Source organism: Klenkia sp. AC732, from assembly GCF_979256525.1.
Genome location: NZ_CEEDOS010000008.1, coordinates 56,943 through 114,171, shown reverse-complemented (window position 1 = coordinate 114,171; position 57,229 = coordinate 56,943). Strand labels below are relative to the sequence as shown.

The window sequence follows — 57,229 nt, the reverse complement described above, 5'->3', positions numbered from 1 at the left end:
CGCCGGGACGGGTCAGCGCCGCGGGAGCCGGCGACCTCTGGGACGTCTGAGGCCGCCGGTCCCGACGGGCCTCAGCGGGCGAGCTCGGCGAAGGTGTCGGCCACCCAGTCGGCGACGAAGACGCTGACGTGCGACAGGTGGTCCAGCCCGATGTGCTCGGTGGCGCCCTCCTCGGGGGTGAAGACCCGCAGCTCGCGCTTGGGGGAGTTGACCGCCTGGTCGTAGGAGCGGTGCGCGTAGGCCAGCGGGATCTGCCGGTCGTCCTCGCCGTGCGCGATGAGGAACGGCACGGTGATCTGCTCGACGACGCCGTCCAGGTTGACGTCGTCGGCGAAGTCCAGGAACGCGTCCAGGTGGTGCTCGTCGCCCTCGATGCCCCACACCCACAGCACGTGCGACCAGTAGTGCGGCACCGGCCGCTCGCCCTCGCGCTCGGCCCGGCGACGCTGCACGGCGCCCCAGTCGTGGTTGGCGCCCCAGGCCACGCAGAGGGCGAACCGCTTCTCGAACGCCGCGGCGCGCGGGGAGTAGAAGCCGCCCAGCGACCAGCCGACGACGCCGATGCGCGCCGGGTCGACGTCGGTGCGGGTCTCCAGCCAGTCCACGGCCGCGCCGGCCCAGACCTCGGCGTCGATGCGGGCGGTGATGCCCTGCAGGCGCAGCGACTCACCCGTGCCGGGCTGGTCCAGCATCAGGCAGGAGATGCCGCGCTCTGCCAGCTCGAGCCAGTGGCCCGACGAGTACATGTGCTCCTTGGTCGAGTCCAGGCCGTTGACCAGCACGACGACCGGCGCCGGGCCGTCGTCGGTGGCCGGGGCGGCGCTGAAGTACGCCGGCAGGCTCTGGCCCTCGTAGGGGATCTCGACCCGGCTGACCCGCGGGCTGTGCAGCGCGAACGCCTTCTCCGCCAGCTCCAGCACCCGGCGGTAGGTGGGCACCCGGTCGGGGTTGGTGTGGGCGAGCATCCGCTCGGCCTGGCACAGGTAGTTGGTGGCGCGGGAGTACAGCTGCCCCGCGGTGCGGGTGTGGCCGGCCTTCTCGGCCTCCTCGGCCTGGCCGACCAGCTGGTCGGTCAGCGCGGTCCAGGCGCGCAGGAAGTCCGCGGTGCCGGCGTCCTCGCCCTGCTGCGCGGCCTCCTTGATCGGCCGGCAGGCGCGGTCGACCTCGTCGATCAGGCCGCCGGAGTTGAGCGTCGCGACGACGCCCAGGTTCCACACGTAGTTGCCGGGGAAGTACTCGAACACGGGGGTGCCTCTCGGTACGGGGGTGTGCGGTCAGGGACGGGTGCGGGCGCGCGGGCGCTGCCGGGCACGCGGTGTGGGGGGCAGGTCGAGTCCCGCAACCACCCGGTTGCGGATGGTGCCGATGCCCTCGACGGTCATCTCGACGACATCGCCGACCTGCAGCGGGGGTGGTGCGGCGTCGCCGTCCCGGCCCCACAGCTCGGCCAGACACCCGCCGTTGCCGCAGGTGCCCGAGCCCAGGACGTCGCCGGCCAGCAGCCGGGTGCCGCGGCCGGCGTAGACGACCAGCTCCTCGAACGGCCAGCCCATGTTGGACAGCAGGTCCTGCCCGACCAGCTCGCCGTTGACCGTGACGCGCATGTCCAGGGCGAGGAAGCCCTCGTCGTCCCGGTAGGGCTCGAGCTCGTCGGCAGTGACCAGCCACGGGCCCAACGTCGTCGCCGAGTCCTTGCCCTTGGCGGGGCCGAGGCTCACCTGCATCTCGGCGGCCTGCAGGTCCCGCGCGGACCAGTCGTTGAGGACGGTGTAGCCGAACAGGGCCTCGCGGGCCTGCTCCGGCGTCGGGGAGGACAGGTCCGCGCCCAGGACCGCGGCCACCTCGAGCTCGAAGTCGAAGCGCTGGGACCCCGGCGGGACGGCGACGTCGTCGTGCGCACCGACCAGGGCGAAGGGGTGCGTGAAGTAGAACGTCGGGGCGGCGTACCAGCGCTCGGGCACTCCCCCGACCCCGTCGATGCTCCTGCGGACGCCCTCGACGTGCTCCTCGAAGGTGACGAAGTCACGCACCGAGGGGGGCTGCAGCGGCGGCAGCAGGCGGACGGTGTCCAGCGGCAGCGCCGGGCCCTCGAGGGCCTGCTCGCCCGCGGCCAGCGCGGTCGGCAGGCCGGAGCGGACCAGGTCCAGCACCGTGGTGCCGGGCAGGGCGTGCACGCCGGCGTCGGAGACGACCCCCGCGGACACGACCCCGTCGTGGGCGTAGGTGGCGAACCGCATCAGACGGGCGGGGCCACGAAGAGGCCCTTGTCCGGGTCGTTGAACGACTGCTTGGCGACGAACTCGTTCATCGCGTTGGCCGTGCCCCACTGGTCGGACACCTCCGGGTTGGAGAAGTCGTAGAGCGTGGGGTGCCAGGTGTCCTCGTCGACCAGGTCCAGCTCGGTCGTGTACTCCACCGTGTTGCCGTGCGGGTCCAGGAAGTAGGAGAACGTGTTGTTCCCGGCCATGTGCCGGCCCGGGCCCCAGATCTTCTCCACACCCGCGCGCAGGGCGCGCCCGGTGCCGCGCATGTACTCGTCGATGCCACGCAGCTCGAAGGAGGCGTGGTGCAGCGAGGCGTGCGGGCCACGGGCGATCGCCAGCGAGTGGTGCCAGGCGTTGGTGCGCAGGAAATACATCATGTTGCCCATCCGCGGGTGCATCAGGGTGTCCGACAGCGCGAACCCGAAGTGCTGCTCGTAGAAGGCGACCGTCTTCTCCGGCTCGGTCGAGTTGAGCACCACGTGCGAGAGGCGGACCGGGACGGACTCGCCCTCCTCGATCTTGCGGTGCTCGCGGACGGCGACGGCGGAGGACACCTCCACGGTGCGGCCCTCGTTGTCGAAGAACCGGAAGCCGTACCCGCCGCCGGGGGTCTGCAGGTCGGTGGGCTCGTGCACCAGCTGCACACCGGCCGAGGCCATCCGGGCGGCCAGGGTGTCGACGTCGGCCCGGTCGGCGGCACCGAAGGAGATCAGGTCGATCCGCTTGTCGGTGGCCTCGCGCAGCCGGACGACGTAGTGCTCCGGGCTGCCCTCGGCGGCCAGGAAGGACAGGCCGCTGTCGGTGGTCTCCTGCTTGAGGCCCCAGGTGTGGGTGAAGAAGTCGGTCTGTCGGCGCAGGTCGGGCACGGCCAGGTCGACGTGGCGCAGGTGGGTGATCAGGCGGGTCTTCTCGGGCGCGGTCATGGTGTCTCTCCCTCTCAGGCGGGCTGGCTGACGAGCTGCGCGACGGAGCGCATCAGGGCGGGGACGTCGCCCTGGACGTGGTCGAGCTGCCACTGGGCGAGCTGGTCGGAGGCCTCGACGACGGTGCGGGCCCGGTCGAACCGACGGCCGTGGAAGGCGTCCCACAGCTCCTCGTCCAGGGCGTCCCGGCCGGTGAGCAGCTCGCCGAGGACGGCGGCGTCCTCCAGGGCCTGCGCACCGCCCTGGGCGACGGTCGGCGGGCAGGTGTGCGCGGCGTCGCCGATGAGGACGACCCGGCCGCGGTTCCACGGGGCGGGCAGCACGTGGCTCTCGAACCAGGTGTAGTTGACCCGGCTCGGGTCGGTGAGCGTGGACCGGATCTCGTCCCACGGGCCGTGGTAGGCCTCCGACAGCTGCCGCATGGTGGCCAGCTGCTCGTCGGGGGTCAGCGTGGAGCGGTCCTGGGCGTCCTCGACGATGTAGGCGTAGACCGAGTCCTCCCCGGTCGGGCAGTAGCCGGCGATGTAGGAGGGCCCGCCGTAGAACAGGTCGGTGCGGGTGACCCCGGCCGGCCGGGGGCCGAACGCCCGCCAGATGCCCATGCCGGTCTGCCTGGTCTCCAGCTGGATGCCCAGCATCCGCCGGGTCCAGGAGCGGACGCCGTCGGCGCCGACGACCAGGTCGTAGCGGCCGGCCGAGCCGTCGGAGAAGGTGACGTCCACGCCGTCGGCGTCCTGGCGCAGGTCGGTCGACGTCGTCGCGTAGCGGATCTTCGCGCCGACCTCGGTGGCCCGGTCGTGCAGGATGCCGGCCAGGTCGGGCCTGGTCATGCCCATGGCGGCCGGGTAGGCCGGGCCGCCGGTGCGGGCATCGGGCACCTCGACGACCACCGACCCGGCCGGGTCGGGCGCCCGGATGCCGGTGACGTCGAAGGCGTAGCCCCGCTCCCGGGCGGCCTCCCAGACCCCGAGCCGGTCCAGCTCGCGCAGGGCGTTGCCCTGCAGCGTGATGCCCGAGCCCAGGGCGTGGACGTCGGGCTTGACCTCGACGAGGTCGACGGCCACGCCGGCGGCGGCCAGGTGGACGGCGGTCGCGGCACCGGCGAGGCCGCCGCCGACCACGAGCACGTTCTGCACTGCACTCATCGGGGATTCCCTACTTGACGGCGATCGGGGCGACCGGGGCGCCGACGGCGCCGGTCACGGGCAGGGGCGGGGCGGTGAGCAGGAACTCGTGGACGCCGTCGGCCGCGCAGTCCGCGGCCAGCGCCTCCAGGTCCCACATCTCGCCCAGGAACAGGCCCAGGTGCGGGATGGCGACTTGGTGGAAGGGCTGGAAGGTGGGTGCCGAGAACTCACTCGGCCGCACCTCGACGCCCCACGTGTCGGTGGCGACGGCGGCGACGTCGTGCGCGCGCAGCCAGTCCAGGGCGGTGAACGACAGCCCCGGGGAGTCCCCGCCGGCGTAACCGGCCCAGCCCTCCCCGGCGGCGACCGTGCGCCGGGCGCGGGCCAGCCGTCCGGTGCGGACCAGCAGCAGGTCCCCGCTGCCGACCTCGACGCCGGCGGCGGCCGCGGTGGCGTCCAGGTGCGCCGGGGTGATCGCGAAGCCGTCGGGCAGCTCGGCGGTGGCCGGCTCCAGGTGCCGGGCGACGTCGAGCAGCACGCCGCGGCCGACGAACCGGCCGGCGGTGGTCTCGATGCCGGTGCGGGCGTCGCCCATGGAGGTGACGACGTCGCCGGCCCGCCGGCCGTTCCAGGCCCGGCCGTGGTCGAAGATGTGCCCCAGCCCGTCCCACTGGGTGGAGGACTGCAGCGGCATCGCGACCACGTCGTCGGCGCCGCCGATGCCGTGCGGGAAGCCCTGCACGCCGCGCTCGGCGTCGGTCCCGGTGTCCAGCATCGTGTGCACCGGGTTGGTCCGGCGGCGCCAACCGCTCTGCGGGCCCTCGGCGTTGAAGTGCTGGGTGAGGTCGAAGGCGTCCCCGCGGCGGACCAGGCCGGCGCCCTGCACCCGCTTGGCCGGGGTCAGCAGGTTCAGCGTCCCGAGCACGTCCTCGGCACCCCAGCGGTCCCAGTTGGAGACCCGGGCGGCCGCGGCCGCGATGGCGGCCTCGGGGTCGGACCAGTCGGTGGTCTCGGCGGGAGCGGTTCTGGGCTGGGTCATGGTGCCTTCCGGTCGTCGGTGACTCGGGCCACTCTCGGCGGCAGCACGGTCATCAGGGAAGACGGGATCGGTGATGCTCGGGATCACTCCGGTGGATGCCCGGACGCACTACAGTCCGCGGCCGTGAACGTCGCCAACCTGGACCTGAACCTGCTGGTCTCCCTCGACGCCCTGCTCCAGCAGCGCAGCGTCACCCGGGCGGCCCGGCAGCTGGGGCTCAGCCAGCCGGCGTTGTCCGCGTCACTGGGCAGGCTGCGGCGGCACTTCGACGACGAGCTGCTGGCCCGGGTGGGCAACGAGTACCGGCTCACACCACTGGCGGTGCAGCTCCAGCTGCAGGCCCGGCTGGCCCTGGAGGGCGTGCAGCGGGTGTTCTCCGCCCAGCCCGGCTTCGACCCGGGGACGTCGAGCCGGGAGTTCACCCTGCTGCTCAGCGACTACGCCGTCACCGTCCTCGGGGACACCCTCTGCGCCCTGCTGACCGAGGTCGCCCCGCACGCCCGGCTGCGGCTGGCCCCGCACAGCCCCGAGCTGGTGGCCCGGGCCGACCAGGCGCTGCTGGCCAGCGACCTCATGCTGCTCCCCCGCGGCTTCGTCGACGACCTGCCGCACCAGGACCTCTACACCGACGAGTGGGTGCTGGTGGTCTCCACCGACAACACCGAGATCGATGACGCCGTCACCGTCGAGCAGCTCCGGGAGCTGCCCTGGGTGGTCGTCTACCACGGTCAGACGGCGTCCACCCCGGCCGCGCGGGCCCTGCGGGTGCAGGGCATCGAACCCCGGGTGCAGGTGGTCACCGAGAGCTTCCTGACCGTGCCCACCCTGGTCGCCGGCTCTCCCCGGATCTCGCTGCTGCAGCGGCGGCTGGCCGCACTGCTGCCCCGCGACACCGGGGTGCGGACCCTCCCGTGCCCGGTGGACGTCGGGGGTCTGGTCGAGGCGATGTACTGGCACCCGGTGTACGACCGCGACCCCGAGCACGTCTTCCTGCGCCGGCTCACCGTCCAGGCCGCCCGGCAGGCCACCGCGTCGCTGGACTGACCCTGCCGGGCCCCATCGACGGCGGTGATGCCGGAGGCCGGCAGATCTATTGGTCAGCGGGTCTCGCCGTCAGCACACTCCTGGTCGCAGTGATGCCGGTCACCGAGGTCCGGCACCCGACCCCCAGGAGCCCGCCCGTGTCCGAGACCCTCGACGGTCCCCTCCCGGCAGCCGCGGCCATCGCGGCCCCGGTCGACGACGGTGCCCGGCACCCCGCGACCGGCCGTCCCGCCGGCCGCGCCGAGATCGCCGTCCTCATGGCGGCCAGCACCATGCCGATCCTGGGCGCGGTGCTGCTCTCCCCGGTGCTGCCCACCCTGCAGCGGGCCTTCGCCGGCACCCCCGGCGTCGACGCGCTGGCCCCGCTGGTGCTCACCGCCCCGGCGCTGATGATCGCGCTGCTGGCCCCCTTCGCCGGCCGGGTCGTCGACGCGGTCGGGCGCAAGCGGCTGCTGGTGGGTGCCCTCGCCGTGTACGCCGTGGTCGGGACGGCACCGGTGTTCCTGGACTCGCTGCCGGCGATCCTGGCCACCCGGATCGGCGTCGGCATCACCGAGGCAGCGATCATGACCTGCTGCACCACGCTGCTGGCCGACTACTCCGCCGGTGCCCGGCGGGCCAAGCTGTTCGGCCTGCAGACCATCGTCACCACACTCGCCGCCACGGTCTTCTTCGGCCTCGGCGGCGCGCTGGGCAGCTCGGACTGGCGGACGCCGTTCTGGCTGTACCTGGTCGGACTGCCGCTGGCCGCGCTGGCGGCCCGGCTCCTGTGGACGCCGACCGCCCCTGTGCGCACGGGGACCGACTCCGCGCTCCCGCCGCTGCCCTGGCGGCCGATGCTGCTGCCACTGGGCGTGACGCTGGTCGGCGGCGTGGTCTTCTACACCCCGATCGTCGAGCTGTCCTTCGTCCTGGACGGCCTCGGCGTGACCGAGACCGCCGCCATCGGCGGGTTCGCCGCGCTGGCCTCGCTGGCCACCGCGGCCGGAGCCGCCTCGTTCCCCCGGTTCGTCGCCCGCGGCCCCCGGTTCCTGCTGCCGGCGGCGTTCGGCCTGGCCGGCCTGGGCCTGCTCGTCATGGGCCTGGCCCCCGTCGTCCCGATCGCCGTGCTGGGTGCCGTGATCGCCAGTGCCGGCACCGGCCTGATGCTGCCCAGCCTGCTGACCTGGGTGGTGTCCCAGCTGTCCTTCGCCGAGCGCGGCCGGGGCACCGGGCGGTGGACCGCAGCACTGTTCCTGGGTGAGTTCCTGTGCCCGCTGCTGGTGATCGCGCTGTCCGGGGCACTGTCGGGCATCGGCGTCGCGGTCGCCGTCGTCGGGGCGCTGGCGGTGCTGCTCGCGGTCGTCGTCCGGCAGCTGCGGCTGGCCTGACCGGGAACTCCCGCCGCGCCGGTGCCCCTCGGGGGCCGGCGCGGCGGCCTGCTCAGATCCGGCAGGCGTGGATGGAGGTCACCAGGATGGCCCGCGCACCGAGGTCCCAGAGCTCGTCCATCAGCCGGTTGGTGTCGCCCTGGGGCACCATCGCCCGGACGGCGGACCAGCCCTCCGTCTGCAGCCGGCTCACCGTGGGGCCCTCCAGGCCCGGGGTGATCGCGGTGGCCCGGGCCAGCAGGTCGTCGGGGCAGTCGTAGTCGAGCATCACGTACTGCCGGGCCACCAGGACCCCGCGCAGCCGGCGCTGCAGCTGGGCCACGGCCGGGTTCTCCTCGGCGCCGGTGCGCTGCACCAGGATCGCCTCGCTGGTCAGCACCGGCTCACCGATGACGTGCAGGCCGGCCTGACGCAGCGTCGTCCCGGTCTCCACGACGTCGCAGACCGCGTCGGCCACGCCGAGCCGGCAGGCCGTCTCGACGGCACCGTCGAGCTTGACCACGGAGGCGTCGATGCCCTGCTCGGTGAGGAAGCGCTCCAGCAGCACCGGGTAGGCGGTGGCGATGCGCTTGCCGGCCAGGGACCGGACGTCCTCGATGCCGGCGTCCAGCGGGCTGGCGAACCGGAAGGACGAGCGACCGAAGCCCAGCGGCATGACCTCCACGGCCGGGGACTCGGTGTCCGGCGGCGTGGTCTCCAGCAGCATGTCCCGGCCGGTGATGCCGACGTCCAGCGTGCCGGCGGCGACGTAGACGGCGATGTCGCGGGGGCGAAGGTAGAAGAACTCGGTGTCGCTGTCGGGGTCGTAGACCGCGAGGTCCTTGGTGCTGCGCCGCTGCCGGTAGCCGCTCTCGGAGAGCATCTCCGCTGCGGGTTCGGACAGGACGCCCTTGTTCGGGACGGCGACGCGCAGCACTGCTGACTCCAAGGTGACGGGGTGCAACGGCCCTCCTGCAGGGACCCGCGGAGATCGTCGCCGTGGGCAGGAGGGTCCTTCTTCAGAGGTGAGAGTAGACGTCGTCCAAGGTCAGGCCCCGGGCCAGCATCATCACCTGGACCCAGTACAGCAGCTGGCTGAGCTCCTCGGCGGCGCGCTCGGGGCTCTCGTGCTCGGCGGCCATCCAGGACTCGGCGGCCTCCTCGACCAGCTTCTTGCCCACCGTGTGGACGCCGGCCTGGACCGCCTGCACGGTCCCCGAGGCGGGGTCGGCGGCGGCGACCTTGGCCGACAGCGCGGCGAAGAGGTCGTCGAAGGTGGTGCCCGCGGGGACGCCCCGGGTCACTGGGAGCGGCCGATGCCGAAGCCGGTGTCGCGCTGGGGGGCGCGCAGCGAGCGCAGGGTCAGCGCGGTGTCCAGCGCGGCCACGGTGGCCTCCCAGCCCTTGTCCTCGGCGGAGTCGGGCAGCCCGGCCCGGTCGCGGGCCTGGGCCTCGCCGTCGGTGGTGAGCACGCCGTTGCCGACCGGCACCCCGGTGTCCAGGGCGACCCGGGTCAGCCCGGCGGTGAAGGCGTCGCACACGTACTCGAAGTGCGGGGTGCCGCCACGGACGACGACACCGAGCGCGACGACGGCGTCGTGGTCGGCGGCCAGCGCCTGCGCGACGACGGGCAGCTCCAGGGCGCCGGTGACCCGGACGACGGTGGGCTCGGGCACGCCGTGGGCCTGCGCGCACTCCACGGCCCGGCTCAGCAGCGCCTCGCAGATCTCGGTGTGCCAGCGGGCCGCGACGATGGCCAGCTTCAGGCCGGTCGCGTCGATCTGCTGCTCGCCGGGGGCGCCGGAACCGCTCATCGCCGTGTCTCCTCGTGCTGGGTGGTGGGGGTGGCCTGCGGGGTCACTGCGGCTGCTCGGGCCGGCGGATCGGGGTGTGCGTGCCGACCGGGACCGGGATGTCCTCGTCGGGCTCCACGATCTCCAGCAGGTGGCCCATCCGGTCGCGCTTGGTGCGCAGGTAGCCGACGTTCTCCGGGGTCACGTGGCTGGGCAGCCCGACCCGGCCGGTGATCCGCAGGCCGTAGCCCTCGAGCCCGGCGCGCTTGGCCGGGTTGTTGGTCAGCAGCCGCATGGAGTGCACGCCCAGGTCCACCAGGATCTGCGCACCGGTGCCGTAGTCGCGGGCGTCGGCGGGCAGGCCCAGGTCCAGGTTGGCGTCCACGGTGTCCACACCGGCGTCCTGCAGCTGGTAGGCCTGCAGCTTGTGCAGCAGGCCGATCCCCCGGCCCTCGTGGCCGCGGATGTAGAGCACGATCCCGCGGCCCTCCTCGGCGACGGCGGCCAGCGCGGCCTGCAGCTGGGGGCCGCAGTCACAGCGCAGGGAGCCGAAGACGTCCCCGGTGAGGCACTCCGAGTGCACCCGGACCAGCACGTCCTCGCCGTCGCTGATGTCGCCGTAGACGAAGGCGACGTGCTCACGGTCGTCGTAGGAGCTGGAGTAGCCGACCGCGGTGAACAGGCCCGGCGCCAGCGGCACCTTGGCCTCGGCGACCCGCTCGACCAGCTTGTCGAAGCGCTTGCGGTAGGCGATCAGGTCCGCGATGGAGCACATCACCAGGTCGTGCTCGTCGGCGAAGACCCGCAGCTCGTCGCCCTGGGCCATGCCGATCGGGTCCTTCTCGCTGACGACCTCGCACAGCGTCCCCGAGGGGCGCAGCCCGGCCAGCACGGCCAGGTCGACGGCGGCCTCGGTGTGCCCGGGGCGCCGCAGCACACCGCCGTCGCGGGCCCGCAGCGGCACGATGTGCCCGGGGCGCGACAGGTCGGCACTGGTGGTCTCCGCGCTGGCCAGCAGCGCGATGGTGTGCGCCCGGTCGGTGGCCGAGATGCCGGTGTTGATGCCCTCGCGGGCGTCGACGGTGACCGTGTACGCGGTGCCGCGGCGGTCCTGGTTGACCCGGAACATCGGCGGGAGGTCGAGCCGGTCGGCGTCCTCCTCGGTGACCGCGACGCAGATGTAGCCCGAGGTGTACCGGACCATGAAGGCCACCAGCTCGGGGGTGGCCAGCTCCGAGGCGAAGATCAGGTCGCCCTCGTTCTCGCGGTCCTCGTCGTCGATGACGACGACGGGCCGGCCGCTCTTGATCGCGGCGATCGCGTCCTCGATGGAGTCCAGGCGCTGGCCGCTCATGCGCGTGCCTCCAGCAGTCGCTCGACGTACTTGGCGATGACGTCCACCTCCAGGTTGACCGGGTCACCCGGGGTGCGCGTGCCGAGGGTGGTCTCGCGCAGGGTGGTGGGGATGAGGGAGACCTCGAGCCAGGGCTCGGGGTCGGTGGCCGAGGACAGCGCGCTCACCGTGAGGGAGACGCCGTCCAGGGTGATGGAGCCCTTCTCGACCACGTAGCGGGCGATGCCGGCGGGCAGCGCGATGCGGACGACGGTCCAGTTCTCGCTCGGGGTGACCGCGGCGACGGTGCCGACGCCGTCGACGTGGCCCTGCACGATGTGCCCGCCCAGCCGGGTGCCGGCGGTGACCGCGCGCTCCAGGTTGACCGGGTCGCCGTCGGTGAGCGCACCCAGACTGCTGCGCCTGAGCGTCTCGGCCATGACGTCGGTGGACCAGACGCCGTCGCTCATGCCGGTGACGGTGAGGCAGACGCCGTTGACCGCGATGGAGTCGCCGAGCGCGACGCCCTCCAGGGTCCTGGCGCCACGGACCTGCAGGCGCGCGGAGTCGCCCTGGTCGTCGCGGACGACGAGGGTGCCGACCTCCTCGACGATGCCGGTGAACACGTCAGCTGCCTCTTTCCGTGCGGGTGTGGCCACCAGTGTGACGGGTGGGTCGGAGCCGGACCTGCACGTCCCTCCCCAGGGGGGTGACGTCCAGGGTCTCGAGCTGCAGCGCCTGGGACATCGTGGTGATTCCCAGGTCCCCCACCAGGGTCGCTCCGGCGCCCAGCAGCTGGGGGGCCAGGTGCAGCACGACCTCGTCGACGAGGCCGGCGGTCAAGAACGCGGCGGCCAGCGTGGGGCCGCCCTCCAGCAGCACCCGTCGGACGTCGAGGGCCCACAGCTCGGCGAGCAGCGCCGCGGGGTCGGCGGCGGCGCTGAGGTGGGTGCGGGCGGCGTCGTCCCGGACCCGGGCGGTGGCCGGGACGCGGCCGCGCCGGTCGAGCACGACCCGCAGCGGCTGGTGGGCGACGTCGTGGCCGTCGTCGTCGCGGACGGTGAGCTGGGGGTCGTCGGTGAGCACGGTCCCGGAGCCGACGAGGACGGCGTCGCAGGTCGCGCGCAGCCGGTGGACGGCCGCGCGGGCGACCGGGCCGGTGATCCAGCGGCTGGTGCCGTCGGCGGCGGCGACCCGGCCGTCCAGGGTGCTGGCGACCTTCCAGACCACCTGCGGCCGGTGCTCCCGGACGCCGGTCAGCCACGGGGCGAGCGCGCCGTCCTCGGCGGCCGCCTGCTCCACCCCGGTGACGACGTCGACGCCGGCGTCCCGCAGCCGCCGGGCGCCGCCCTGGGCGAGGTCGGTGGGCTCGGGGACGGCGACGACGACGCGGGCGACACCGGCGGCCAGCAGGGCCTGCGCGCAGGGCCCGGTGCGGCCGGTGTGGTTGCACGGCTCGAGCGTGACGACGGCGGTGCCGCCGCGCGCCCGCTCGCCGGCCTGCGTCAGAGCGCCGACCTCGGCGTGCGGCCCGCCTGGGGGCTGGGTCGCCCCCTCCCCCACGACCTGCCCGGCCGCGTCGAGGACGACGGCGCCGACGGCGGGGTTGGGGCTGGTGCGGCCAAGCCCGGACCAGCCCAGCTCCCGGGCCCGGGCCATGGCCGCGAGCTCGTGGGCGGGCAGCTCCCCCGGGGTCACCGGGGTGCGGACGCGCGGGCTGCCTGCGCCCGGAGCGCGGCGATGGCCGCGGCCGGGTCGTCGGCGCCGTAGACGGCGGAGCCCGCGACGAAGACGTCGACGCCGGCCTCGGCGGCGAGCTCGATGGTGTCGGCGTTGATGCCGCCGTCGATCTCGACGAGCAGCTCCAGGTGGCCGGTGTCGACGAGCCGACGGGCCTCCCGGACCTTGCTCAGCACGTCGGCGATGAAGGACTGGCCGCCGAAGCCGGGCTCGACGCTCATCACCAGCAGGGTGTCGAAGTCCTTGAGCACCTCGGTGTACCGCTCCAGCGGGGTGCCCGGCTTGATCGCCAGGCCGGCCAGCGAGCCGGCGGCGCGCAGGTCACGGGCCAGGTCGCGGGGGTCACCGGTGCAGGCCTCGGCGTGCACCGTGACGTTGCGGGCGCCGAGCTCGGCGTAGCCGGGGGCCCAGCGCTCCGGGTCCTCGATCATCAGGTGGCAGTCCAGCGGCACCGGGCTGACCCGCGCGATCGCCTCCACCACGGGCCGCCCGAGGGTCAGGTTCGGCACGAAGTGGGCGTCCATGACGTCGACGTGCACCCAGTCGGCGTCGGCGATCCGGGCGGTCTCCTCGGCGAGCCGGGCGAAGTCCGCGGACAGCAGGCTGGGCGCGATCATCGGGGTGCGGGACACCGGGTGATCGTAGGTGCGGGCGGCGACGGCGCCTGCCGGGTGCTGCGGACCGGGTGGCCCACCTGGGCTCGATCGTGCGAGACCGGGCGGGCCACGGAGTGCGGTGTCGCGCGGAGTGGATCATGCTCGTCCCCGTGACGACCAGGGAGTTCGTGGGTCGGCTGCTGCTGGTGGGGCCGTGGGCCGCCGGGTCGGTCTGGGCGGCCGGGGTGCTGATGCCGGGGGGCGGGACTGCCGTCCTCGTCCTGGCCGGGACCCTGGTCGCCGTGCTCGTGGCGGGCGACCTGCTGCCCAGCTCGCCGCCGCCCCGGTGGGGGGTGTGGCCGGTCCTCACGCCGGCGTGCCTGCTCGCCGCCGCCTGTGTGGTCGCCGCTGTCGTGCGGGGCGACGCGCTGGCCGCGGGGCCGGCGGTGCTGCCGCTCGGTGGGGCGCCGCTGGCCTGGCGGCTGCGCGAGACGCCGGCCAGCGTGTGAGCGAGGCCCGCACGTCTGCCGACCTGGAGGCACCTGCACCCCCGTGGACGCCGGCTGCCCGACGGCGTCGGCGCGCCCGCCGCGCGTTCCTCGGGCTCGTACCCGTGGCCGCGGTGGTGGTGGTGGTGACCGCCGGCCACCCCGTCACCGGTCCGGGGCTGTTCGCGATCGGCTCGCTCACGGTCATCGTGCTGCTCGGCTGGTGGGCGGTCGAGCGCTCCGCGGGCAACGACCCGTGGCGACTGTGGCGCCGCGCCAGCGGCGAGGACCCGGGGTGGCAGCGGGACCTGGACGAGGCACGCGCCACCTACGGGCTCAGACACCACGTGCCCGTGGGACTCGCCGCCCGCCCACGCATCCGCGACATCGCGGAGCGGGCCCAGCGGGAGGTCCGGTACGCGGTCCCGGTGTCCGTGCTGCAGTTCGCGGTGGGCGCCTACTGGCTGAACCGGGAGGGCGACAGGACGGACCTCCTCCTGGGCGCAGGCTGGCTCGTGATCGGCGTCGTCGGGGTCACGTCCGCGGCCGTGCGGGCCCGGTGGGCGCGCCGTTGGTTGCGGGACCCGCCCGTCGAGGTGGAATAGGCGGGACCGGACGCGACCGGACTCGCGACTCCTGGAGCGGATCCCCCGTCGCCCAGGCGGACCGGTACCCCGGCGGGCCACGGTGAGCGGGCACGCCCCTGCCCCTCCTGCCGACCGGGGGACCGCCGCGGAGTGGGCGTTCGCACCCGTCGTCTCGGCGTGGTTCCTCGGGCAGTTCCTGCTGACCGGTCAGGCACTGGGCCTGTCCGGGCGGGCCGGGGCGATCGCCGTCGCCGGGTACTCGGCACTGGTCGCGGTGACGGTCGTCGTCCTCAGGTCGGTGCCCGCGGCCCGCAGGCGCGGCGCGACCGGACGCGCGGTGGAACGCGCCCTGCGCCGCCGCGAGGACCCCGGGCCCGGCCTCCGGGAGCGGGCCGATCGGCAGGCCCTCCACGCTGCCGCCTTCGGCTGGGGTGCCTGGCTCCTCCCGGTCGCCCTGGTGTGCTTCCTCGCCGCCGGAGTGCTGCAGCGTCCCTGGCCGGCGGTCGTCGTCGGCGGGCTGTCGATGACCGCGAGCACCGCCGTGGCCACGCGGTGGGTGCGGGGTCGTACGGCGGACGGGCGTCGCTGGCTGGCCGACCCGCCGGGACCGCCCCGTGCGGCGCCGGTGGCCGGGTGGGGGTTCCGCTGGGCGAGCGGTCGGCGTGGCGGCGCACTCGTCGCGGTGGTCGTGCTGGTGGTCGTGCTGGTCGTCGTCGCCCTGGGCGCGGGGGCAGCACTGCTGGTCAGCTGACCGGGCGGTGCCGGGTCAGCCGCCCTCACGACGCCCGGCGACGTGCGCCGCCCACGCGTCCTCCACCACGGTCATCGACCCGGCGTCGGTCAACGACGTCACGTCGCCACCACCGCGCCCGGCGGTCATGTCCGCCATCAGCCGCCGCATGATCTTGCCCGAGCGCGTCTTGGGCAGGTCGGTCACCACGACCACCTCACGGGGCTTGGCGACCGCCCCGACCCGGGTGGCGACGTGGGCGCGGAGCTCCTCGGTGAGGCCGGCGTCGTCGGCACCGGGGGTGTCACGGGTGATGACGAAGGCGACGATCCGCTGGCCGGTGACGTCGTCCGGCGCCCCCACGACGGCGGCCTCGGCGACCCGCGGGTGCGACACCAACGCCGACTCCAGCTCGATGGAGGACAGCCGGTGCCCGGACACGTTGAGCACGTCGTCGATCCGGCCGCCGATCCAGATGTAGCCGTCCTCGTCCTTGGACGCCGAGTCCCCCGCCAGGTACCAGCCCCGCTCCGCGTACGGCGCCCAGTAGGAGCGCACGAAGCGGTCGTGGTCGCGCCACACGGTGCGCGCCATGCCGGGCCACGGCCGGGTGATCACCAGGTTGCCCTCGACACCGGGCGGGGTCTCCACGCCGGCGTCGTCGACGACGGTGGCGGCCAGGCCGGGCAGCGGCACGGTCGCCGAGCCGGGCTTGAGCGGGGTGACCCCGGGCAGCGGCGCGATCACGGCGGCACCGGTCTCGGACTGCCACCAGGTGTCCACCACCGGGCACCGGCCGCCACCGACGTGCTCGTGCAGCCAGCGCCACGCCTCGGGGTTGATCGCCTCCCCCACCGAGCCGAGCAGCCGCAACGAGGACAGGTCGTACCCGGCGGGCAGCTGCGGGCCGTGCTTCATGAACGTCCGGACCAGCGTCGGCGCCGTGTAGTACGTCGTCACCCGGTGCTGCTGGATGAGCTCGAAGTGCCGGCCCGGGTGCGGGGTGAGCGGGCTCCCCTCGTAGACGACCTGGGTCGCGCCGTTGGAGAGCGGGCCGTAGAGCACGTAGGTGTGCGCGGTGACCCAGGCCAGGTCGGCCTGGCACCAGTAGACGTCGTCGTCCTGGAGGTCGAACAACGCCCAGTGCGTCCAGCTGGCGTGCGTCAGGTAGCCGCCGGTGGTGTGCACCAGGCCCTTGGGCCGCCCCGTCGTCCCCGAGGTGTAGACGATGAACAGGGGGTGCTCGGCGTCGAAGGACGGCGCGGTGTGCTCGGTGGACTGCCGGTCGACGACGTCGTGCCACCACACGTCGCGGCCCTCGGTCCAGGGCACGTCGGCCTCCCCGGTGCGCCGGACGACGAGCACGTGCTCGACGTGGTCGAGGCCCTCGACCGCCTCGTCCGCGGCGGCCTTGACCCCCACCGCCTGCCCGCGGCGGAACTGCCCGTCGGAGGCGATGAGCAGCTTCGCGCCGGTGTCGGCGACCCGGAACCGCAGCGCCTGCGCGGAGAACCCGCCGAAGACCAGCGACACGACCGCGCCCATGCGCGCACACGCCATCGTGGCGACGACGGTCTCCACCAGCACCGGCAGGTACAGCACCACCCGGTCCCCCGCGACGACGCCGAGCTCCGCCAGGGCGTTGGCGAGTCGGCACACCTCGTCCTGCAGCTGGGCGTAGGTGACGGTGCGGCCGTCGCCGGGCTCGCCCGCCCAGTGCAGCGCGACCTTCTCGCCCCGTCCGGCCGCGACGTGCCGGTCGACGCAGTTCACCGCCACGTTGAGCCGGCCGCCGTCGAACCAGCGGGCCGTGGGCAGGTCGGCGTCGTCGAAGACGGTGTGCCAGGGGGTGTCCCACTGCAGCCGGCCGGCCTGCTCGGCCCAGAAGGCCAGCGGGTCGGCCTCGGCCCGGGCGTACACCTCGGCACCGACGTTGGCCTGCGCGGCGAACGCCGGCGGCGGGGGGATGACGAGGGGGTCGGTCACAGGTCCTCCAGGGGGGCGTCAGCCGACGACGGCACGGGCCCGGTCGGTGTCGGCGGCGGTCCAGCCGTCGGGCGGGGCGATCAGCAGCCAGGCGTCCAGCAGCAGGTCACCGTAGTTGTGGCCGTACCCGTCGGGTGGGGACTGGGCGTTGGTCATGTCCACCGTCACCTGCCAGAAGGTGACGACGGGGTACCAGCTCATGGCCGGCGAGACCCCCTCCCCGCGGGGCTCCACCAGCCAGTCCGGCCGGGTGAGGAGCAGGTCCGGGGACCACCAGACGATCGGGTCGGTGGGGTGCTGCAGGTAGACCACCCGGGGGTCCAGCCACTCGGTGGGCGGCTCCTCGAGGTCCTCGATCCCGGACCCGAAGCGGACGGCGATCCCACCCGCGTACACCGGCTCCACCTCGGGTTCGCCCGGGTCCCGGCGCTCCACGAACGCCGACCACAGCTCGTTGCTGTTGGGCGGGCCGACCCACAGCACGCCGTCGGCACGCTCCCGGATGTCGGCCAGACCGGAGAAGGCCGCCTCCGAACCGGCCGAGCCCAGGCTCTCGCCGTAGACCAGCAGCCGCGGGCGGCCGGCCTCGGGCAGCTGCTGCACCCGCTCGTACACGGCGTCGAACAGCGTCCGACCGGCGGCGGCCGCGCGGGAACGGTCGACGATGAAGGACAGCCAGCTCGGCAGGTAGGAGTACTGGGTGGCCACCGTCGCGGTGTCCCCGCCGTAGACCAGCTCCAGGGCCTGGGGCGCCGCGCTGTTCACCCAGCCGGTCCCGGTCGTCGTCACCACGGCCAGCACCTCGCGGTCGAACGCGCCGGTGCGCTCCAGCTCGGCGACGGCGAGCGCGGCCCGGTCCTCGGGGGCGTCGGCGGACTCCAGGCCGACGTAGGCCCGGATCGGCACGGTGACGGCGTCCTCGTCGACACCGGCAGCTCCCGCGATCCGCGCGCGGGACGGCCCGCCGGCGACGAAGGCCTGCCCCTCCGAACCCAGCGTGTCCCACGCCGCGAGCGACCCCGGCGACCCGGAGCGCTCAGCCAGCGTGGGCTGCTCGACCCCGTCCTTGGTCTCGTCGTTGGTGACGCTGAAGCTGGTGTCCGCCGCCGACAGAGCCCAGCGCAGCACCACGCCCTCCACCAGCCCGACCACGACCGCCAGCGCCGCCAGTCCACCGATCACCTGCGCCGGCCGCTGGGGCAACCGCACCCGGCGCAGCCCCCGGGTGACCAGCCGGCCGATCCAGCGCACCCCGCGGGCCAGCGCGACCAGCAGCACCGCCACCACGACGATCGCCGGGGCCGCGCGCAGCCAGCCGGCCGCGGTCTCCCCCGGCAGGCCGATCAGCGCCCGGACCTCCCGCTGCCAGTCCGAGGCGATGGTCAGCACCACCAGCAGCGACACCGGGACGGCGACCAGCAGCACCAGCCACGCCGTCGTCCGCACCCAGCCCGGCACGCGCGCCCGGGCCCACGCCTCCACCTGCTGCCACCGCGACCACCGCCGCAGCAACCACACCAGCCCGACCGCGACCCCGTAGCCGATGGCCGCGGAGATGCCGCTGACCACCGCCTGGAAGAACCAGGTCCGGGGCAGCAGCGAGGGGGTCATCGCCAGCAGCGCGAACACGGTGCCGACCACCAGCCCCGCCGGGTCCGCGCGCAGCGTCCGCCAGCCCCGCCGGTCCATCAGGTGGGGCCGCGGCTCCCCGGGTCCCGCCGTGGTCCCGACGGCCGGCGAGGAGGTCACCGGACGATGGTCGGGGAGAACCCGCAGGTCCGCGCGGCGGGCCGGCGAGATCACACCCGGCCCGGCGCAGCAGCGCGACCACACCCGGCGCAGCAGCGCGACTAGACCCGGCGCAGCAGCGCGATGAACATCGCGTCCGTGCCGTGCCGGTGCGGCCACAGCTGCACCGCGTCACCACGGGCGGCGTCGGGCACGTCCGGGAACAGCGGCGCCACCGGCAGCTGCTCCACGTCGTCCCGGGCGACGGCGGCCGCGACCACCTCGACGGTCTCGGCGGTGTGCGGCGAGCACGTCACGTACGCGACCACCCCGCCCGGCCGGACGGCGTCCAGCGCGGCGGTGAGCAGCGCGCGCTGCAGCTCGACGAGCGGGGCGACGTCCTCGGCGGTCCGCCGCCAGCGCACCTCGGGACGACGGCGCAGCGCGCCCAGTCCGGTGCACGGCGCGTCCAGCAGCACCCGGTCGAAGGACCCCGGCTGCCACGGCCCGGAGCGGCCGTCGGCGACCAGCACGTCGACGTCCTCGGCACCGGCCAGCGAGCTGCGGACCAGCTCGGCCCGGTGCTCGGAGCGGTCCGCGGCGGTGAGGTGCACCCCGGCCGGGCGGGTGGCGGCCAGCAGCGCCGCCTTGCCCCCGGGGCCCGCGCAGACGTCCAGCCAGCGTGCGTCGGTGCCCTCCAGCGGCGCCCGCAGCAGGGCCAGCGCGGCCAGCTGGGAGCCCTCGTCCTGGACGGCGGCGTCACCGGAGGCGACCGCGGCGATGCGGCCGGGGTCCCCGCCGTGCAGCCGGACCGCGTACGGCGACCACGGGCCGGGGTCGCCGTCGACGGCGTCGACCAGCTCGTCCCGGTCCACCCGCCGGGCGACCAGGTGCACCTCGGGCGCCTCGTCGTCGGCCAGCAGGGCTGCCTCGAGCTCGGCGTCGGCCGACGCGTCGTCGGAGGTCTCCCCCAGTGCCTCCCGCCAGGCCTGCACGACCCACAGCGGGTGGTCGGTGAGCAGCGCGAGCCGCGCGTCCCCGGTGGCCCCGAGTGCTGCGACCCAGGCCTCCCGGTCCCCGCCGGCGCCGACCTTGCGGAGCACCGCGTTGACCAGGCCGGAGGCACCCGTGCCCACGATCGCCCGGGTGAGCGCGACCGTGGTGTCCACGGCCGCGTGCGCAGGCACCCGCAGGTCGATGAGCTGGTGGGCGCCCAGCCGCAGCAGGTCCAGCACCCGGGGGTCCAGCTCGGCCAACGGCCGGCTGACCAGCCCCGTCAGCACGGCGTCCAGGGTGCCGGTGGCCCGCAGCGTGCCGTAGGCAAGCTGGGTGGCGAAGCCGGCGTCCCGGGGGTCCAGCTGCCGCTCGCGCAGCAGCTGGGGCAGCAGCAGGTTCGCGTAGGCGGCGCGCGAGGACACCCCGTCCAGGACGTCGTAGGCGGTGAGCCGGGCGCCGTCCAGGGTCGGGCGGACCCGGCGGCTCTCCGGCCGGTTCTGCTTGGTGCGCGGCCCGGCGGGACCGCGGCGTCGTGGTGCGGTCATGCGCCCAGCTCCTCGTGCTCGGCCGGGCGGGCGCCGCGCGCCCAGTCCGCGGCGGGGACCATCTTCTTGCCGGCGGGCTGCACGGCGCCCAGCCGGACCGCACCGCGGCCGGTGCCGACCAGCACGCCCGCGGGGGTCACCGTCACCTGACCCGGCGCCAGCTCGGGAGCCTCGGTCACCGGCTGCACCGGGCCCAGCCGCAGCCGGTCCCCGCGCCACGTCGTCCACGCGCCGGGCGCCGGCGTGACCCCGCGCACCCGCCGGTCGACGACGTGCGCCGGCAGCGTCCAGTCGACCCGGGCGTCGGCGGTCTCGATCTTGGGTGCCAGCGAGACACCGTCGGTGGGCTGCGGCTGGGGCACCAGCGACCCGTCGGCGATGCCGTCCATCGTGGCGACCAGCAGCCGCGCGCCGGTGACGGCGAGCCGGTCCAGCAGGTCCCCCGCGGTGTCCCGGGGGCCGATGCCCTCGGTGACGACGCCGAACACCGGCCCGGTGTCCAGGCCCTGCTCCAGCGCGAAGGTGGCGGCACCGGTGACCTCGTCGCCGGCCATCACCGCGTGCTGCACGGGGGCGGCACCGCGCCAGGCCGGCAGCAGCGAGAAGTGCAGGTTGACCCAGCCGTGCACCGGCACGTCCAGCGCGGCCGGGGGCACCAGGGCGCCGTAGGCCACCACCGGTGCGCAGTCCACGGCCAGGGCGGCGAGCTGGTCGAGGAACCCCGGCTCCCGCGGGGACCCGGGCTGCAGCACGGGGATGCCGGCCTCGTCGGCGCGCTGGGCGACCGGGGACCGGACCTCCCGGCGGCCGCGGCCGGCCCGGGCGTCGGGCCGGGTCAGCACCGCGACCACCTCGTGGTCGCTGGCGAGCAGGGCGTCGAGCGACGGGACGGCCGGGGCCGGGGTCCCGGCGAAGAGCAGCTTCAGTGCGGGCTCACCTTCACGACCGGTGCGGGGGCGGGCTCGCCCGAGGGCAGCCACGCCTGGTGGCCCTGCCACTCGGCCTCGGTGAGCACCGACAGTGCCGCCTCCCGGGCCTGGGCGTCGAGCCGGTCGACGAACAGCACGCCGTCGAGGTGGTCGGTCTCGTGCTGGATCGCCCGGGCCAGCTTGTGGGAGCCCTCCACCCGGATCGGCTCACCGTGCACCGTCCAGCCGGTGGCTGCGACGTAGAGGTGCCGGCGGCAGTCGAACCGGTAGCCGGGGATCGACAGGCAGCCCTCGGCGTCCTCCTCGGTCTCCTCCCCCACCGGCGTGACGTCGGGGTTGACGATGTGGCCGACCTCGCCGTCGACGTACCAGGTGAAGACCCGCAGGCCCACGCCGATCTGCGGGGCGGCCAGGCCGGCCCCGCCCGCGGCGTGCATGGTCTCGGTCAGGTCGGTGACCAGCTGGCGGAGTTCGGCGTCGAAGTCGACGACCGGGGCGGCCACGGCGCGCAGCACCGGGTCGCCCATGATCCTGATCGGGGTGACGCTCACCCGGTGAGTCTAGGGCTCCGGGAGCTCAGGCCAGGTCCAGCGGGTCCAGCTGCACCCGGACGTGCTCGGGGGTCTTCCGCGCCGACCGCACGCCCTGCACGTCGTGCAGCGCCCGGGCCAGGGCCACGCCGTCACTGCGCCGGGCGCGGACCAGGAACCGCTCCCGCTCGCCCTCCTGCCCAGGCCGGGGCGCCTCGGGCACCGGGCCCAGGACGTCGGCCCCCTCCGGCAGCCGCAGGGCCGCCAGGAACTCGGCCAGCGCCGCCGGGGACGCCGACAGCGACGCCATCCGGCTCACCGGCGGGAACCCCAGCTCGCGCCGGTCGGCCAGCTCGCGCCCGGCCAGCCCGGCCGGGTCCCACCGCACCAGCGCCTGGACGACGGGGTGCCCGGCGTCCGCGGTCACCACGACCTGGCCGCCGGCCGACGCCGACCGCACCATCGCCGCGGCGTTGAGCCAGCGCCGCATCGTCTCCTCCGCCGCGCGCAGGTCCGCCCGGCCCAGCAGCGCCCAGGAGTCCAGCAGCAGCGCGGCCCCGTACCCGCCCTCGACGGTCGGCTCGGCCCCCGGGGTGGCGACGACGATCGCCGGCCCCGGCTCGACGGTGGCCAGCACCTGCCCGCGGCCGCTGACCCGCACGGTGGCACCGGCGAACGCCCGGCCCATCTCCTCCGCCGTCCGGGAGGCGCCGACGACCGAGGCCCGCAGCTTCGTCCCGTGGCAGTGCGGGCAGTCGAAGGTGGCGGCCGGTCGGGCACACCAGCGGCAGGCCGCGACCCGGGCGCCGGCCGCTCCCGCACGTGCCGCGACCCCCAGCGGCCCGGCGCAGTGCCGGCAGCGCGCGGGTGCCCGGCAGCGGTCGCACACCAGCCCGGGCGCGTACCCGGCCCGGGGCACCTGGACCAGCACCGGGGCGCCGGCGGCCAGCGCCTCCCGGGCCACCCGGAAGGCCAGCGACGGCAGCCGGGCGCTGCGGGCGGCGGCGTCCCGGGCCAGCTCGGAGTCCTCCCCCAACGCCTGCACCCGGGGCGCGGCAGCCCGCAGGGTGGCCCGCTCGGCGACCAGCTCGTGCGCCCAGCCGGACTCCACCAGCAGCGCCGCCTCCGCCGTCCGGGCGTACCCGGCGACGACGGCGGAGCAGCCGGCCAGGTGCGCCCGGTGCACCAGCACGTCGCGGGTGTGCGGGTACGGCGCGCGGGGCTCGGCGTGCAGGTCGTCGCCGTCGTCCCAGACGACGACGAGACCCAGGTCGCGGACCGGGGCGAACACGGCGCCGCGGGTGCCCAGCGCGACCTGCGCGGTCCCGCGGGACACGGTGAGGAACCGGCCGTAGCGGGTGTCCGGTGTCGAGTCCGACCGCAGCACGGCGACCGACCCCTTGGGCAGCAGCGCCTGCGCGGCAGCGGCGAGCCGGTCCAGGTCCTTGCCGTCGGGGACCACGACCAGCGCCCCGCGGCCGCCGGACAGGCTGGCCCGGCACAGCTCGACCAGACGGGCCGGCCAGTCCTCGCCGGGCAGCGCCGTCCACACGGCGCGGACCGGGCGGCCCAGCGCGAGTGCCTCCAGGAAGGCCTCGCCGGTGGGGTACCGGGAGAAGCCGGCCGGGTCCGGTGGCTCCGGTGCCGGCGGCGGGTCGGCGACCGGGCGCTTCTCCGGGGCGCCGCGCCGAGGCGGCAGGGCCAGCCGGAGCACGTCGGTCATCGCCCCGGCGTACCGGTCGGCGACCGAGCGGGCCAGCTCGGCGACCTCGGGGGTGAGCACCGGCTCGGGCGAGACCAGCTTGGCCAGCGGCGCGAGCTTGCCGGTGTACGTGGTGGTGGACCCGACGTCGAGCACGACGCCGTCGACCAGCTGCCCGGCGAACCGGACCCGCACCCGGCACCCGGCGACGACGCCCTCGGCGAGCTCGTCGGGGACGGCGTAGTCGAAGGGCCGGTCCAGGTGTGCCAGGGGCACGTCGACGACGACCCGGGCCACCCGCAACGGCGGGTGACCCGGGTCGGTCGACGGGAGGGTGCTCAGCTGACGCCGGTGGCCGACTTCAGGGCCTCGACCCGGTCGGTCTTCTCCCAGGGCAGGTCCAGGTCGGTGCGCCCGAAGTGGCCGTAGGCCGCGGTCGGGGCGTAGATCGGCCGGAGCAGGTCCAGGTCGCGGACGATCGCGCCGGGGCGCAGGTCGAACACGGTGGTGATCGCCTTCTCCAGGACGTCGTCCGGGACGGTGCCGGTGCCGAAGGTCTCCACGAAGAGGCCGACCGGGCTGGCGGCGCCGATCGCGTAGGCGACCTGCACCTCGCAGCGGCGGGCCAGGCCCGCGGCGACGACGTTCTTGGCGACCCAGCGCATCGCGTAGGCGGCCGAGCGGTCCACCTTCGACGGGTCCTTGCCGGAGAAGGCACCGCCGCCGTGGCGGGCCATGCCGCCGTAGGTGTCGACGATGATCTTGCGGCCGGTCAGACCGGCGTCGCCCATGGGGCCGCCGATGACGAACTTGCCGGTCGGGTTGACCAGCAGCCGGTGCCCGGTGGTGGGCAGCCCGAGCGCGGCGAGCTCGGGCTGGACCACGAGCTCCTCGATGTCGGGGGTCAGCAGCGTCTCGATCGAGATGTCCTCGGCGTGCTGGGAGGACACCACGACGGTCTCGACGCCGACGGGACGGTCGTCCTCGTAGACCACGGTGACCTGGGTCTTGCCGTCGGGGCGCAGGTAGGGCACCGAGCCGTCCTTGCGCACCGCGGACAGCCGCTTGGACAGCCGGTGGGCCAGCGCGATCGGCAGCGGCATGAGCTCGGGGGTCTCGTCGCTGGCGTAGCCGAACATCAGGCCCTGGTCGCCGGCGCCCTGGCTGGCGATGAGGTCCTCGGCGGCCTGGGCGCGGTCGGCGGCCCCGGTCCGGGTCTCGTAGCCGACGTCGACGCCCTGCGCGATGTCCGGGGACTGCGCGCCCAGGGACACGCTCACGCCGCAGGAGGCGCCGTCGAACCCCTTGCGGGAGGAGTCGTAGCCGATCCGCAGGATCGTCTCGCGGACGATCGCGGCGATGTCGACGTAGCCGGCGGTGGTGACCTCACCGGCGATGTGCACCTGGCCGGTCGTGATCATGGTCTCGACGGCCACCCGGCTGCGCGGGTCCTGGCGGAGCATCTCGTCCAGGATCGAGTCGCTGATCTGGTCGGCGATCTTGTCGGGGTGACCCTCGGTGACCGACTCGGACGTGAACAGACGACGTGACACTCGGGACTCCCTGGTGCGGTGAGGTGGGCGGCGCGGCTGCGCGCTCCCTGAGGCTGTGGTGGCGGCGACCGACGGTGTTCCTCGTCCGGGCGCCCGGCGGATGAGGTTACCGGCGGGTGCGCAGCCGTGGCACGACGGCGTCCCAGATGCCGGTGGCCACGAGGTCCTTGGGGCCGGTGGGGACGGTGGTGACCGTCCCGTCGGCGGCGAGCACCGTCACCGCGTTGTCCGGCCGGCCGAAGACCTGCCCGGCGGAGACGTCGTTGACCACCAGCAGGTCGCAGCCCTTGCGGGCCAGCTTGGCCCGGGCGTGCCCGAGCACGTCGTCGTCGGCGTCCCCGGTCTCGGCGGCGAAGCCCACCACCAGCTGCCCCTCCGGGCGGGCGGCGACCAGCTCGGCGAGGACGTCGGGGTTGCGGGTGAGCGCGACCGCGGTGGGCTCGCTGCCGCTGCCCTTCTTCATCTTCGTGTCGGCGACGGCGGTCGGGCGGAAGTCCGCGACCGCGGCGGCCATGACGACGACGTCGGCGGCCGGCGCGTGCTCGGCCATCGCGGACCGCAGGTCCCCGGCGGACCCGACCGGGACCACCCGGCAGCCGAAGGGGGCGGTGTCCTCGACGTTGGCGGCGACCAGCGTGACGTCGGCGCCGCGGGCGGCGGCGACGCGGGCCAGGGCCCAGCCCTGCCGGCCCGACGACCGGTTGCCCAGGTAGCGGACCGGGTCCAGCGGCTCCCGGGTGCCGCCGGCGCTGACCAGGACCCGGGTGCCGGCCAGGTCGTGGGCCAGCGTCCCGCCGTCGAGGACCACCTGGAGCAGGGCGGCGACGTCGGCGGGCTCGGGCAGCCGGCCGGGACCGGAGTCCGGTCCGGTCAGCCGCCCCACGGCCGGGGGGAGCACGATCGCACCGTGGCGGCGCAGCGTGGCCACGTTGTCCCGGGTGGCCGGGTGCAGCCACATCTCGGTGTGCATCGCCGGCACGAAGACCACCGGGCAGTGCGCGGTGAGCAGGGTGGCGGTGAGCAGGTCGTCGGCCCGCCCGGACGCCGCCCGGGCCAGCAGGTCGGCCGTCGCGGGGTTGACCACGACCAGGTCGGCGGTCTGGCCGATCCGCACGTGCGCGACCTCGGGGACGTCGTCCCAGACCTCGGTGCTGACCGGGTTGCCGCTCAGTGCCTCGAACGTCGCCGCGCCGACGAACCGGAGCGCCGACGCCGTCGGCACCACCCGCACGTCGTGCCCGCGCTCGGTCAGCGCCCGCAGCAGCAGCGCCGACTTGTAGGCGGCCACGCCGCCCCCGACGCCCAGCACGATCCGGCTCATGCGCTCATCCTCTCCACCAACGACAGAACCCCCGACGTCGGTCGGGGGTTCGATCACCATCCCGGGGGATGGAGCAGGCTCGTCCCGGGGTCCCGCGGCGCGCGCTGCGTGTCGTGGGGTGGGACGGGGTCGGCCTAGTTCTCGCCGGCCGTGTGGGTCAGCAGGCCCTCGTTGATCTCGCGGAGCGCGATCGAGAGCGGCTTCTCCTGGGGCGCGGTGTCGACCAGCGGGCCGACGTACTCCAGCAGGCCCTCGGAGAGCTGGCTGTAGTAGGCGTTGATCTGACGGGCCCGCTTGGCCGCGTAGATGACCAGGCCGTACTTGCTGCTGGTGCGCTCGAGCAGCTCGTCGATCGGGGGGTTGGTGATGCCCTCGGGGGCAGGTGCGACTCCGGACACGGGCGTGGGTGCTCCTCGGTAGGACGGTGTGCGCGGGGGGCTCGGGGCGACGGCGACGGACTGCCGCGGTCGGGCCGGGAGGGCCGCAGCCGCCAAGACTACCGCGTCCCGGCCGCGTCCGTGACGCCGCCCGTGCCGTCGACGACCCGGGGGTCAGACGGCGGGGGGTGTGGTGAGCAGTGCCACGAGCTCGTCGGCGGCCCGGGCGAGGTCGTCGTTGACCACGACGACGTCGTAGTCGCCGACGGCCTCCATCTCGGTCGCGGCGATCGCCAACCGGCGCTCACGGACCTCGAGGGGCTCGGAGCCACGGCCGGCGAGCCTGGCGGCCAGCTCCTCGAACGACGGCGGGGCCAGGAAGACCAGCTGCGCGTCGGGGGCGGCCTGCCGGACCTGCCGGGCGCCCTGCATCTCGATCTCCAGCAACGCGGGGCTGCCGGAGGCCAGCTGCTCCTCGACGGGGGCGCGGGGGGTGCCGTAGCGGTTGCCGGCGTACTCGGCCCACTCGAGCAGACCGTCGTTGGCGACCAGCCAGTCGAAGGACTCGGCGTCGACGAACAGGTAGTGCTCGCCCTCGACCTCACCGGGCCGGGGTGCCCGGGTGGTGACCGAGACCGACACCCACACCTCGGGGTGCCGGCGCCGGACCTCGGCCACCAGGGTGCCCTTCCCCACGCCCGAGGGCCCGGACAGCACGGTCAGACGTGCGGGTGGTCGAGCCACGTGTCTCAGGCGTCCTCGGGCGTGGGGAACGGGGGGGGGTGTCAGGCGGCGGGCTGGTCGCCGGCGAACTCGGCTTCCAGGGCCTTGCGCTGGTTGGCACCCAGACCGCGCACTCGGCGGGTCGGGGAGATCTCCAGTCGCTCCATGATCTTCGCAGCCCGCGCCTTGCCCACGCCGGGCAGGGACTCCAGGACCGCGGAGACGCGCATCTTGCCGATGATCTCGTCGGACTCGCCCTGCTTGAGGACGTCACCGACCGAGGTGCCCTTGCTCTTGAGCTTCTCGCGGAGCTCGGCGCGGACCTTGCGGGCGGCGGCGGCCTTCTCGAGGGCGGCTGCGCGCTGTTCGGGGGTCAGTGTGGGGAGGGGCACGGGGCAACCCAATCGTGGTGTGGCCGACGGGGTCCCCGTCGGCTGGTTCGGTGTGTGGAGGTCGATCAGAGGGGCGGTGGCCCGCTTGCTCGAGCCTGGCGGCCAACCTAGTCACCGTGAACCCGCAGGTCACGTGCCCCCCGGGGTCGACCCACACCAGGTCGTGTGCTGGGCTCAGGAACGCCTCGTGACCATCATGATCACCCTGGGTCATACCCGCACGTCGAGATCGTGTCAGTCGACCGGTCCGCTGGATGGGCGGCGCAACCGACCCGGCATCGAAGCGGAACAGAACGGACCGTGCCGGATCGGGCCGATGGTGCGCGCCCGCTCGTGACCGCGCCGGTCAGCCGGCGAGCGCGTCCGCCCAGCGGGCCGCCGCGGCACGCAGCCCGGCGACGTCGGGACCGGCACCCAGCACGTCCCGGGACACCGTCGGGACGACGGCCTGACCGGCACCGAAGAGCCGGACCAGATCCGCCGGGGTACCGCCCTGGGCACCCAGCCCCGGGGCCAGCACCGAGCCCCCCAGGGCGCTCAGGTCGACGTCCAGCTCGCCCAGCGTCGCCCCCACGACGACGCCGAAGGCGCCCAGGCCGGGCCCGAACGCACGACCGGCGTCCCCGTTCCACCCACCCACGGTGTCCACCACGGCTTGGGCGACGCTGCGGTCCCCGACCAGGGCGTGCTGGAACGTCCCGGCGTCCGGGTTCGACGTCCGCGCCAGCACGTACAGGCCCCCGCCGTGCTCCCGGGCCGCGTCCACGGCCGGGCGCAGCGAGTCCGGCCCCAGGTAGGGACTGACCGTGAGCGCGTCGACGTGCAGCGGGTGGGCCGGGTCCAGCACGGTCGCGTACCCGGCCATGGTGGAGCCGATGTCACCGCGCTTGGCGTCGAGCAGGACCAGCGCGCCGGCTGCCCGGGCCGCCACCACGGCCGCCTCCAGGACGGCGAGGCCCCGGGACCCGTGCCGCTCGTAGAACGCCGACTGCGGCTTGAGCACGGCCACCCGGTCGGCGAGCGCGGTCACCACGGTGTCGGTGAACGCGCTCAGGCCGGCGACGTCGTCGGTGAGGCCCCAGGACAGCAGCAGCTCGCGGTGCGGGTCGATGCCCACGCACAGCGGCCCGCGGGCGGCGGCCGCGGTGGCCAGCCGGGCGCCGAAGGGCGGCGTCACGGTCCTGGTCACCGGCCGTGCCGCCCGGGGCTCTCCTCGGGACGACGGTGGGCGTAGCCGATGGCGTCGGCGAGCCGGCCGAAGCCGCGCTCCCCCAGCGCCTCGGCCAGCTCCGCGTGGATCCGGGCCGGTGCGGAGGGGTCGTTGAACACCGCGGTGCCCACCGACACGGCACCCGCACCGGCCAGCACGAACTGCAGCGCGTCCAGGCCGGTGCGGATGCCGCCCATGCCCAGGATGGGCACGTTGGGCAGCGCCTGGTGCACCTGCCACACGCACCGCAGCGCCACCGGCCGGATCGCCGGGCCCGACAGACCCCCGGTGACCCCGCCCAGCACCGGGCGCATCGTGTCGGTGTCGATGACCAGGCCCAGCAGCGTGTTGATCATGGACAGCCCGTTGGCGCCAGCGTCCGAGCAGGCTCGCGCCACCGAGACGATGTCGGTGACGTCGGGGGTGAGCTTGGCGTACACCGGGTGCGCCGGGTCGGCGACCGCCCGGACCGCGGCCAGCACCTCGGCGGAGGCATCGGGGTTGCAGGCGAAGACCTCGCCACGGCTCTCCACGTTCGGGCAGGAGATGTTGACCTCGATGCCCAGCACGCCGGGCGCCCCGCGCAGCCGCTGCGCGAGCTCGGCGAAGTCCTCGGTGCGCGACCCGGCGATGGACACGAAGGCCTTCGCGCCGCGCTGCGCCAGCCAGGGCAGCTCGTCGGCCAGCAGCCCGTCGATGCCGGGGCCCTGCAGTCCGATCGAGTTGATCATCCCGCTGGGCGTCTCGGCCATCCGCGGCGTCGCCCGGCCCGAGCGGGGCCGCAGCTGCACCGACTTGGTGACGACGGCGCCGATGCCCTCCAGGTCGAAGAACGGGTCCAGCTCGCGGCCGAAGGACGAGCAGCCCGAGGCGGTGAGCACCGGGCTCACCACCGGCACCCCGCCGATGGAGGCCTGCATGTCCACGCTGGGCACGTCGAGCTCGGGCAACGCGGTCACGGTGTCTCCCCCTCCACGGCCGGCGTGTGCGCCGGCCCCATCGCGTCCGCGCCCACGACGTCGGCCGGCAGGGTGCCGACGTCGTCGAAGCGCACCCGGTCCCCGGCGAACACCGGGCCCTCCACGCAGGACCGGGAGAACCGGGTCCGGCCGTCGGCGGACACCACCGGCAGCACGCAGGTCATGCAGACGCCGATGCCGCAGGCCATCGACTCCTCCACGGCCACCCAGGAGGGCACCCGGCGGGCGGTGGCGAGGTCGGCGACCGCGCGCAGCATCGGCATCGGCCCGCAGGCGTAGACGACCCCGGCACCGGCGACCAGCTCGGCGACCGGGCCGGTGACCCGGCCCCGGCGACCGCTGCTGCCGTCGTCGGTGGTGACCACGAACGGCGCCGCCACGGCGGCCAGGTCGTCGACGGAGCACAACCGCGCCTCGTCGCCGGCGCCGACGACCGCAGCCACCTCGTGCCCCCGGGAGCGCAGCAGCCCACCCAGGCCGACCAGGGCGGCCGCGCCGTACCCGCCGCCGACCAGCAGCGCCGGGGTGCCCTCGGGGGGCAGCGGGAACGGCCGGCCGAGCGGGCCGACGACGTCGACCTCCTCGCCCGGCCGCAGGGACGCCAGCCACGTGGACCCCGCGGCCCGGGCCGAGACGACGACGGAGAATCGGCCCTCGCCCACACCGGCGATGGCGATGGAGCGGCGCAGCAGCATGGCCGACGTCGGGCCGCCGACGGCGAAGGCGACGAACTGACCCGGCTGCGCGGTGTCGGCGATGTCGGGCGCCTCCAGGGTCAGCTCCACGTAGGCGCTGACCGGCCGCGAGCCGACCACGACGGCCATGCCCTGCACCGGCGGGTGCAGCGGCGGCGGGGCGGGCTCGCCGAGCAGCTCGCGCGTCGCACCGGGGACCGGCGGGAGCAGCCGCTCCCCGGTGGAGGTCGGCACCTCCTGGGTCAGGGCCCCCTCCGGCAGCGCGCCCCCCGGTGTCCCGTCCTCGGTCACCGGGTCTCCCCCGCGCCCGTCAGGGCGGCCGCGCGCGACGCGGCGAGGGCGGCGTGCAGGTCCTGCAGGCTCCGCACCCCGATCTCCCCGCGGCGCAGCGCCTCGACGCCCTGCACCGCGGCCGCCATGCCCTGCACGGTGGTGATGCACGGGATGCCGGCGGTCACCGCGGCGGTGCGGATCTCGTAGCCGTCCAGCCGGGGCCCCGAGTTGCCGGGGGCGCCGAACGGGGTGTTGACCACCATGTCGACCCGGCCGGCCAGGATCTCCTCGACGATGTTCCCCGGACCGTCGGAGAACTTGCCGACCACCGTGCAGTCGACCCCGTTGCGGCGCAGCACCTGGGCCGTGCCGGCGGTGGCCAGCACGGTGAAGCCCAGGTCGGCCAGCCGCTTGACCGGGAAGACGGCCGAGCGCTTGTCCCGGTTGGCCAGCGACACGAACACGGTGCCCTCGGTGGGCAGCGAGCCGTAGGCGGCGGCCTGGGACTTGGCGAAGGCGGTGCCGAACTCGGCGTCCAGTCCCATCACCTCACCGGTGGACTTCATCTCCGGGGAGAGCACCGTGTCCACGCCCATGCCGTCGGCGGTGCGGAACCGGTTGAAGGGCAGCACCGCCTCCTTGACCGCGATCGGGGCGTCGTCGGGCACGTCGGTGCCGTCCCCGACGGCCGGCAGCACGCCGGCGGCCCGCAGCTCGGCGATGGTCTGCCCGACCGCGATCCGGGCCGCCGCCTTGGCCAGCGGCACGGCCGTCGCCTTGGACACGAAGGGCACCGTCCGGCTGGCCCGCGGGTTGGCCTCCAGCACGTAGAGGACGTCGTCCTTGAGCGCGTACTGCACGTTCATCAGCCCGCGCACGCCGATCCGGGCGGCCAGCTTCTCCGTCGCCGCGCGGATCGCCCGCAGGTCGGTGGACCCCAGGGTGATCGGGGGCAGTGCGCACGCCGAGTCACCGGAGTGGATGCCGGCCTCCTCGATGTGCTCCATGACCCCACCCAGGTACAGGTCGGTGCCGTCGTAGAGCGCGTCGACGTCGATCTCCACGGCGTCCTCGAGGAACCGGTCGATCAGCACCGGGTGGTCCGGGCTGACGTCGGTCGCCTTGGCGAGGTAGGCCTCCAGCGTGGCGTCCTCGTAGACGATCTCCATGCCGCGCCCGCCCAGCACGTAGGAGGGCCGGACCAGCACCGGGTAGCCGATCGAGGCGGCGATCTCCCGGGCCTCGTCGAAGCGGAACGCGGTGCCGTGCTTGGGCGCGGGCAGGCCGGTGTCGGCCAGCACCCGGGAGAACTCGGCCCGGTCCTCGGCGGCGTCGATGGCCTCCGGGGCGGTCCCGAGCACCGGGACGCCGGCGTCCTTGAGCCGCTGCGCCAGCGCCAGCGGGGTCTGCCCGCCCAGCGTGCAGATGACCCCGGCGACCGGGCCCGCGGCCCGCTCGGCCTCGACGACCTCGAGCACGTCCTCGAAGGTCAGCGGCTCGAAGTACAGCCGGTCGGCGGTGTCGTAGTCGGTGGAGACGGTCTCGGGGTTGCAGTTGACCATCACCGCCTCGTAGCCGGCGTCCTGCAGGGCCAGCACGGCGTGCACGCAGGAGTAGTCGAACTCGATGCCCTGCCCGATCCGGTTGGGTCCCGAGCCGAGGATCAGCACCGCCGGCTTCTCCCGGGGCGCCACCTCGGTCTCCTCGTCGTAGGTCGAGTAGTGGTAGGGCGTGGTGGCCTCGAACTCGGCGGCACAGGTGTCCACGGTCTTGTAGACCGGCCGGATCCCCAGCCGCCAGCGCAGCGTCCGGACGCCGTCCTCACCGGCCAGCTCGGGGCGCAGCGAGGCGATCTGCCGGTCGGACAGGCCGTGCCGCTTGGCCCGGCGCAGCAGCTCCGGGGTGAGCGAGGGCGCCTCCCGCACAGCGGTGCCGATCTCGTGCACCAGCAGCACCTGGTCGACGAACCACGGGTCGAAGCCGGAGGCCTCGGCCACCTGGGCGACGGTGGCGCCGGCGGCCAGGGCGCGCTCGGCGACGTAGAGCCGGCCGTCCAGCGGGGTGCGCAGCTGCTCGACCAGCTCCTCGGCGGTGGCCTCGGGCTGGGCGGGGCCGGTCCAGAAGCCGACCTGCGGGGTCTCGGTGGACCGCATCGCCTTGCCCAGGGCCTCGGTGAAGTTGCGGCCCATGCTCATGACCTCGCCGACGCTCTTCATCGTCGTGGTCAGCCGGGGGTCCGCACCGGGGAACTTCTCGAAGGCGAACCGCGGGATCTTCACCACGACGTAGTCCAGCGTCGGCTCGAAGGCCGCCGGGGTCACCTTCGTGATGTCGTTGGTGATCTCGTCGAGGGTGTACCCGATGGCCAGCTTCGCGGCGATCTTGGCGATCGGGAAGCCGGTGGCCTTGGAGGCCAGGGCGCTGGACCGCGAGACCCGTGGGTTCATCTCGATGACGACCAGGCGGCCGTTCTCCGGGTTCACCGCGAACTGGATGTTGCAGCCGCCGGTGTCCACCCCCACCTCGCGCAGCACGGCGATGCCGACGTCGCGCATGTGCTGGTACTCGCGGTCGGTGAGCGTCATCGCCGGGGCGACGGTCACCGAGTCCCCGGTGTGCACGCCCATCGCGTCGATGTTCTCGATCGAGCAGACGACGACCACGTTGTCGGTGTGGTCGCGCATCAGCTCGAGCTCGTACTCCTTCCAGCCCAGCACCGACTCCTCGATCAGGACGGTGTGGACCGGGGAGTCGGCCAGGCCGTGCCCGGCCATCCGGCGCAGCATCGCCTCGTCGGTGGCGAAGCCCGAGCCCAGCCCGCCCATGGTGAAGCTGGGCCGGATGACGACCGGGTAACCGACCTCGGCCGCCGTCGCCAGGGCCTCCTCGACGGTGCCGCAGACGGTCGACCGCGGGGCGTCGGCGCCGATGCTGCGGACGATGTCCTTGAACAGCTGGCGGTCCTCCCCGCGGTTGATCGCCTCCGCGTCGGCGCCGATCAACCGGACGCCGTACTTCTCCAGCACCCCGTTCTCCTGCAGCGCCAGCCCCAGGTTCAGCGCGGTCTGCCCGCCCAGGGTCGCCAGCAGCGCGTCGGGGCGCTCGGCGGCGATCACCTTCTCCACGAACTCCGGGGTCAGCGGCTCGACGTAGGTGGCGTCGGCGACCTCGGGGTCGGTCATGATCGTGGCCGGGTTGCTGTTGACCAGGCTGACCCGCAGGCCCTCGGCCTTGAGCACCCGGCAGGCCTGGGTGCCCGAGTAGTCGAACTCGCAGGCCTGGCCGATGACGATCGGCCCGGAGCCGATCACCATCACGTGCGCGATGTCGTCACGCTTGGGCACGGTTGTCCTCCATCAGGTCCACGAAGCGCTGGAAGAGCGGGGCCGCGTCGTGCGGACCGGCCGCGGCCTCGGGGTGGAACTGGACGCTGAACGCCGGCACGTCGAGGCACCGCAGGCCCTCGACCACCTGGTCGTTGAGCCCGACGTGGCTGACCTCGACCCGCCCGTAGGGGGTGTCGGTGGCCCGGTCGAGCGGGGCGTCGACGGCGAAGCCGTGGTTCTGGCTGGTCACGCGCACCGAGTCGGTGACCCGGTCGAGCACCGGCTGGTTCAGCCCGCGGTGACCGAAGGGCAGCTTGTAGGTGCCCAGGCCCAGCGCCCGGCCCAGGATCTGGTTGCCGAAGCAGATGCCGAACAGCGGGCGGCCCGCGTCCAGCACGCCCCGGACGGCGTCGACGGCGTAGTCCGAGGCGGCCGGGTCGCCGGGGCCGTTGGACAGGAAAACCCCGTCGGGACCGGCGTCCAGCAGCTCCTGCGCGGTGGCCGTGGCCGGCAGCACGTGGGTCTCCACGCCGAGCTCGGCCAGGTGCCGCGGGGTGGCCGCCTTGATGCCCAGGTCCAGGGCGGCGATCGTGTACTTCCGCTCCCCCACCGCGGCCACGACGTAGGCCGCCTCGGTGGTGACCTCCGGAGCCAGGTCGGCCCCGCTCATCGACGGCGCCGCGAGCACCTGGGTCAGCAGCTCGTCGACGTCGAGGACCTCGGTGGAGATGCCCACGCGCATGGCGCCGCGGTCACGCAGGTGCCGGGTCAGCGCCCGGGTGTCCACCCCGCTGATCCCCACGACGCCGTTGGCCGCCAGCTCGTCGTCCAGCGTCCCGCTGGAGCGCCAGTTCGACGGCGAGCGGGCGGGGTCGCGGACCACGAAGCCCGCGACCCAGATGCGGCGGGACTCGTCGTCCTCGCCGTTCACGCCGGTGTTGCCGATGTGCGGGGCGGTCATCACCACCACCTGGCGGTGGTAGCTGGGGTCGGTCAGCGTCTCCTGGTACCCGGTCATCCCGGTGGAGAACACCGCCTCACCGACCGTCGTCCCGGTCGCCCCGTAGGACTCACCGCGGAACGCGCGGCCGTCCTCGAGCACGAGCAGCGCCTCTGTCACTTCTGGACCTTCCCATCGAGGACCGACAGTTCTCCGCGCAACAGCGTGTGCACCACGCGGCCGGGGAGCTCCCGGCCGGCGTAGGGGCTGTTGCGGCTCTTGCTGGCCAGGGCGGCCGGGTCGACCACCGCGCGGGCGGCGGGGTCCAGGAGCACCAGGTTCGCCGGCTCGCCGACCGCGATCGGCCGGCCCTGGTGGGCGAGGCGGCCGATCCGCGCGGGCCGCACCGACATCCGGTCGGCCACCTCGCGCCAGGTCAGCAGCCCGGTGTCCACCATCGTGTCGACGACGACGCTCAGCGCCTGCTCCAGCCCCAGCATCCCGGGCCGGGCCGCGGACCACTCGCACTCCTTGTCCTCACCGGCGTGCGGGGCGTGGTCGGTGGCGACGGCGTCGACGGTGCCGTCGGCCAGCCCGGCCCGCAGCGCCGCGACGTCCTCGGCGGTGCGCAGCGGCGGGTTCACCTTGAACGTCGCGTCGTAGCCCTCGGCCTGGGCGTCGGTGAGCAGCAGGTGGTGCGGGGTGACCTCGGCGGTGACCTCGACGCCGCGGGACTTGGCCCAGCGGATCAGTTCCACCGACCCCGCCGTCGAGACGTGGCAGACGTGCAGCCGGGCACCCACGTGCTCGGCGAGCAGCACGTCGCGGGCGATGATCGCCTCCTCGGCGACGGCGGGCCAGCCGGTCAGGCCCAGCCGGGCCGAGCGGTCGCCCTCGTGCATCTGGGCGCCGACGGTGAGCCGGGGCTCCTCGGCGTGCTGGGCGACCACGCCGTCCAGCGCCTTGACGTACTCCAGGGCCCGGCGCATCAACGCCGGGTCCGAGACGCACTTGCCGTCGTCGGAGAACACCCGCACCCGGGCAGCGCTGTCGGCCATCGCGCCGAGCTCGGCCAGCTGGGTCCCGCCCAGCCCGACGGTCACCGCGCCCACCGGGACGACGTCGACCAGGCCGGCGTCCCCGCCCAGCCGCCACACCTGCTCGACGACGCCCGCGGTGTCGGCGACCGGGTCGGTGTTGGCCATCGCGTGGACGGCGGTGTAGCCGCCCAGTGCCGCGGCCCGGGAGCCGGTGAGGACGGTCTCGGTGTCCTCCCGGCCGGGCTCGCGCAGGTGGGTGTGCAGGTCGACCAGCCCCGGCAGGGCCACGAGGCCGGTGGCGTCGATCGTCCGACCGGTGCTGACCGACAGGTCCTCGCCGATCGCGGCGATCACCCCGTCGCGCACCAGGATGTCGACGGCGTCCTCGCCGTAGGGCTGGGCGCCCTTGATCAAGAGGGTCACGCGGGGCCTCCGAGCAGCAGGTAGAGGACGGCCATGCGCACGCTGACGCCGTTGCCGACCTGCTCGACGATCGTCGAGCGGGGTGAGTCCGCGACGTCCGCGGCGATCTCCATGCCGCGGTTCATCGGGCCGGGGTGCATGACGATCGCGTCGTCGGCGAGCTTGGCCATCCGGGTGGCGTCCAGGCCGTAGCGGCGGCTGTACTCCCGGGCGGAGGGGAAGAACGAGGCGTTCATCCGCTCGCCCTGCACGCGCAGCATCATCACCACGTCGGCCTGGGGCAGGACGGCGTCCAGGTCGTAGCTGACCGTCACGGGCCAGGAGCCGACGCCGACGGGCAGCAGGGTCGGCGGGGCCACCAGGGTGACCTCGGCGCCCAGGGTGTGCAGCAGCCAGACGTTGGAGCGGGCCACCCGGCTGTGCAGGACGTCCCCGGTGATGACCACCCGGACGCCCTCGAGCCGGCCCAGGCGCTGCCGGATCGTGTAGGCGTCCAGCAGGGCCTGGGTGGGGTGCTCGTGGGTGCCGTCGCCGGCGTTGACCACGCTGCCGGCCACCCAGGTGGCCAGCCGGTGCGGAGCCCCGGAGGACCCGTGCCGCACGACGATGCCGTCGGCGCCCATCGCCTCCAGGGTCAGTGCGGTGTCCTTGAGGCTCTCCCCCTTGGAGACGCTGGACCCCTTGGCGGAGAAGTTGATGACGTCGGCGCTGAGCCGCTTGGCGGCCAGCTCGAAGCTGATCCGGGTCCGGGTGGAGTCCTCGAAGAACAGGTTGACCACCGTGCGCCCGCGCAGGGTGGGCAGCTTCTTGACCTCGCGGCCGGCCAGCGCGGACTCGATCTGGGCGGCGGTGTCCAGGACCAGGGTGGCGTCGGCGCGGTCCAGGTCGGCGGACTCGAGCAGGTGCCTACGCATCGGTGACGCTCACCCCGTCCTCGCCGTCGACCTCGGCCAGCCGCACCCGGACCTGCTGGGTGCGCGACGTCGGCACGTTCTTGCCGACGAAGTCGGCCTTGATCGGCAGCTCGCGGTGCCCGCGGTCGACCAGCACCGCCAGCTGGACGGCGCGCGGGCGGCCGACGTCACGCAGGCCGTCCAGGGCGGCGCGCACCGAGCGCCCGGAGAACAGCACGTCGTCGACGAGCACGACGAGCCGGCCGTCGATGCCGGCGTCGGGCAGCCGGGTGTCCTCCAGCGCGCGGACGCCGCGGGTGCGCAGGTCGTCGCGGTAGAGCGTGATGTCCACGGTGCCCACGTCGACGGCGGTGCCGGTGAACGCCTCGATCCGGGCGGCGAGCCGCCGGGCCAGCGGGGCACCCCGGGTCGGGATGCCGACCAGCACCAGGTCGGACAGGCCGTCCCCGGAGGAGGTGGAGCTGGCCGCCCGCTCGATGAGCTGGTGGGCGATCCGGTCCACCACGCGGGTGACGTCGTCGGCGGAGAGCAGCTGCTGCACACCCCCCGCGGTGGCGGCCGGGGTGGAGCTGGTGGTCTCGGGGCCCTCTGCGGGCACGCCGGTGGGCAAGGTCGATGGCGGGGCCATCAGGCCTCCTTCCCCGCCTCACGGGACGGGTCGTTAAAGGAGAGTGCGTGGGTCCGGGGAGCACGCTAGCGCACCCCCAGGTGTGACCTGCGCCGTCCGGCTGACCCTCTCGGGTGACGTCCGGTGTTGCGCACCACCTGCAGCGAGTACTCTCAGTGACCAGCAGGAGCCGCATCCGACGACACACAGTGAGCAGGACTTGATGAGCACCGACTACTCGCGGGCGCTGGGCGCTCGCCTCCGGGCGATCCGGAACCAGCAGGGTCTCTCGCTGCAGGGTGTCGAGGACAAGTCGCACGGCCGCTGGAAGGCCGTCGTCGTCGGTTCCTACGAGCGCGGGGACCGTGCGGTGACCGTGCAGCGCCTGTCGGAGCTCGCGGTGTTCTACGGCGTGCCGGTCTCCGAGCTGCTGCCCGACCCGCGCCCCAGCTCCGCGGTCACCAAGACCACCAAGATCGTGCTCAACCTGGAGTCGCTCGGCTCGCTGCCCGCCGACGAGGCCGGCCCGCTGGCCCGGTACGCCTCGACGATCCAGGCGCAGCGCCACGACTACAACGGCAAGGTGCTGTCGATCCGCGCCGAGGACCTCAAGTCGCTGGCGATCATCTACGACATGAGCCCCGACGAGCTGACCACCCGGCTCATCGAGTGGGGCGTGCTCTCCCCCGGCGCTGACGGCACCGGCTACGCGACGTCCGAGGAGGACGAGGAGCTCGACTGGGAGCGCCGCCGCTCCCCCCGCTGAGCCACCCGCACGACGAAGGGCCCCTCCCGGTGCGGGAGGGGCCCTTCGTGCGTGCTCAGGAGGTCGGGATCTCCGCGCGGACGATGCCGCCCAGGACGCCGTTGACGTAGGCCGCCGAGTCGTCGGTGGACAGCGCCTTGGCCAGCTCCACCGCCTCGTCGATGACGACGGCGTCGGGGACGTCGGGCACCCACAGCAGCTCGAAGACCGCCATCCGCAGGATGGCCCGGTCGACGTCGGGCAGCCGGTCCAGCGTCCAGCCCGAGGCGTGCTCACCGATCAGCCGGTCGATGTCGGCGCCGTGCTCGACAGCGCCCTCCACCAGCCTGACGGCGTGGTCGGGCACCGGCGGGTTGGCGTCGGCCACCCGCTCGCGCAGCAGCGGGAGGACGTCGCCACCGCGCAGGTCGGCCTCGTAGAGGACGTCGACGGCGCGCTTGCGCGCCTTGGAACGGGCAGCCACGTCAGGTCGCCGCGATCAGCTGACGCGGCCGAGGTACCGGCCGTCGCGGGTGTCGACCTTGAGCTTCTCGCCGGTGGTGACGAACAGCGGGACCTGGATCTCGGCGCCGGTCTCCAGGGTGGCGGGCTTGGTGCCACCGGTGGAGCGGTCACCCTGCAGGCCCGGGTCGGTGTGCTGCACCACGAGCTCCATGGTCACCGGCAGCTCGACGAACAGCGGGACGCCCTCGTGCACGGCGACCATGGCCTCGGTGTTCTCCAGCAGGTAGTCCGAGGCGCTGCCCAGGGTGGCCGCGGAGACCGGGATCTGCTCGAAGGTGTCGCCGTCCATGAAGACGTAGTCGGCGCCGTCCTGGTACAGGTAGGTCATCGTCCGCTTGTCGACGGTCGCCGTCTCGACCTTCAGGCCGGCGTTGAACGTGCGGTCGACGACCTTCCCGGACAGGACGTTCTTCAGCGTGGTGCGCACGAAGGCGCCGCCCTTGCCCGGCTTCACGTGCTGGAAGTCGGTCACGGTCCACAGCTGACCGTCCAGCTTGAGGACGATGCCGTTCTTGAGGTCGTTGGTGGTAGCCATCTAGAGGACCAGCAGTTCCTTGCTCGTGAGGGTCAACAACTCGGGCTCGTCGGTCGTGACGACCAGGGTGTCCTCGATCCGGACACCGCCGTGGCCGGGGAGGTAGACCCCCGGTTCCACGGTGACGGCCATGCCGGCGGCCAGCCTACCTGCGCCGAGGGCCGAGATGCCCGGAGCCTCGTGGATCTCCAGGCCGACGCCGTGCCCGAGGCCGTGCGTGAAGTGCTCCCCGTGGCCGGCGGCGACGATGACGTCGCGGGACGCCGCGTCGATCGCGGTGACCTCGGCACCGACCGCGAGCGCGTCCCGCCCGGCGGCCTGGGAGGCCTGCACCAGGGCGTACACCTCGCGCTGCCAGTCCGCGGCGTGGCCCAGGACCAGGGTCCGGGTCATGTCGGAGTGGTAGCCGTCGACGGTGGCGCCGAAGTCCAGCTTGAGGAAGTCGCCGTCGCGCAGCTCGGTGGTGTCGGGACGGTGGTGCGGGATCGCCGAGTTCGCACCGGTGGCCACGATCGTCTCGAAGCTCGGGGACTCCGCACCCAGCGACAGCATCCGGGCGTCGAGCTCCCGCCCGACGGCGAGCTCCGTGCGCCCCGGGCGCAGGGCACCCTCGGCGGCGAGCTCGGCCAGCGCCTGGTCGGCGACGGTGCAGGCCCGGCGCAGTGCGTCCACCTCGTCGTCGTCCTTGATCGCGCGCAGCACCTCGACGGCCCGGCGGACGCCGACCAGCTCGGTGGCGCTGCCCTCGAGCACCCTCTCCAGCGCACGCAGCCCGTCCACGGTGACGTCGTGGGACTCGAAGCCCAACCGGCCCACCCCGGCGGCCGCGGCGGTCAGCGCGCCGACGGTGCTGCGGTCGACCAGCAGCTCGACGTCGGGCACCTGGGTGCCGGCCTGGGTGGTGTACCGGCCGTCGGTGCCGAAGAGGTCGGCGCCCCCGGTGCGGACGAGCAGCGCGCCGTTCGAGCCGGTGAACCCGGTCAGGTAGCGCACGTTGAGCAGGTTGGTGACCAGCACGGCGTCCAGTCCCTGCTCACCCGCGGCGGCCCGGAGGCGGTCCCGCCGACCGGCGTGGTCCATGCGCGCGGCCGTCACCGGACACCCCGGTCGGCCAGGTAGCGCAGCGCCGCCTCGTAGCCGAAGACGCCGAGCCCGGCGACGACGCCGTCGGCGACCGCGGAGACGTAGGAGTGGTGCCGGAAGGACTCCCGGGCGTGCACGTTGGTGATGTGCACCTCGACGACGGGGGCGTCCACCTGGGCGAGGGCGTCACGCAGCACCACCGAGGTGTGCGTCCAGCCGGCGGCGTTGACCACCACGGCGGTGCCGGCGTCGGCGGCCTCGTGCACCCAGCCCAGCAGCTCGGCCTCGCTGTCGGTCTGCCGGACGGTGACGTCCTGACCCAGCTCGGCGGCCACCGCCTCGATCCGGGCGACCAGGTCGGCGTGGGTGGTGGTGCCGTACTTCTCGGGCTCGCGGCTGCCCAGGCGGCCCAGGTTCGCGCCGTTGAGGACGACGATGCTCATGCGGACTCCTCCACTGCTGCCCAGGCCGCACGCAGCCAGGCCTCGTCGGGGTCGGTGAGGATGCCGGGGCGGCCCTGCCCGTCGAGGACGACGAACCGCAGGCTCGCGCCCCGGGACTTCTTGTCGATCGCCATGACCCCGCGCAGCTGGTCGAAGTCCCCGGCGTACGTGGTGGGCAGACCCATCGCGGCCACCAGCTCGCGGTGCCGGTCGGCCTCGGCCCGGGACAGCCGACCGGCCGCGACGCCCAGCTCGGCGGCGAAGACCAGACCGACGGCGACGGCCTCACCGTGCCGCCAGCCGAAGTCCTCGGTCTTCTCGATCGCGTGGGCCAGGGTGTGGCCGTAGTTGAGGAACTCCCGGCGGCCGGTGTCGTAGAGGTCCTCGCCGACCGCGTCGGCCTTGACCTGCACGGCCCGGGTGATCAGCTCGGTGGTCGCGGCCCGGCCCGTGGGATCGGCCCCGAGCAGCTCCAGCACGGCGCCGTCGGCGATGAACCCGCACTTGACCACCTCCGCCAGCCCGGAGCGGAACTCCGCGTCGGGCAGGCCGGCGAGGGAGTCGGTGTCCACGAGCACGGCGACCGGGGGGTGGAAGGCACCGACCAGGTTCTTGCCGGCGGCGGTGTTGATGCCGGTCTTGCCGCCCACCGCGGCATCGACCATGCCCAGCAGGCTGGTCGGCACCTGTACGACGCGCACACCGCGCAGCCAGGTGGCCGCGACGAACCCGGCCAGGTCGGTGACCGCTCCCCCACCGACGCCGACGACGACGTCGCTGCGGGTCAGCCCGAGGCGGCCCAGCTCGCCCCAGAGCCCGGCGGCGACCTCGGCGGTCTTGGCCTGCTCCCCGTCGGGGACGACGAGCGCCTCCGCGGCGAGCCCGGCGGTCTGCAGCACCTCGACCACGGCACCGGCGAGTGCGGCCAGCGACGCGGTGTGCACCACGGCCGCCCGGGTGGCGCCGGCGAGCACGGTGCCGGTGAGCAGCGGCAGCTCACGGACCGCCCCGGCGCCGATGACCACGTCGTAGGGCGCGTCCCCGGCGACGGTGACCCGCTGGAGGCCGGTCACCGGGGGCTGCCCACGGCCGGCAGCACGGCCAGCACGTCGGCCAGCACGTCGCGGACCGGGCGGCTGCCGGTCTGCAGGTGCAGCGTGGACACCTCGCCGTAGAGCGGCGCCCGGGTCTCCAGCATCTGCCGCAGCATCTGCCGCGGGTTGACCCCGAGGATCGGCCGGTCCCGGGAGAGGCCGACCCGCTTGGCGGCCGAGGCGAGGTCGACGTCGAGCCACACGACGGTGCCCCCGGCCGCGCCGTGGGCGACCAGCAGAGCGCGGGTGTGCGCGCTGGTGACGGCACCCCCGCCGAGGGCCAGGACCCCGCTGTGCTCGGCGAGCGCGCGGGCGACGGCGCGCTCCTCCAGGGCCCGGAAGTGTGCCTCGCCCTCGGTGACGAACAGGTCGGCGACCGACGTGCCGGCCTCGGCCTCCACGTCGTGGTCGGTGTCCCGGAAGGACGTCCCCAACTCGGCGGCCAGCGCCGTCCCGACGGTGGTCTTGCCCGAGGCGGGCGGGCCGACGAGGACCACCAGGGCGACCGCCCCCTCGGGGGCCGTCACCGCCAGGCCAGCCCGTCGAGGTAGCCGGCCACGTTGCGGCGGGTCTCGGGCACCGAGTCCCCACCGAACTTCTCCAGCACCGCGTCGGCCAGCACCAGGGCGACCATCGCCTCCATCACGACCGAGCCGCGGGGCACCGCGCAGGCGTCGCTGCGCTGGTTGATCGCCACCGCGGCCTCACCGGTGGCGGTGTCCACGGTGTCCAGGGCGCGCGGCACCGTGCTGATCGGCTTCATGGCGGCCCGGACCCGCAGCACCTCGCCGTTGGTCATCCCGCCCTCGATGCCCCCGGCGCGGTCGGTGCGACGGCGGACCTCGCCGGCGCCGGTCACCTCGATCTCGTCGTGGGCGACCGAGCCGCGGCGGCGCGCGGTCTCCAGGCCGTCCCCGACCTCGACGGCCTTGACCGACTGGACGCCCATCAGGGCGCCGGCCAGCCGGGAGTCCAGCCGGCGGTCCCAGTGCACGTGGCTGCCCAGGCCCGGCGGCAGGCCGTGCACGACGACCTCGATGACGCCGCCGACGGTGTCCCCGTTCTTCCGGACGTCGTCGATCTCGGCGGTCATCTCCGCCGAGGTCGCCGGGTGCGCGCAGCGAACCGGGTCGGCGTCCAGGGCGTCGTTGTCGTCGGGACCGGGCAGCACGCCGTCGGGCACCGACACCGCACCGATGCCGACCACGTGGCTGACCACGCGGACGTCGAGGACCTGCTGCAGGAACGCGCGCGCCACGGTGCCCAGGGCGACCCGCGCCGCGGTCTCCCGGGCGCTGGCCCGCTCCAGGACGGGGCGGGCGTCGTCGAAGCCGTACTTCTGCATGCCGGCCAGGTCGGCGTGCCCCGGCCGGGGCCGGGTGAGCGGGGCGTTGCGGGCCTGACCGGCCAGCACCTCGGCGTCCACCGGGTCGGCCGACATGACCGTCTGCCACTTGGGCCACTCGACGTTGCCCACCTGGACGGCGATCGGGCCGCCCTGGGTGCGCCCGTGCCGGACGCCCCCGGTGAGCGAGACCTCATCGGTCTCGAAGCTCATGCGCGCGCCGCGGCCGTGGCCCAGTCGGCGGCGGGCGAGCTGGTGGTCCAGGTCGGCGGAGGTGATCTCCACCCCGGCCGGGAGTCCCTCGAGGATGGCGGTGAGCTGAGGACCGTGCGACTCACCGGCGGTCAGCCAGCGCAACATGGGGGTGAGTGTGCCAGCCGGGTACGACGGACCTGCTCAGAGAGGTCCGGCCAGGGCGAACGCCGCCGCCGTGCCGACCAGCAGCGGCGGCCCGAAGGGCACCGCGGAGCGCCACCCGGCGCGGCGCAGGGCCACCAGCACCAGCGCGCCGAGCGCCCCCGCCAGCATCCCGAGGAAGACGCCGGTCACCAGCAGGGCGCCCCCACCGCGCCAGCCCAGCGCGAGCCCGAGCACCGCCAGCAGCTTGACGTCGCCGAAGCCCAGCGCGTCCGGGCGGAGCAGCCGGAGCAGCGCGGCGACGCCGAACGCGACCAGGGCGCACCACAGCCCGTCCAGGGCCGGCTGTGCCGTGCCCACGGCGACCGCGTCGACGACCACGGCCGCCGCGAGCACCCCCAGGGCCGGGAGCACGACCACGTCGGGCAACCGGTGCACGGCGGTGTCGGCGCCGGCCAGCACGACGGCCGACCCGGCGACCCACACCAGGCCGACCAGGACCGGCCGGGGTCCGGTCAGCAGCGCCGCACCCGCGAAGAGCCCCGCGGTCACGAGCGCCGTGGACACGGACGCCCGGGCAGAGGCGGTCCGGCGCGTGCGGACCCCGGGGGCCGCGACGGAGCCCGGGCGCCCGGCGACCCGGTACCCGGCCACCAGACGGACGGTGACGCCGGCCAGCCACGGACCCAGCACCGCACCCAGCAGGGCGGCGCCGGCCGTCAGTGCGGTCAGGGCCGCAGACTCGCGTCGAGCGCGGCCCGCATGGCCGCGATCGGCGCCGGGTGCCCGGTGATCAGCTCGACCTGCACGGTGGCCTGCCAGAACAGCACCTCGATGCCGTGCACCGTCCGGCCCCCGGCGGCCTCGACGGCCTGGGCCAGTGGCGTCGGCCAGCCGGCGTAGAGCACGTCCAGGACGGTCTGGCCCGGCTGCCAGTGCAGGCCGGCGACCGTCGTCTGCCCGTCGGCGGGGACGGTGCTCACCACCACGGGGGCGGCGACCTCGGGGGTGTCGGCGAAGGTGGCGACCCGGGCGGTGACCTCCAGGGCGTCGAGCACCGCGACGACGCCGGCGGCCCGCTCGGGGTCCCGGACGACGACGTCCACCGTCTGGGCACCCAGGCTGGCCAGGGCCACCGCGGCGGCGCTGGCGGTGCCGCCGGCGCCCAGGATCGCGGCGTGCTCCACCGACTCGACCCCGCCCAGCTGGAGCGCCATCCCCACGCCGGTGACGTCGGTGTTCTCCGCGCGCCACCCGGTGGGGGTGCGGACGAGGGTGTTGGCCGCACCGAGCAAGCGGGGCAGGGCGTCGACGTCGTCGGCCACGGCGACGGCGGCCTGCTTGCACGGCATGGTCACCGAGAAGCCCTGCCACTCCTCGTCGAGCCCGGCCAGCAGCACCGGCAGGTCCTCGGCCCCGATGTCGAGGGCCTCGTAGGTCCAGTCGGTGAGGCCCAGCTCGGCGTAGGCGGCCCGGTGGAGCACCGGGGACAGCGAGTGGCCGACCGGCCGACCGAGGACGGCGGCCCGCCTCACCCGGCGCCGCAGCCCAGGCCGGCGGCCGCGCAGCGGTCCCGTGCGGCCAGGAACTCCTGGTAGTCGGAGGTGAAGAAGTGGTTGCCCTCGGAGTCGGCCAGCACGTAGTACTCGAGGTCCCCGGTGCTGGGGGCCAGCGCAGCCTCCAGGCTGAGCTCGCCCGGCGAGCTGATCGGCGTCGGGGGCAGGCCGGGCAGGATGCGGGTGTTGTACGGGTTGTCCGAGGCGAGGTCGGCGACGGTGAGGTCGTTGCCGCTCTTGTCCAGCCCGTAGGCGAGCGTGGCGTCGATCCCCAGGGTGGTGCCGGCGGCCAGCCGGTTGTAGACCACCTGTGCCACGTCGACCCGCTCGGCGTCCTGCTGGGTCTCCGACTGCACCATCGAGGCCACGGTCAGCACCTCGTACGGCGTCCGGCCGGCCGCAGCGGCCCGGGCCTCCAACTGGCTGTCGGTGGCCACCTGGTCGAACTGGGCGACCATCGCCTGCAGCATCTGCACCGCGGTCGTCTCGGGCTCGAAGTCGTAGGTCAGCGGGTAGAGGAAGCCCTCCAGCTGGCCGTTCGACCAGGCCGGCAGGCCCAGCTGGGTGGTGTCCGCAGCGGCGGCCTGCAGCTCGGCCAACGGCACCTGGGTGGCGTCGGAGAGCCGCTGCAGCGTCTGGGTGACCGTGTACCCCTCCGGGACCGTCACCCGGGACAGCAGACGGGCGGCGGGGTCCAGCAGCCGGTCCAGCGCGGCCTGCCCGCTCATCTGCAGCCGCATGCCGTAGACGCCGGGCTGGATGCCGGTGGCGGCCGGGTTCGCCGACGCCGCGTCCACGAACGGGCCGGTGGAGGCGATGACGTCGGCCTCGACCAGCGAGCGGCCGATCGCGGTGAGCGAGTCCCCGGTCAGCACCCGGACCTGCACGTCACCGGTGCCCTGGCCGGTGTAGTCCTCGGCCGTGGGGTTGACCTTGCCGAGCAGCCACTGGCCGCCGACGACGATCCCGGCGACCAGCCCGACGAGGACCAGCAGCGAGAGCACGATCGTGATCGGGCGGCGGGCCTTGCGCTTGCGGGCCGGCCGGGCGCCCCGGGCACGGCGGCCGCGGCGCCCGCGGTCCTCCTCGACCTCGGCGCCGATGACCTCCAGGCCCCCGGTCTCGTCCCAGACGGGTGCGGTGGTGCCGGTGTAATCGTCGTCGCGGCGGTCGTCGTCGCGGCGGTCGTCGTCGTCGGGGAGGCGGCCGGCGTCGCGGTCTGCGTGGTCCTGGTGGTCCTGGTGGTCCTGGTGGTCGTCGTGTGCCGGGTGCCGGGCTGCTCGTCGGCGGCCGGTCTCGCGCGGGTCGGCGACGTCCTCCTGGTCGAAGAGGTCCGGTCCGGGCGCGTCGTCGCGCACCCGGGCGTGCCGGTCGGTGGGCTCGTCGTCCCCGTCGTCGTCCCCGTCGGCACCGGTCACAGGCGCCGCCGGGGGCGGGACGGGTGCCGCGTGGCTCCTGGCGGGGCCGGTCGCGGGCTCCACGCGGGGGTTGCGGCCGGTGTTGCCCAGGATCAGCCCCGACAGCGCAGACGCCGGCGGCCGTGCGGGCCCCGGGCGGACCGGGCCCGGTCGGGCCGGCATCTCGGTGGTCTCGGGCGCGACCAGCGGGGTGCGCCGGGTCGCCTCCTCGTCGGCGGGGTCCAGCGGCCGGCTGGTGGGCCGGGCCGGGACCGGCGTGCTGGGCCGCGCCCGGGGAGCGGGGTCCTGGGAGGTGCCCGCGTCCGGGGCGGCCGCCTCCTCCTCGGCGCGGCGACGGGCACGGCGTGGGCCGTCGGTGACCGGGCCGGTGGGCTCGTCGGTCACCGCGGCGAACTCGCCGGTGTGCCAGCTGGCGAGGAAGTCCGCGGCCGACCGGCCACCGCCCTCGCCGGAGTGCCGGCCACCGCGACGGGAGCCGTCCGTGGGGTCGCTCATGCGGGGCGACCGCCGGAGCGGACGCGATCCAGGTGGCTCTGCAGGATCACCACGGCGGCGGCCTGGTCGATCACCGAGCGCTGACGGCGGGCGTCGATGCCGCGCGCGCGCAGGTCGCTGGCTGCGGTCACGGTGGAGAGCCTTTCGTCGACGAGGCGCACCGGGACGTCCCCGATGCGCGCGGCCAGTGAACCAGCGTAGGCGCGTGCGTCGGCGGCAGAGGCCCCTGACGCACCGGAGAGGTGCCTCGGGTCCCCCACCACCACCTCCGTCACCTCGTGTTCCGTCACGAGGGCGGCCAGCCGGTCCAGGTCGCTCTGGTCCCGCGCCCTCCGCAGCGTCTCCAGCGGACTGGCCAGGAACCCGGTCGCATCCGACATCGCGACGCCGACCCGGACCGTGCCCACGTCGACGCCGATCCGCCGGCCCGGCACGAACTCCCCCGGAGCCCCGGTCTCCACGCCCACCTCAGGCAGTGGTGACCGCCGCGCCGACCGCGTGCTCCACGGCCGCCAGCGCCGCCGGGATGCCGGCCGGGTCGGTGCCGCCGCCCTGGGCGACGTCGGGCTTGCCGCCGCCGCGGCCGCCGACCGGCGCCGCCGCGGCCTTGAGCAGGTCACTCGCCGACAGGCCCCACTCCTGTGCCACCGGGTTCACCGCGGCCACGAGGGCGACCTTGCCGCCGGCGTCGGAGGCCAGCACGACCGCGGCCGGCGTGTCGTTGCCCAACCGGCCACGCACGTCGAGGGCCAGGTTGCGCAGGTCCCCACCGGACAGGCCGGCGGGCGAGGCGGTGACCACCCGGACGCCGAAGACGTCGCGGGCCGAACCCGCCAGGTCACCGGCGGCGGCCAGCGTCTGCTGCCCACGCAGCTCGGCCAGCTCCTTCTCGGCGTCGCGCTGGCGGGCCAGCATGCCCGTGACCCGGTCGACGAGCCCGTCCTGCGGGGCCTTGAGCAGGTCGGCGAGCTGACGGACCAGGTCCCGCTCGCGAGCCAGGTAGCGGAAGGCCTCCAGACCGACGACGGCCTCGACCCGCCGCGAACCGGACCCCACGGAGCTCTCCGCGGTCAGCGCCAGCGGGCCGATCTGGGCGCTCCCGCGCACGTGGGTGCCACCGCACAGCTCCCGCGACCACTCACCGCCGATCTCCACCACGCGGACCTGCTCGCCGTAGGTCTCCCCGAACAGCGCCAGGGCACCGAACTCGCGGGCCTCGGGCAGCGTCATCCACAGTGCCCGGACGGCCTGGTCCTCGCGGACGGCCGCGTTGGCGACCTCCTCGATGTCGGTGCGCTGCTGCGCCGACAGGGCGCCCTGCCAGGCGAAGTCCAGCCGGAGGTACCCGGGCCGGTTGTAGGACCCGGCCTGCAGTGCCTGCGGGCCCAGCACCCGGCGCAGCGCCGCGTGCACCACGTGGGTGCCCGAGTGCGCCTGGCAGGCCGACCGGCGCCACTCCAGGTCGACCTCGGCGGTCAGCTCGACGCCGTCGCGCAGCTCGCCCTCCAGCACCCGCACCTGGTGGGCCACCAGCCCCTTGACCGGGCGCTGCACGTCGACGACCTCGGCGCGACCGCCGTCCCAGACCAGGTGGCCGGCGTCGGCGACCTGGCCACCGGACTCGGCGTAGAAGGGGGTGGTGTCCAGCACCAGGCGGGTCAGCTCACCGGGGCCGACGACGGGGCTGTCACCGACCAGCGCGAGCACCCGGGAGTCCGTGCGCAGGGTGTCGTAGGCCCGCCAGTCGGTGGGGCCGTGGACACCGAGCAGCTCCTGGTAGGCCGAGACGTCGGCGCCACCGCTGCGCTTGGACCGGGCATCGGCCCGCGCGCGGTCGCGCTGCTCGGTCATCAGCGCCCGGAAGCCGGCCTCGTCGACGGTGACGCCCTGCTCGGCGGCCATCTCCAGGGTCAGGTCGATCGGGAAGCCGTAGGTGTCGTGCAGGCTGAACGCCTGCTGCCCCGACAGCTGGGTGGCCCCGGACTGCTTGGCCGACACGACCGCGGTCTCCAGGAGGGTGGTGCCGGCGACCAGGGTGCGCCGGAACGCCTCCTCCTCGGCGTAGGCCACCGAGGAGATCCGGTCGAAGTCGGTCGCCAGACCGGGGTAGCTGGGGCTCATCGCGTCCCGGCTCACCGGCAGCAGGGTGGGCAGCACGGCGTCCTCGACGCCGAGCAGGCGCATCGAGCGGACGGCGCGGCGCAGCAGCCGGCGCAGCACGTAGCCGCGGCCCTCGTTGGCGGGGGTGACGCCGTCGCCGATGATCATCAGGCCGGAGCGGACGTGGTCGGCGACCACGCGCAGGCGGACGTCGGTGTCGTGGTCGGCGCCGTAGGTGACGCCGGCGAGCGCAGCGGCGCGGTGCAGCACCGGGGCGACCTCGTCGATCTCGTACATGTTCTCGACGCCCTGCAGCAGGAACGCGACGCGCTCCATGCCCATGCCGGTGTCGATGGCCTTCTTCGGCAGGTCGCCGAGAATCGGGAAGTCCTTGCCCTCGCCGTCCCCCCGCTCGAACTGCATGAAGACCAGGTTCCAGATCTCGACGAACCGGTCCCCGCCCTCGTCGACCAGCGGACCGCCGTCCGGGCCGTGCTCGGGGCCCCGGTCGAAGAAGATCTCCGAGCAGGGGCCGGCCGGGCCCGCAGCACCGGTGGACCAGTAGTTGCTGTCCTTGCCCAGCCGCTGGATGCGCTCGGCGGGCAGCCCGGCGATCCGGGCCCACGCCTGCGCGGCCTCGTCGTCGTCGAGGTAGACGGTCACCCAGATGCGCTCGGGGTCGAAGCCGAGACCGCCGTCGTCGGTGGACCCGGTGATCAGCGCCCACGCCGCCTCGATGGCGCCGTCCTTGAAGTAGTCGCCGAAGGAGAAGTTGCCGTTCATCTGGAAGAACGTGCCGTGCCGGGTGGTCTTGCCGACCTCCTCGATGTCGAGGGTCCGCACGCACTTCTGCACGCTCGTGGCGCGCGGGTACGGCGCCGGCTCCCGCCCGGTCAGGTACGGGATGAAGGGCACCATCCCGGCCACGGTGAACAGCAGGGAGGGGTCCGGGGACACCAGCGAGGCGCTGGGGACCACGGTGTGCCCGCGCTTCTCGAAGTGCTCCAGGAAACGGCGGCGGATCTCGGCGGTCTGCATCTCAGCTCGTTCTCGAGGGGTGGCGCCCCGGACGTGCGCGGGGAGCCGGGGTGTGACGGGTCAGGAGTCGGCGGAGTGGGCGCCGCGACGGGCGGCGAGGGCCGCCTGACCGCCGGCGCTGGCCTCGTCGCGGGTGGGCAGCGGGGCGTCCAGCCCGGTGCCCGAGCGCAGTTCGTCCTCACGCGAGGCGGCCGCCGCGCGCACGTCGGCGCCGAAGTCGGCGATGGCGTCGCCCAGGTCGCGCAGGCCGTCGGCCAGCTGACCGGCGATCGACTGCGGCGTGAGCTTCTCCGCGGCCTGGCTCATCTTGCGGACGACGAGCACCCCGATGGTGATGCCCATGGTCAGCCAGAACAGCCGGCGCATCAGCCGGCCCGCCGGCCGGCGCGGGCGGCACGGCGCTGGTCCTTGGCGCTGCGCTGGGCGGTGGCGGCGGCCTGGCCCTCGCGCTTCTTGGTCACCGCGCTGCGGACGCCGTAGCTGAAGGCGGCGGCCTTGATCAGCGGGCTGCCGAGGGTGGCGGCGAAGACGCTGGTCAGCGCGGCCACGTTGGAGGAGACGTTCGCGGCGTTGCCGGTGATGTCGTCGACGCGCTCGAGGTTGGCGTTGACGTGGGTGACCGTCGTCGAGGCCTGGCTCAGGATGGGCTGGCTCTGCTCACGGACCTGGCGGATGGTCAGCGTGGTCTCGTCGAGCGTCCGCCCGAGCTTGAGCACGGGCACGCTGAGCAGCAGCACCAACACCACCAACGCGCCGGCGGCGATGAGCCCGGCGATCTCTCCTGCGGACACGCGTGGACTCCCCTGGTCGTGGATCTCTGACTGCCGCCCGGGTTGCTCCAGGCTCGGGTCACCCTAACCGCGGGGTGCGACAGAGTGTGCGCGGTTCAGCGGGGACGGCGGACGATCGCGCGCAGCCGCGCCAGCCGCGCGCCGATGCCGGCCTCGGCCCCGCGGCCGGTCGGGCGGTAGTAGTCCCGCCCCACCAGCGCGTCCGGCGGGTACTGCTGGGCCAGCACGCCGTCGGGGTGGTCGTGCGGGTAGCTGTAGGTCGCGCCGTGCCCGAGCTTCTTCGCCCCGGCGTAGTGCGCGTCCCGCAGCCCCGGGGGCACCGGCCCAGCCAGCCCCGCCCGGACGTCGCCCACGGACTCCCCGATGGCCACGGTGAGCGCGTTGGACTTCGGCGCCGTCGCCAGGTGGACGGTGGCCTGGGCGAGGGCGAAGTGGCCCTCGGGCATCCCGATGAAGGCCACCGCGTCGGCGGCGGCCACCGCGACCTGCAGCGCGGAGGGGTCGGCCATGCCGATGTCCTCGCTGGCGCTGATCACCAGCCGACGGGCGATGAACCGGGGGTCCTCCCCCGCCTCCACCATCCGGGCCAGGTAGTGCAGCGCGGCGTCGACGTCGGAACCCCGGACGCTCTTGATCAGCGCGCTGGCCACGTCGTAGTGCTGGTCGCCCTGCCGGTCGTAGCGCACCGCGGCCTGCGCGACGGCGGTCTCCAGGGTCGCGAGGTCCAGGGTCGCCGTCCCGGCTCGCCCCGAGACGGCCATGGCGGCACCGGCGCCGGACTCCAACGCGGTGAGGGCCTTGCGGGCATCGCCCCCGGCGACCCGGAGCAGGTGCTCCTCGGCCTCGTCGGTGAGGGTGACGGCGCCGTCCAGGCCCCGGTCGGAGGCGATCGCCCGGTGCAGCACCTCGCGGACGTCCGCGTCGGACAGCGACTGCAGGGCCAGCACCAGCGAGCGGGACAGCAGCGGGCTGACCACCGAGAAGAACGGGTTCTCCGTGGTGGCCGCGATCAGGCTGACGATCCGGTCCTCCACCGCCGACAGCAGCGAGTCCTGCTGGGTCTTGGAGAAGCGGTGGACCTCGTCGATGAAGAGCACCGTGCGCCGGTTGCCGTGCACCAGCTCGCGCTTGGCCGCGGCGATGACCGCGCGGACCTCCTTGACCCCCGCGTCCAGGGCCGACAGCTGCACGAAGGAGCGCTTGGTCGCCAGCGAGATCACGTGCGCGAGCGTCGTCTTGCCGGTGCCGGGCGGGCCGTAGAGGACCAGTGACATCGGCTCGTCGGCCTCGACCAGCCGGCGCAGCGGGGCCCGGGGACCCAGCAGGTGCTTCTGCCCGACGACCTCGTCCAGCCCGCGCGGACGCATCCGGACCGCGAGCGGCGCCCCGGGGTCCACGGCGGTGGACCGCTCCTCGGGTTCGGGGTCGAACAGCGTGCTCACGGTTCGACGCTACCTGCGTGGGCAGACACACCCGACGCATCTCCAGAACCGAGAGGACCCCCTCGTGCAGCACCGCAGCATCGGCAACGACGTCGTCGGCCGGGTCACCGTGTCGGCCATCGGCCTGGGCGCCATGCCCCTGTCCATCACCTCCCAGCGCCCCTCACCGGAGGCGGCCGAGGCCGTCGTGCACGCGGCCCTGGACGCCGGCGTCACCCTCATCGACACCGCGGACGCCTACTGCTTGGACGACACCGAGGTGGGCCACAACGAGCGCACGGTCGCCGCGGCGGTCCGCTCCTACGCCGGTGGGGACGACGTCCTCATCGCCACCAAGGGCGGGCACACCCGGCCCGGCGGCGGCGAGTGGGGCCTCGACGGCTCCCCGGAGCACCTCAGGCGGGCGTGCGACGCCTCGCTGCAGGCCCTGGGCGTGGACGCCATCGGCCTCTACCAGTTCCACCGGCCGGACCCGGAGACGCCGTGGGCGGACTCGATGGGCGCGCTCAAGGACCTCTACGACGCCGGCAAGGTGCGGATGGTCGGGGTGTCCAACGCCGACATCGGCCAGATCGACGAGGCCCGCGCCATCTGCGGCGACGCCTTCGTCAGCGTGCAGAACCAGTTCTCCCCCGGCTTCCGGTCCTCCGCCGGCGAACTCGCCCACTGCGCGGCGAACGGCATCGCGTGGTTCCCGTGGAGCCCCTTCGGCGGCATGGGCGACGCCGGCTCGCTGGCCACCACCGCCGCCGAGTTCGCCGCGGTCGCCGACGAGCTGGGCGTGTCGGTCTACCAGGTCACCCTGGCCTGGCACCTGGCCCAGGCCGACGTCGTCATCCCCATCCCGGGCGCCAGCAAGCCGCGCAGCATCCAGGACTCGGCAGCCGCCACCCACGTGCAGCTGACCAGCGAACACCTCGCTCGCCTCGACACCACCGCCTGACCCCTCGAGTCGATCACCGTCAGGTGGTCACACGGCACGCTGCTGGACGCGTGTCGCCACGACCACCTGGCGCTGGTCACGAGGGTCGGGGCGCGCTGGCAGCTGGTACGGCGCCGGCGGGGGCCGGCGTCCTGCACCGCGGTCTGCGCGTCACCAGCGGTGCGCAGACCTTCCTGGACTGCGCCCCGCTGCCTCTGCCCGAGGACCTCTGCGCCCTCGGCGACGCCCTCTGGCGCGCCGGGATGCTGGTCCCCGCGTCGTCGGCCGGACGGCTCGCGCGGGCCGACCGGGTCCGGGGCATCACGCGGGCGCGGTGGGTGGCCCCGCGCGTGGACCGGGGGCGATGTCCCGCCCGGAGTCGCGGCCCCGGTGGTTGCTGGCCGACAGCGACCTGCCACCGGTCCGGGCGCAGGTCCCGGTGTGCGACCGCGCCGGTCGCGTCGTCGCGCACACCGACTGGGGCTGGGAGGAGTGGCGGAGTGGCGGGTGCTCGGTGAGTACGAGGGCCGCCACCACGCCGAGGTCGCCCAGTTCGACCGGGACGTCGACCGGTCCTTCCTGATGGGCGCCGACGGCTGGCTCCTGCTGCGCTCCGGTGCCCGCCACGGTCGCAGCACGGTCGTGGACCGCTGCCGCCACCCCTTCCGCAGCCGCGGCTGGCGCCCACCGGCGGGTCGATCATCGTCAGGTGGTGGTGCCGACGCACCTCCGAGGGCGTGTCCGACGACCACCTGACGATGATCAACCGCGGCAGGGGGTCAGGCGAGGACCTCGCTGAGGGCGGCCAGGACCAGGGCGACGGTGTCGGGGCGGGCGTTGTGGCCCATCATCCCGATCCGCCAGACGCTCGCGGCGTACTGGCCGACGCCGCCGCCGATCTCGATGTCGTACTCCTGGAGCAACCGCTTGCGCACCGCGGCCGAGTCGACGCCCTCGGGCACCCAGACCGTGGTGAGCTCGGGGAGCCGGTGGCCCTCGGCGGCGAACAACCGCATGCCCATGGCCTCGAGGCCGGCCTGCAGCGCACCGCCGGCGGCGGCGTGGCGGGCGTGGACGGCGGGCAGGCCCTCCTCCAGCACCCGGCCCAGGCCCGCGTGCAGTGACACGACCATGCCGGTGGGCGCAGTGTGGTGGTAGGTACGGCCACCCGAGCCGCCGGCCTCACCTGCGTAGCCACCGAGCAGGCCCAGGTCCAGGTACCAGGACTGCGGCCGGGTGATCCGACGCTCCCAGGCCCGGTCGCTGATGGTGAACGGGGCCAGCCCGGGCGCGACGCCCAGGCACTTCTGCGAGCCGGAGTAGGCGATGTCCACGCCCCACTCGTCCAGGGCCACCGGGATGCCCCCGAGCGAGGTCACGCAGTCGGCCACCAGCAGTGCGTCGCCCTTGCCGGCGCCCAGCGCGGCCATGTCGGACTCCACGCCGGTGGAGGTCTCCGCGTGCACGGCCGCGATCACCTTGGGCGCGGGGTGCGCGGACAGCACCCGGTCGGCGTCCACCGGCTGGCCCCACTCGTGCTCGACCGGCACGACCTCGGCGCCGGTGCGGGAGGCGACCTCGACCATCCGCTGGCCGAAGAGCCCGTTGACCGCGACGACGGCGACGTCCCCGGGGCCCAGGGTGTTGACGAAGGCGGCCTCCATGCCGGCCGAGCCGGTGGCCGACAGCGGCAGCGTGCGCCGGTTCGCGGTGCCGAAGACCTCGCGCAGCCGGTCGGAGGTCTCGTCCAGCACCTGCAGGAAGAGCGGGTCGAGGTGCCCCAGCAGCGGCTGCCCCAGGGCGACCGTGGCCTCCGGGTAGGGGTTGCAGGGGCCGGGTCCGAGCAGGGTGCGAGCACGCAACATGTGTCGCACGTTACCCAGTCGAGTTGATCATCGTCAGGCGGGAGGGGCGACCTCGGGCGCGGGCGCGGGCTCGGGCTCGGGCACGAAGTCGATGCCGGCCTCGGTCCGCTGGGCGTCGCTGATCGGCGTCGGGGCACCGGTCAGCGGGTCGTAGCCGGCCCCGGTCTTGGGGAAGGCGATGACCTCGCGGATCGAGTCCACACCGGCCAGCAGCGCCGTCAGCCGGTCCCAGCCCAGCGCCGCACCGGCGTGCGGCGGCGGGCCGTAGGCGAAGGCCTCCAGGAAGAACCCGAAGCGCTCCCGGGCCTCCTCGCGGGACATGCCGAGGGTCTCGAACACCCGCTCCTGCAGGGCGGCGTCGTGGATGCGGACCGAGCCGGACATGCACTCGTTGCCGTTGATCACCAGGTCGTAGGCGTCGGACAACGCCGCGCCCTTGTCCTCGGCGAACCGGTCCCGCCACTCGGGCGTGGGCGAGGTGAACGGGTGGTGCATGAACGTCCAGCCACCGTCCTCGGTCTCCTCGAACATCGGGAAGTCCACGACGAAGAGGAACGACCAGGAGCCCGGGGTGATGAGCTCCAGCCGCTTGGCGATCTCGTTGCGCGCGGCGCCCAGCAGCTCCTGGGACGTCCGGCGGGCACCGGCGGCGAAGAACACGCAGTCCCCCGGCTGCGCACCGATGGCCTCGACGAGGCCGGCACGCTCGGCGTCGGAGATGTTCTTGGTGACCGGGCCGCCCAGCGACCCGTCCTCGCCCACCGTGACGTAGGCCAGGCCCTTGGCCCCGCGCGAGCGGGCCCAGTCCTGCCAGGCGTCGAACGTGCGGCGCGGCTGCGAGCCGCCACCGGGCATGACGACGGCGCCGACGTAGGGCGACTGGAAGACCCGGAACGGGGTGTCGGCGAAGTAGGAGGTCAGCTCGGTGAGCTCCAGGCCGAAACGCAGGTCGGGCTTGTCCGAGCCGAAGCGGTCCATGGCCTCGCGGTAGGTCATCCGCGGGATCTCCCCGACCTGGTGGTCGGCGAGCTCGGCCCACAGCGCGGTGACCACCGAGGAGGCGACGTCCAGGACGTCGTCCCGGTCGACGAAGCTCATCTCGAAGTCCAGCTGGGTGAACTCCGGCTGCCGGTCGGCACGGAAGTCCTCGTCCCGGAAGCAGCGGGCGATCTGGTAGTAGCGCTCCATCCCGCCGATCATCAGCAGCTGCTTGAACAGCTGCGGGGACTGCGGGAGCGCGTACCAGGACCCGGGCTGCAGCCGGACCGGGACG

The 57,229-nt window shown here is 74.6% G+C and carries 57 protein-coding genes (2 of these 57 only partly in view); 9 read left to right on the top strand and 48 right to left on the bottom strand.

The annotated features are described in order from the left end of the window. Positions 1–50: the final stretch of a hypothetical protein gene (locus tag AC0IVP_RS05755; protein WP_471755187.1), read on the top strand. It extends 1,780 nt beyond the left edge of the window; only the last 50 of its 1,830 coding nucleotides appear in the window; its start codon lies off the left edge, out of view; the stop codon is at positions 48–50. 21 nt (positions 51–71) lie between these two features. Here AC0IVP_RS05755 and AC0IVP_RS05750 read toward each other — a convergent pair whose 3' ends face one another. The 5 genes from AC0IVP_RS05750 to AC0IVP_RS05730 are packed head-to-tail and all read right to left on the bottom strand — an operon-like array spanning position 72 to position 5,353. Next, positions 72–1,244, bottom strand: a complete 1,173-nt coding sequence (locus AC0IVP_RS05750; RefSeq protein ID WP_471755185.1) for an alpha/beta hydrolase family protein — start codon at positions 1,242–1,244, stop codon at positions 72–74. Positions 1,245–1,274: 30 nt separating this feature from the next. Then, on the bottom strand, positions 1,275–2,237 hold the full coding sequence (locus AC0IVP_RS05745; protein WP_056299694.1) for a fumarylacetoacetate hydrolase family protein: 963 nt from the start codon (positions 2,235–2,237) through the stop codon (positions 1,275–1,277). After that, entirely contained in the window at positions 2,237–3,187 is a 951-nt protein-coding gene (locus AC0IVP_RS05740) for a VOC family protein (protein ID WP_471755183.1), read from the bottom strand. The genes AC0IVP_RS05745 and AC0IVP_RS05740 overlap by 1 nt, the downstream gene beginning before the upstream one ends. A 14-nt stretch (positions 3,188–3,201) precedes the next feature. Continuing rightward, positions 3,202–4,332, bottom strand: a complete 1,131-nt coding sequence (locus tag AC0IVP_RS05735; RefSeq protein WP_471755181.1) for an FAD-dependent monooxygenase — start codon at positions 4,330–4,332, stop codon at positions 3,202–3,204. 10 nt (positions 4,333–4,342) lie between these two features. After that, positions 4,343–5,353 carry a cyclase family protein gene (locus AC0IVP_RS05730; protein ID WP_471755179.1) on the bottom strand — a complete coding sequence of 337 codons (1,011 nt, stop codon included), beginning with the start codon at positions 5,351–5,353 and terminating at the stop codon, positions 4,343–4,345. Positions 5,354–5,476: 123 nt separating this feature from the next. On the opposite strand from AC0IVP_RS05730, the gene AC0IVP_RS05725 reads away from it, so the two are divergent. Next, complete coding sequence (locus AC0IVP_RS05725) at positions 5,477–6,397, top strand: LysR family transcriptional regulator (RefSeq protein WP_471755177.1); 921 nt, start codon at positions 5,477–5,479, stop codon at positions 6,395–6,397. A 137-nt stretch (positions 6,398–6,534) separates the two neighbouring features. Beyond that, positions 6,535–7,767 (top strand): MFS transporter, encoded by a 1,233-nt coding sequence (locus AC0IVP_RS05720; protein WP_056299865.1) that lies wholly within the window; start codon positions 6,535–6,537, stop codon positions 7,765–7,767. A gap of 52 nt (positions 7,768–7,819) precedes the next feature. On the opposite strand, the gene hisG is transcribed toward AC0IVP_RS05720, so the two are convergent. From hisG to rpe, 7 genes are all read right to left on the bottom strand, one after another. Next, the gene (gene hisG, locus AC0IVP_RS05715; RefSeq protein ID WP_255353013.1) at positions 7,820–8,695 is read right to left on the bottom strand and encodes an ATP phosphoribosyltransferase; all 876 of its coding nucleotides are present in this window, start codon (positions 8,693–8,695) and stop codon (positions 7,820–7,822) included. Positions 8,696–8,765: 70 nt separating this feature from the next. Next, complete coding sequence (locus AC0IVP_RS05710) at positions 8,766–9,050, bottom strand: phosphoribosyl-ATP diphosphatase (RefSeq protein WP_056299673.1); 285 nt, start codon at positions 9,048–9,050, stop codon at positions 8,766–8,768. Next, a complete protein-coding gene (gene ribH / locus AC0IVP_RS05705; protein WP_056299670.1) occupies positions 9,047–9,559 on the bottom strand; it encodes a 6,7-dimethyl-8-ribityllumazine synthase in 513 nt (170 codons plus the stop codon). Before ribH ends, AC0IVP_RS05710 begins: the two co-directional genes overlap by 4 nt. A gap of 43 nt (positions 9,560–9,602) precedes the next feature. Next, positions 9,603–10,892: a bifunctional 3,4-dihydroxy-2-butanone-4-phosphate synthase/GTP cyclohydrolase II gene (locus AC0IVP_RS05700; RefSeq protein WP_056299664.1), complete on the bottom strand. Its 1,290-nt coding sequence runs from the start codon at positions 10,890–10,892 to the stop codon at positions 9,603–9,605. After that, positions 10,889–11,497, bottom strand: coding sequence for a riboflavin synthase (locus tag AC0IVP_RS05695; RefSeq protein WP_471755175.1), 609 nt, complete (start codon positions 11,495–11,497; stop codon positions 10,889–10,891). Before AC0IVP_RS05695 ends, AC0IVP_RS05700 begins: the two co-directional genes overlap by 4 nt. A gap of 1 nt (position 11,498) precedes the next feature. Continuing rightward, the gene (gene ribD, locus AC0IVP_RS05690; RefSeq protein ID WP_471755173.1) at positions 11,499–12,569 is read right to left on the bottom strand and encodes a bifunctional diaminohydroxyphosphoribosylaminopyrimidine deaminase/5-amino-6-(5-phosphoribosylamino)uracil reductase RibD; all 1,071 of its coding nucleotides are present in this window, start codon (positions 12,567–12,569) and stop codon (positions 11,499–11,501) included. Continuing rightward, a complete protein-coding gene (gene rpe, locus AC0IVP_RS05685; protein WP_235564948.1) occupies positions 12,566–13,243 on the bottom strand; it encodes a ribulose-phosphate 3-epimerase in 678 nt (225 codons plus the stop codon). The genes ribD and rpe overlap by 4 nt, the downstream gene beginning before the upstream one ends. Before the next feature lie 134 nt (positions 13,244–13,377). Here rpe and AC0IVP_RS05680 point away from each other — a divergent pair, with 134 nt between their 5' ends. The 3 genes from AC0IVP_RS05680 (at position 13,378) to AC0IVP_RS05670 (ending at position 15,033) form a co-directional block, all read left to right on the top strand. Further along, positions 13,378–13,716, top strand: coding sequence for a hypothetical protein (locus AC0IVP_RS05680; protein ID WP_471755171.1), 339 nt, complete (start codon positions 13,378–13,380; stop codon positions 13,714–13,716). A 104-nt stretch (positions 13,717–13,820) separates the two neighbouring features. Next, a complete protein-coding gene (locus AC0IVP_RS05675) occupies positions 13,821–14,300 on the top strand; it encodes a hypothetical protein (RefSeq protein WP_471755169.1) in 480 nt (159 codons plus the stop codon). 82 nt (positions 14,301–14,382) lie between these two features. Next, positions 14,383–15,033 carry a hypothetical protein gene (locus AC0IVP_RS05670; protein WP_471755167.1) on the top strand — a complete coding sequence of 217 codons (651 nt, stop codon included), beginning with the start codon at positions 14,383–14,385 and terminating at the stop codon, positions 15,031–15,033. 15 nt (positions 15,034–15,048) lie between these two features. On the opposite strand, the gene acs is transcribed toward AC0IVP_RS05670, so the two are convergent. From acs to mihF, 11 genes are all read right to left on the bottom strand, one after another. After that, positions 15,049–16,998: an acetate--CoA ligase gene (acs, locus tag AC0IVP_RS05665; protein WP_471755165.1), complete on the bottom strand. Its 1,950-nt coding sequence runs from the start codon at positions 16,996–16,998 to the stop codon at positions 15,049–15,051. Between the two features lie 18 nt (positions 16,999–17,016). After that, positions 17,017–18,747: an alpha/beta hydrolase gene (locus tag AC0IVP_RS05660; protein ID WP_471755163.1), complete on the bottom strand. Its 1,731-nt coding sequence runs from the start codon at positions 18,745–18,747 to the stop codon at positions 17,017–17,019. 101 nt (positions 18,748–18,848) lie between these two features. Further along, positions 18,849–20,267 carry an RsmB/NOP family class I SAM-dependent RNA methyltransferase gene (locus AC0IVP_RS05655; RefSeq protein WP_471755161.1) on the bottom strand — a complete coding sequence of 473 codons (1,419 nt, stop codon included), beginning with the start codon at positions 20,265–20,267 and terminating at the stop codon, positions 18,849–18,851. Next, positions 20,264–21,247: a methionyl-tRNA formyltransferase gene (gene fmt, locus AC0IVP_RS05650; RefSeq protein ID WP_471755159.1), complete on the bottom strand. Its 984-nt coding sequence runs from the start codon at positions 21,245–21,247 to the stop codon at positions 20,264–20,266. Before fmt ends, AC0IVP_RS05655 begins: the two co-directional genes overlap by 4 nt. Continuing rightward, on the bottom strand, positions 21,190–21,747 hold the full coding sequence (def, locus tag AC0IVP_RS05645; RefSeq protein ID WP_056299851.1) for a peptide deformylase: 558 nt from the start codon (positions 21,745–21,747) through the stop codon (positions 21,190–21,192). Before def ends, fmt begins: the two co-directional genes overlap by 58 nt. A gap of 25 nt (positions 21,748–21,772) precedes the next feature. Continuing rightward, entirely contained in the window at positions 21,773–23,725 is a 1,953-nt protein-coding gene (locus tag AC0IVP_RS05640; protein WP_471755157.1) for a primosomal protein N', read from the bottom strand. Positions 23,726–23,766: 41 nt separating this feature from the next. Further along, entirely contained in the window at positions 23,767–24,981 is a 1,215-nt protein-coding gene (metK, locus tag AC0IVP_RS05635) for a methionine adenosyltransferase (RefSeq protein ID WP_056299629.1), read from the bottom strand. Positions 24,982–25,087: 106 nt separating this feature from the next. Then, the gene (gene coaBC / locus AC0IVP_RS05630; RefSeq protein ID WP_471755155.1) at positions 25,088–26,302 is read right to left on the bottom strand and encodes a bifunctional phosphopantothenoylcysteine decarboxylase/phosphopantothenate--cysteine ligase CoaBC; all 1,215 of its coding nucleotides are present in this window, start codon (positions 26,300–26,302) and stop codon (positions 25,088–25,090) included. Between the two features lie 134 nt (positions 26,303–26,436). Then, positions 26,437–26,700 (bottom strand): DNA-directed RNA polymerase subunit omega, encoded by a 264-nt coding sequence (rpoZ, locus tag AC0IVP_RS05625; protein ID WP_014741310.1) that lies wholly within the window; start codon positions 26,698–26,700, stop codon positions 26,437–26,439. 153 nt (positions 26,701–26,853) lie between these two features. Then, entirely contained in the window at positions 26,854–27,423 is a 570-nt protein-coding gene (gene gmk / locus AC0IVP_RS05620) for a guanylate kinase (protein WP_056299623.1), read from the bottom strand. Between the two features lie 41 nt (positions 27,424–27,464). Next, positions 27,465–27,794: an integration host factor, actinobacterial type gene (gene mihF, locus AC0IVP_RS05615; RefSeq protein WP_056299620.1), complete on the bottom strand. Its 330-nt coding sequence runs from the start codon at positions 27,792–27,794 to the stop codon at positions 27,465–27,467. 187 nt (positions 27,795–27,981) lie between these two features. Here mihF and AC0IVP_RS05610 point away from each other — a divergent pair, with 187 nt between their 5' ends. After that, entirely contained in the window at positions 27,982–28,131 is a 150-nt protein-coding gene (locus tag AC0IVP_RS05610; protein ID WP_471755153.1) for a hypothetical protein, read from the top strand. Positions 28,132–28,140: 9 nt separating this feature from the next. Here AC0IVP_RS05610 and pyrF read toward each other — a convergent pair whose 3' ends face one another. From pyrF to pyrR, 8 genes are read right to left on the bottom strand one after another with little or no spacing between them, the layout of a single operon-like run. Next, the gene (pyrF, locus tag AC0IVP_RS05605) at positions 28,141–28,983 is read right to left on the bottom strand and encodes an orotidine-5'-phosphate decarboxylase (RefSeq protein ID WP_471755151.1); all 843 of its coding nucleotides are present in this window, start codon (positions 28,981–28,983) and stop codon (positions 28,141–28,143) included. Further along, complete coding sequence (locus AC0IVP_RS05600; RefSeq protein WP_235564945.1) at positions 28,980–29,963, bottom strand: dihydroorotate dehydrogenase; 984 nt, start codon at positions 29,961–29,963, stop codon at positions 28,980–28,982. The genes pyrF and AC0IVP_RS05600 overlap by 4 nt, the downstream gene beginning before the upstream one ends. Beyond that, positions 29,960–30,970, bottom strand: coding sequence for a dihydroorotate dehydrogenase electron transfer subunit (locus AC0IVP_RS05595; RefSeq protein ID WP_235564944.1), 1,011 nt, complete (start codon positions 30,968–30,970; stop codon positions 29,960–29,962). The genes AC0IVP_RS05600 and AC0IVP_RS05595 overlap by 4 nt, the downstream gene beginning before the upstream one ends. Then, positions 30,967–34,296, bottom strand: coding sequence for a carbamoyl-phosphate synthase large subunit (carB, locus tag AC0IVP_RS05590; RefSeq protein WP_056299616.1), 3,330 nt, complete (start codon positions 34,294–34,296; stop codon positions 30,967–30,969). The genes AC0IVP_RS05595 and carB overlap by 4 nt, the downstream gene beginning before the upstream one ends. After that, on the bottom strand, positions 34,283–35,398 hold the full coding sequence (gene carA, locus AC0IVP_RS05585; RefSeq protein WP_056299613.1) for a glutamine-hydrolyzing carbamoyl-phosphate synthase small subunit: 1,116 nt from the start codon (positions 35,396–35,398) through the stop codon (positions 34,283–34,285). The genes carB and carA overlap by 14 nt, the downstream gene beginning before the upstream one ends. After that, positions 35,395–36,681 (bottom strand): dihydroorotase, encoded by a 1,287-nt coding sequence (locus AC0IVP_RS05580; RefSeq protein ID WP_471755149.1) that lies wholly within the window; start codon positions 36,679–36,681, stop codon positions 35,395–35,397. Before AC0IVP_RS05580 ends, carA begins: the two co-directional genes overlap by 4 nt. Beyond that, the gene (locus tag AC0IVP_RS05575) at positions 36,678–37,595 is read right to left on the bottom strand and encodes an aspartate carbamoyltransferase catalytic subunit (RefSeq protein ID WP_056299605.1); all 918 of its coding nucleotides are present in this window, start codon (positions 37,593–37,595) and stop codon (positions 36,678–36,680) included. The genes AC0IVP_RS05580 and AC0IVP_RS05575 overlap by 4 nt, the downstream gene beginning before the upstream one ends. Continuing rightward, positions 37,588–38,223 carry a bifunctional pyr operon transcriptional regulator/uracil phosphoribosyltransferase PyrR gene (gene pyrR / locus AC0IVP_RS05570; RefSeq protein ID WP_471755147.1) on the bottom strand — a complete coding sequence of 212 codons (636 nt, stop codon included), beginning with the start codon at positions 38,221–38,223 and terminating at the stop codon, positions 37,588–37,590. Before pyrR ends, AC0IVP_RS05575 begins: the two co-directional genes overlap by 8 nt. A gap of 202 nt (positions 38,224–38,425) precedes the next feature. Here pyrR and bldD point away from each other — a divergent pair, with 202 nt between their 5' ends. Further along, a complete protein-coding gene (gene bldD, locus AC0IVP_RS05565) occupies positions 38,426–38,968 on the top strand; it encodes a transcriptional regulator BldD (protein ID WP_056299599.1) in 543 nt (180 codons plus the stop codon). A gap of 55 nt (positions 38,969–39,023) precedes the next feature. On the opposite strand, the gene nusB is transcribed toward bldD, so the two are convergent. The 15 genes from nusB to AC0IVP_RS05490 form a co-directional block, all read right to left on the bottom strand. Then, on the bottom strand, positions 39,024–39,431 hold the full coding sequence (nusB, locus tag AC0IVP_RS05560; protein WP_056299596.1) for a transcription antitermination factor NusB: 408 nt from the start codon (positions 39,429–39,431) through the stop codon (positions 39,024–39,026). Positions 39,432–39,446: 15 nt separating this feature from the next. Next, positions 39,447–40,007 carry an elongation factor P gene (gene efp / locus AC0IVP_RS05555; protein WP_056299594.1) on the bottom strand — a complete coding sequence of 187 codons (561 nt, stop codon included), beginning with the start codon at positions 40,005–40,007 and terminating at the stop codon, positions 39,447–39,449. Next, positions 40,008–41,102 (bottom strand): M24 family metallopeptidase, encoded by a 1,095-nt coding sequence (locus tag AC0IVP_RS05550; RefSeq protein ID WP_471755145.1) that lies wholly within the window; start codon positions 41,100–41,102, stop codon positions 40,008–40,010. Beyond that, a complete protein-coding gene (gene aroQ / locus AC0IVP_RS05545; RefSeq protein ID WP_056299591.1) occupies positions 41,099–41,533 on the bottom strand; it encodes a type II 3-dehydroquinate dehydratase in 435 nt (144 codons plus the stop codon). Before aroQ ends, AC0IVP_RS05550 begins: the two co-directional genes overlap by 4 nt. Then, positions 41,530–42,606, bottom strand: a complete 1,077-nt coding sequence (aroB, locus tag AC0IVP_RS05540; protein ID WP_471755143.1) for a 3-dehydroquinate synthase — start codon at positions 42,604–42,606, stop codon at positions 41,530–41,532. Before aroB ends, aroQ begins: the two co-directional genes overlap by 4 nt. Then, positions 42,603–43,154, bottom strand: coding sequence for a shikimate kinase (locus AC0IVP_RS05535; RefSeq protein ID WP_471755141.1), 552 nt, complete (start codon positions 43,152–43,154; stop codon positions 42,603–42,605). The genes aroB and AC0IVP_RS05535 overlap by 4 nt, the downstream gene beginning before the upstream one ends. Continuing rightward, positions 43,151–44,332, bottom strand: a complete 1,182-nt coding sequence (aroC, locus tag AC0IVP_RS05530; RefSeq protein ID WP_471755139.1) for a chorismate synthase — start codon at positions 44,330–44,332, stop codon at positions 43,151–43,153. The genes AC0IVP_RS05535 and aroC overlap by 4 nt, the downstream gene beginning before the upstream one ends. Positions 44,333–44,368: 36 nt before the next feature. Continuing rightward, entirely contained in the window at positions 44,369–44,896 is a 528-nt protein-coding gene (locus AC0IVP_RS05525) for a prepilin peptidase (protein ID WP_471755137.1), read from the bottom strand. 161 nt (positions 44,897–45,057) lie between these two features. Continuing rightward, the gene (locus AC0IVP_RS05520) at positions 45,058–45,864 is read right to left on the bottom strand and encodes a shikimate dehydrogenase (RefSeq protein WP_471755135.1); all 807 of its coding nucleotides are present in this window, start codon (positions 45,862–45,864) and stop codon (positions 45,058–45,060) included. Next, positions 45,861–47,798 carry an endolytic transglycosylase MltG gene (mltG, locus tag AC0IVP_RS05515; RefSeq protein WP_471755133.1) on the bottom strand — a complete coding sequence of 646 codons (1,938 nt, stop codon included), beginning with the start codon at positions 47,796–47,798 and terminating at the stop codon, positions 45,861–45,863. Before mltG ends, AC0IVP_RS05520 begins: the two co-directional genes overlap by 4 nt. Further along, positions 47,795–48,232 (bottom strand): Holliday junction resolvase RuvX, encoded by a 438-nt coding sequence (gene ruvX / locus AC0IVP_RS05510; protein ID WP_471755203.1) that lies wholly within the window; start codon positions 48,230–48,232, stop codon positions 47,795–47,797. The genes mltG and ruvX overlap by 4 nt, the downstream gene beginning before the upstream one ends. Positions 48,233–48,266: 34 nt before the next feature. Beyond that, the gene (gene alaS, locus AC0IVP_RS05505) at positions 48,267–50,936 is read right to left on the bottom strand and encodes an alanine--tRNA ligase (protein WP_471755131.1); all 2,670 of its coding nucleotides are present in this window, start codon (positions 50,934–50,936) and stop codon (positions 48,267–48,269) included. 60 nt (positions 50,937–50,996) lie between these two features. Continuing rightward, positions 50,997–51,302: a hypothetical protein gene (locus tag AC0IVP_RS05500; protein WP_056299567.1), complete on the bottom strand. Its 306-nt coding sequence runs from the start codon at positions 51,300–51,302 to the stop codon at positions 50,997–50,999. Continuing rightward, complete coding sequence (locus AC0IVP_RS05495; RefSeq protein ID WP_471755129.1) at positions 51,302–51,727, bottom strand: DUF948 domain-containing protein; 426 nt, start codon at positions 51,725–51,727, stop codon at positions 51,302–51,304. The genes AC0IVP_RS05500 and AC0IVP_RS05495 overlap by 1 nt, the downstream gene beginning before the upstream one ends. A gap of 95 nt (positions 51,728–51,822) precedes the next feature. Beyond that, positions 51,823–53,169, bottom strand: a complete 1,347-nt coding sequence (locus tag AC0IVP_RS05490) for a replication-associated recombination protein A (protein WP_471755127.1) — start codon at positions 53,167–53,169, stop codon at positions 51,823–51,825. A 64-nt stretch (positions 53,170–53,233) separates the two neighbouring features. On the opposite strand from AC0IVP_RS05490, the gene AC0IVP_RS05485 reads away from it, so the two are divergent. Next, positions 53,234–54,112 carry an aldo/keto reductase gene (locus tag AC0IVP_RS05485; RefSeq protein ID WP_471755125.1) on the top strand — a complete coding sequence of 293 codons (879 nt, stop codon included), beginning with the start codon at positions 53,234–53,236 and terminating at the stop codon, positions 54,110–54,112. Positions 54,113–54,870: 758 nt separating this feature from the next. On the opposite strand, the gene AC0IVP_RS05480 is transcribed toward AC0IVP_RS05485, so the two are convergent. Both AC0IVP_RS05480 and aspS read right to left on the bottom strand, forming a co-directional pair. After that, positions 54,871–55,956, bottom strand: a complete 1,086-nt coding sequence (locus tag AC0IVP_RS05480) for a pyridoxal-phosphate-dependent aminotransferase family protein (RefSeq protein ID WP_471755123.1) — start codon at positions 55,954–55,956, stop codon at positions 54,871–54,873. Between the two features lie 33 nt (positions 55,957–55,989). Further along, positions 55,990–57,229, bottom strand: the 3' portion of a protein-coding gene (gene aspS / locus AC0IVP_RS05475; RefSeq protein WP_471755121.1) for an aspartate--tRNA ligase. 521 nt of this gene lie beyond the right edge of the window; the window shows 1,240 of its 1,761 coding nt (coding positions 522–1,761); its start codon lies beyond the right edge, outside the window; it ends in the stop codon at positions 55,990–55,992.

Coding starts and splice junctions, on each gene's coding strand:
- AC0IVP_RS05745 (WP_056299694.1), bottom strand. CDS start 2,237: ATGCGGTTCGCCACCTACGCCCACGACGGGGTCGTGTCCGCGGGGGTC.
- AC0IVP_RS05740 (WP_471755183.1), bottom strand. CDS start 3,187: ATGACCGCGCCCGAGAAGACCCGCCTGATCACCCACCTGCGCCACGTC.
- AC0IVP_RS05735 (WP_471755181.1), bottom strand. CDS start 4,332: ATGAGTGCAGTGCAGAACGTGCTCGTGGTCGGCGGCGGCCTCGCCGGT.
- AC0IVP_RS05730 (WP_471755179.1), bottom strand. CDS start 5,353: ATGACCCAGCCCAGAACCGCTCCCGCCGAGACCACCGACTGGTCCGAC.
- ribH (WP_056299670.1), bottom strand. CDS start 9,559: ATGAGCGGTTCCGGCGCCCCCGGCGAGCAGCAGATCGACGCGACCGGC.
- AC0IVP_RS05700 (WP_056299664.1), bottom strand. CDS start 10,892: ATGAGCGGCCAGCGCCTGGACTCCATCGAGGACGCGATCGCCGCGATC.
- AC0IVP_RS05655 (WP_471755161.1), bottom strand. CDS start 20,267: ATGACCGCACCACGACGCCGCGGTCCCGCCGGGCCGCGCACCAAGCAG.
- coaBC (WP_471755155.1), bottom strand. CDS start 26,302: ATGAGCCGGATCGTGCTGGGCGTCGGGGGCGGCGTGGCCGCCTACAAG.
- AC0IVP_RS05575 (WP_056299605.1), bottom strand. CDS start 37,595: ATGCGTAGGCACCTGCTCGAGTCCGCCGACCTGGACCGCGCCGACGCC.
- pyrR (WP_471755147.1), bottom strand. CDS start 38,223: ATGGCCCCGCCATCGACCTTGCCCACCGGCGTGCCCGCAGAGGGCCCC.
- bldD (WP_056299599.1), top strand. CDS start 38,426: ATGAGCACCGACTACTCGCGGGCGCTGGGCGCTCGCCTCCGGGCGATC.
- efp (WP_056299594.1), bottom strand. CDS start 40,007: ATGGCTACCACCAACGACCTCAAGAACGGCATCGTCCTCAAGCTGGAC.
- aroQ (WP_056299591.1), bottom strand. CDS start 41,533: ATGAGCATCGTCGTCCTCAACGGCGCGAACCTGGGCCGCCTGGGCAGC.
- aroC (WP_471755139.1), bottom strand. CDS start 44,332: ATGTTGCGCTGGCTGACCGCCGGTGAGTCGCACGGTCCTCAGCTCACC.
- mltG (WP_471755133.1), bottom strand. CDS start 47,798: ATGAGCGACCCCACGGACGGCTCCCGTCGCGGTGGCCGGCACTCCGGC.
- alaS (WP_471755131.1), bottom strand. CDS start 50,936: ATGCAGACCGCCGAGATCCGCCGCCGTTTCCTGGAGCACTTCGAGAAG.
- AC0IVP_RS05500 (WP_056299567.1), bottom strand. CDS start 51,302: ATGCGCCGGCTGTTCTGGCTGACCATGGGCATCACCATCGGGGTGCTC.
- AC0IVP_RS05480 (WP_471755123.1), bottom strand. CDS start 55,956: ATGTTGCGTGCTCGCACCCTGCTCGGACCCGGCCCCTGCAACCCCTAC.